Here is a 42,055-nt window from a genome sequence, read left to right on the forward strand (position 1 = left end):
AACTGCGACGCCCGGATCCTGCAGCTGATGTGCTCCCGGTTCTCCGACGCCGGCTTCCTCGCCCTGCGCTACGACCTGCCGTTCCGCCGTCGCAAGCCGAAGGGTCCTCCGCAGCCGTCCCGCGCCGCGGAGGACCGCGAGGGGGTCGCCGCCGCGGCCGCGGAGCTGCGCGAACGCGTGTCCGGGCCCTTACTGCTCGGCGGCGTCTCCTACGGCGGCCGCCAGACGTCGATGCTCGCGGCCGACGAACCCGGCATCGCCGACGCCCTCGTCCTGCTGTCCTATCCTCTCCATTCCCCGGGCAAGCCGGAGAAGCTGCGCACCGAGCACCTGCCGAAGATCTCGATGCCCACGGTGTTCGTCCACGGCGACCGCGACCCCTTCGGTACCTTCGACGAACTGCGGGAGGCACTCGATCTCCTGCCCGCGGCCACGACCCTCATCGAGGTCACCGGGGCCGCACACGACCTGAGCCGCGCGAAGACGGATCCCTCGGAATCCGCCGTGTCCGCCGCGCTGCACCTGCTGGAAGAGAAGAAGTCATGATCGAACCCACCGACGTCGCCATCGACACGCTGCTCGCCGAGCTCCGCGACCGGCTCGACGATTCCGTCGACGCCCCGACGACCCTGCGCGGACTGCTCGAAGCGGTGCTCGTCGTGGGATCGGGTCTCGAACTCGACTCCATGCTCCAGCGCATCGTCACCGCCGCGACCGCCCTTCTCGACGCCCGCTACGGCGCGCTCGGCGTGCGCGCCGCCGACGGTGGTCTGTCGGAATTCGTGTACGTCGGGATCGATCCGACGCAGCGCGAGGTGATGGGCCATCTGCCCGAGGGCCGGGGCATCCTCGGTCTGCTCATCAACGATCCCCGGCCGGTCCGTCTCGGCGACCTGTCGAAGCATTCCGCCTCCATCGGCTTCCCGCCCAACCATCCGCCCATGAAGAGCTTCCTCGGAACTCCGATCATGGTGCGCGGCAAGGTTTTCGGCAGCATCTATCTCACCGAGAAGCTGGGGGCACCCGAGTTCACCGAAGAGGACGAGGTGATCCTCAAGGTGCTCGCGATGTCCGCCGGTGTGGCCGTCGAGAACGCGCGCCTGTTCGAGGGCTCTCTCGCCCGCGAGAGATGGCTCACCGCAATGGCATCCATCAACTCCCGGTTGCTGATGGGTGGGTCGGTGGACGAAACGCTGTCGATGCTCACCGGCCAGGTCCGCGAACTCGCCCGGTGTGCGGGCGCCTATGTGGTGCTCGTCGACGGCCACCACGGCCGCCTGCAGGCCGCGTCCCCCGCGATCCCGTGCGGGAAGGACAAGCGTTTCGATCTCACCGGATCGCCTGTGCTGAAAGCGCTCAAGAGCAGGCAGCCGATGCATCTCGACACTCTCGAGGGACTGCCGCCGACGGAACAGGGCGACGAAGGCCACGCGGTGGTGCTGCCGCTGTCGGCGACGTCGACGGTCACGGGTGTGCTCGTCGCGACCCGCGAGGCCGGTACCGAACCGTGGGACGACGAGGACGTGGCCCGCTTCGAATCCATGGCGAACCTCGCGGCCGTGGCCCTCGAATTCGCCGAACAGCAACGCAAGAAGCGGTTGCTCGACGTGCTGGCCGATCGCGATCGCATCGCACAGGACCTGCACGACAACGTCATCCAGCGCCTGTTCGCCACGGGTATGAGTTTGCAGAGCGCGACCGCGGACGGAGCGGACAACGAACGCATCGTGGAGGTGATCCGCCACGCGATCGAGCAACTCGACCGGACGGTGCGCGAGATCCGCACGACCATCTTCGATCTGCACACCACCGGCGCGGCGGCGTCGAACAGTCTGCGCCGGAGACTGCTGGACGTCGTGGGCGATCTGAGCATCCATTCCTCGGTGGCGCCCAACGTGCAGTTCGTCGGTCCCATCGACACGCTGGTGCCGATGCGCATCCACCCACACGCGGAGGCCGTGCTCCGCGAAGGGCTGAGCAACGCGCTGCGCCATTCCCAGTCCGACAACATCTCGGTGTCGGTCTCGGTTCAGGACGACTTCCGGATCGAGATCCTCGACGACGGCACGGGTCTGCCCGACACGCCTCGCCGCAGCGGGCTGGCGAACCTCGAGCGGCGCGCCGTGCAGTGCGGCGGGTCGTGCGAGATCGGTCCGGCCCGCCCGCGCGGCACCCGGGTGCTGTGGGCGGTCCCGCTCTGACGGAACGGGTCCCGCCCGCGTCGGACTAGGACGTCGGCTTGCCGCGCTCGTTGCGCAGCTCGGTGGCGAGCACCGCGGCCTGCGTGCGGCGCTGCATGCCGAGCTTCGCCAGCAGCCGCGAGACGTAGTTCTTCACGGTCTTCTCCGCGAGGAACAGCCGTTCGGCGATTTCCCGGTTGGTCAGGCCCTCACCGATGAGTTCGAAGACGGCGCGTTCCTGCTCCGACAGCTCGGCCAGCGGATCGGCCGTGCGCGACGCCCGGATCCGCTCCATGAGGGCGGCGGTGGCACGGCTGTCAAGCAACGAGCCGCCCTCGCCGACGGTGCGGATCGCCGAGACGAGGTCGGTGCCGAGAATCTGCTTGAGCACGAACCCCGAGGCACCCGCCATGATCGCGTCGAAGAGTGCCTCGTCGTCGGCGTAGGAGGTGAGTATCAGGGCGCGCAGACCCGGCATGCGGGTACGCAGCTCGCGGCACAGTTCGACGCCGTTGCCGTCGGGAAGCCGCACGTCGAGCACCGCGACGTCGGCGCCGCTCTCGGGCACGCGGGCCAGGGCCTCACCCACCGAGGCGGCCTCACCGACGACGGTGAAGTCGGGCACGCTGCTCAGCAGATCCACCAGGCCGCGCCGGACGATCTCGTGATCGTCGACGAGGAACACGCGGGTCATCTCGGGCACCTTTCGTTGACATGCTGTCCCGTCATTGTCCCAGGTGTACCGCGATACCCACGTCCTCGGGGCCGTTCGACACCCATCTGGGGACCTTCTCCCCCTGCCCTGCGGGCGCCGCTCGGGAGACGCTGGAGGGGCAGAGGTGGACATGTGGGACGAACGAGCCGACGAGGAGGATGTCGTGACTGTCGATGCCGGAACCTGGTCGCTCGGTGACACCGAGATCATTGCGCGTGCGGTGGTGGAGGCACCCTCGGTGCACGACACGCAACCGTGGAATCTGCGCCTGCCCGATCACAGCGCCGAACTGGAGGAACGCCTCGAGTTCGCCGAGCCGGGACCGGACCCGCTGCGCGTCGACCGGTTGATCTCGTGCGGCACGGCCCTCGCGAATCTCGAGCTCGCGATCCGGGTCCTCGGCAACCGATCGCGCACCTCCGTGCTGCCCGATCCGCAACGTCCGGAGCTCATCGCCCGGATCGAGACGCTCGGCTCGGGTACCCCGAGCAGCCGCGACCTGCGGTTGTACGCTGCCATCTCGCATCGGCGCAGCCATCGCGAATCGTTCACCGACATCCCGGTGCCGACGGAGACGCTCGCCGACGTCGTTGCCGCGGCCGGGGAGGTACCCGACGTCGACGTGCGTCTGCTCGCCGCCGACGAGGCCGTCGCCCTGGCGCAGGTGCTCGCCTATGCGGCGGAGGCCCGCCGGCGTCACCCGCACTACCAGCGGGAGATGTTCTCGTGGACCTCCCACTGGCAGCCGCGCGGCAACGCTGAGGTGGTCACCACCTGGAGCGCGACCCTCGACGAACACGGCGCGGCCGGCGAGGCCATGGTCACGACGGGGATCCCCGATATCGATGCGCTGGCTGCGGCGATCGCGCGCGAATCGGTGCTGCTGTTCTCCGCCCCGTCCACTTCGCCGGCGGATCTGGTCCGGGTGGGTGCAGCGGTGGAGCGGTGCTGGCTCGCGGCCATCGACGCGCGATTGTCGGCGTCGGTCGTGACGCATCCGCTGCGGGTCGAGGACGCCGGTTCGCGCCTGGCCGAGATGCTCGACCTGCCGGTCGTGCCGCTGGTGATCCTGCGCGTGGGTTTCTGACGAGAAGAGAGATCGAGGTGACGATGAGCGCACCGACCGAGGATCCGATCGACGATCCGACCCGCGAGTTGTTCCGCACGGCCCTGGACATGGCGCAGGCCGCCAAGGCCGGCAACGTCTCCGGGTGGCTGTCCGCCCGTTACGAGTGCGGGCGCGTCGAGGACGTCGCGTTCGTACTCTCGCAGATGCTCGGGGTGCTCATCGAGAACGGCGCGATCAGCCGCGGCGTGCATCCGGCCGACGCGTGGAGGGAACTGCGCGAGCGGGGCGTCGACGACTTCGGGTGACGCCCCGCATCGCTCCCTCGTCCGGGATCAGTCCTCGGTCTCCTTCGACCGGACGACGAGGACCGGGCAGTCCGCGGTCTGGATCAGCGCGTTGCTCGTGGAGCCGAGCAGCAGCCCCTTGAAGCCGCCGCGTCCGCGGGTTCCGACCACGAGAAGCTGTGCGGCCTCGGCGTATTCGCTGAGCACCCGCACCGGCCGGTCGCGAGCGACGACACGTTCGACGGTGACGTCCGGGTACCGCTCCTGGTAACCGGCGAGACGTTCGGCGAGCACGATCTCCTCACCGGTCTGGATCCGGCTCCAGTGCGGGTCCTCCGGGACGGCCCCGAGCGAGGGCTGGACGCTCACGTCGCTCCACACGTTCACCGCGACGAGCGTCGCGCCGCGTGCGGATGCCTCCTCGAACGCGACCTCCACCGCGTCGCGGCACGAGACCGAGCCGTCGACACCGACGACGACGGGCCCCTTTGCCGGCGGCGCACCGTCGAGGGTGCGGCCCCGCACCACGACGACGGGCGCCGTCGCGTGCGAGACGACCGCCGTGGAGACCGAACCGGCGAGCAGGCCCTTCACCTCGCCGAGGCCGCGCGAGCCGACGACGAGCCGGTCGGCGTGCTCGGCCTGCGCGATGAGCGTGGGAACGACCTTGCCTTCGAGCTGCTCGGTGGTGATCTCGACGTTCCCGTGACGGTTCTCGTCGATGATCTGCCGGGCGAGCACGGCCGCGTTGTCGAGCCGGTCGCGGGCCGTCGCCTTCATCTCCTCGTGGAAGCTCTGCGCGAGGTAGGGCTCGGAGTAGTAGAAGGCGGGGATGTGCACGACGGTGACGATGCGCAACGGCAGGCCGCGGATCGCAGCCGTCCGTGCCGCCCAGTTCACCGCGGTCGTGGACGCGTCGGATCCGTCGACGGCCACGACGATCGGCTTGTTCTCGGTCATCGCACGCGGAACCTTTCTCGGTGGGTCAGCCGCAGATCTGCCGCAGCTGTTCGATCAGTCGCACACGACCTGCGGTGTCGGCCGCGAAGGGGGTGACGTTGAGGGTGGTGACCCCGGCCTCCGCGAAGGCAGCGACTCGCTCCCGCACGAAGCCCTCCGAACCGATCAGGGAGATCGAGCGGAGCAGTTCGACGGGCACCGCCGCGGCCGCCTCCTCCTTCTTGCCGGCCAGGTAGAGCTCCTGGATGGTCTCGGCTTCCTTCGCGTAGCCGTAGCGGATCGCGAGGTCGTTGTAGAAGTTCTTGCCCTTGGCACCCATGCCGCCGACGTAGAGCGCGACCATGGGGCGGACCCAGTCGAGCATGTGGTCGACGTCGTCGCCGATCGCGAGCGGGGTCTGGGCGTAGATCTGCAGGTCGCCGAGCTCCGGATCGCGCTTGGCCTTGCCCTTGGCGATCGATTCGCCCCACACCTCGGCAGCCTTCTCCGGGTAGTAGAACAGCGGCTGCCAGCCCTCGGCGAGCTCGGCGGTCATCTCGACGTTCTTCGGGCCGAGCGACGCGATGATGATCGGGATGCGCTCGCGCACAGGCTTGTTGATGATCTTCAGCGGCTTGCCGAGACCGGTGCCGCGCTCGGCGGGCAGCGGGATCTGGTAGTGCTTGCCCTGGTGCTCGACCTTCTCGCGGCGCCACACCTGGCGGCAGATGTCGACGATCTCGCGCGTGCGGCCCAGCGGCGCGTTGTAGGGAACGCCGTGGAAGCCCTCGATGACCTGCGGGCCGGACGCGCCGATACCGAGCACGAAGCGCCCGTCGGAGACGAAGTCCAGGCCGGCGGCCGTCATGGCGGTGAGCGTCGGTGTCCGGGTGAACAACTGGAGGATGCCGGAGGCGAGCTCGACGCGGGAGGTCTTCGCCGCCAGATAGCCGAGCTGGCTCACCGCATCGAACGAGTAGGCCTCGGGCACGAACACGATGTCGAGACCGGCCTTCTCCAGGTCGGCCACCTCCGCCGCGGTCTCCGCGAAACCTCCGCTGTAGTTCAGTCCCATTCCGATGCGCATGCGCCACCTTCGTTCCTGCTGCACACCCCGTTCGGGGCGCGTTCGTCCACGTGCCCCCGAACACTACCGTCGTCAGGTAGTGACCGGTCGCACCACCATCACCGGGCAGTGCGCCTCGCGCATGAGCGCGTTTCCGGTGGAGCCGAGCACCATCCCCTTGAAGCCGCCTCTGCCCCGGGTACCGACCACGACGAGCTGGGCTTTCCCGCTCCAGGACCGCAGGTGGGCGTGGGGGCCGTCGACGTAGACCTTCCGGTGGACCGTCACGTCCGGATAGCGCTCGGCGTAGCCTGCGAGGCACTCGGACAACAAGGAGTGCTCGTACTCCTCGAACGCGCGGGGATCGAAGTCGAGGGGCGACTCGTCGATCTCCCCGACCTTCAGGTCGCTCCAGACGTGGACGGCGACGAGGTCGACCCCGCGCCAGGACGCCTCCTCGAACGCCAGCTCGACCGCCTTGCGGCTCGCGGGGCTGCCGTCCACACCGACGACGACGGGTCGCTCGTCGGGAACGGACCCTTCCGGTCCCCGCACCACGACGACCGGGCATTCGGCATGACCCGCGACGGAGACCGGGGTGGAACCGAGGAAGGCCTCCCCCAGCTTGGTGCTCCCGGTGGCACCGAGGACGATCATCCGCGACGTGCGAGACAGCTCGACGAGCCACTTGGCGCTTCCGGTGAGGGCGAGTTCGGCGGTGATCTCGAGATCCGGCGCCACCGTCTCGGCGGTCTCCGCGGCCTCCTTCAGGAGCGCCCGGGCCTCGGCCTCGCTCCACTCGAAGACCTGCGAGGGACGGAAGAAGGGAAGTTTCGTCCAGCCCGACGGTGCGAAGTCCACCGCGTGGACGAGATGCAGCGGGATCTTCCGGCCGGCCGCGGTGGCCGCGGCCCACCTCACCGCCCGCTCGGAGGCCGGGGAACCGTCCACACCGACGGTCACGTGGTTGTGGTCGCGGGGTGCTTCACCGAGTGGTTTCACGCCTCCGAGGCTAGTCGGATCCGCTACGTCCGGATACGGACTTTGGTCATCGCGTCGAGATTCCTTTGATTGCAATATATTCCGGCAGCAGCGATCTGCGTCACATCAAATTGTCATTTGGGATGCGAATTTACTACCGTGAGGTCATGCAACTCACCCGGTTCACCGATCTAGGACTGAGAGTTGTGATGCATCTCGTCGCCGGCCCGGCGGAGAGTATGCCCAGCACCAGAACGATTGCAGACCAGCTCGATCTGTCGTACGCACATACGACGAAGGTCGTCGCCCGGCTCGGCGAGCTCGGAGTGGTCACCACCCGCCGCGGACGCGGCGGAGGCCTGACCATCACCGAACTCGGCCGCACGGCGAGCCTCGGTTGGCTCACCCGAGCCCTCGAGGGTGAAGAAGAGGTCGTCGAGTGCGAAGGAGCGAAGCCGTGCCCCATGCGTGGCGGTTGCAGCCTCCGCTCCAGGCTCCGCGCCGCACAGGACGCCTTCTACGCCGCTCTCGACGACGTCACGATCGCCGACCTGGCGACCCCTGACGCCGGTCCGGTCCTGCTCACCCTCGAACCACCCACCGGCCGCTGACCCACGGCGAGGCCGCCGGTGCAGCCCGTCACGACACACACGAGGAGACACACCATGCCGCTCTCACCCGAATCCAAGGACGTCATCGCCGCGACCCTCCCGGCGGTGGGAGCCGCCATCGGCGACATCACCCCGTTGTTCTACAGCAAGATGTTCGCCGCCCATCCCGAGCTCGAACGCGATCTGTTCAACCGCGGCAACCAGAAGCAGGGTGAGCAGCAGAAGGCACTCGCCGGATCGATCGCGGCCTTCGCGACGCTCCAGCTCGATCCCGATCCCGTCCGTGTCGAGGCGATCCTGTCCCGCATCGCCCACAAGCACGCCTCGCTCGGCATCAAGCCCGACGAGTACTGGATCGTCCACAAGCACCTCTTCGAGGCGATCGTCGAAATCCTCGGAGAGGCAGTGACTCCGGAAGTCGCGAAGGCGTGGGACGAGCTGTACTGGCTGATGGCCGATACCCTCATCTCGATGGAGGCCGATCTGTACCGGGCCGCAGGTGCCGAGGCCGGCGACGTCTGGCGCACCGTCCGCGTCGCCGACCGCGTCCACCAGTCCGCCGACACCGTCTCGTTCGTGCTCACCTCGCTCGACGGTTCCCCGCTGCCCACCTTCCGTCCGGGCCAGTACCTCTCGGTCGGCGTCCACCTCCCCGACGGCGCCCGCCAGATCCGTCAGTACAGCCTGTCGAGCGCACCCGCGAAGGGCGACTGGCGTATCACCGTCAAGCGGGTCCTGGAGACCACCGCACCCGACGGCACCGTGCTTCCCGCCGGTGAGGTGTCGAACTTCCTGTACAACAACGTCTTCGAGGGCGACGAGCTGGAGGTCACCACTCCCTTCGGCGATCTCGTACTCACCGAGGACGACACCCCGATCCTGTTGGCGTCCGCCGGCATCGGATGCACCCCGATGATCGGCATGCTCGATCACCTCGCCGGCGTCGGCGACGAGCGTCCCGTCGCGGTCCTGCACGCCGACCGGTCGGTCGCGAGCCACGCCCACCGCCGCGAGCTCGAGACCCTCGCAGAGAAGATCCCGTCGGCCCAGCTGTACCGCTGGTACGAGGACCTCGGCAACCGCCGGCCGCTCCAGACGGTCCGCGTCGGACGCGCCGACATCTCCGATCTGCCGCTCGATCCGAAGACCCAGGCCTACCTGTGCGGCCCGCTGCCGTTCATGCTCTCGCTGCGCGAGGCCCTGATCGAGCGCAACGTCCCGGCCGAGAACATCCACTACGAGGTGTTCGGACCCGACAGCTGGGCGCCTGCCTCCTGATCCGACCCGATCCGATCGCGGTGCCCCGGCCGAGTCTGCCGGGGCACCGCTGCATTCGCGGCTAGGCTGCACCCATGGACTCCGCCGCGGCTGTTCGCCACCCGGCCCCGTCCCCGCGTAGCCGATTCCAGGCACTGGGTAGCAGTGCCCTCGCGCTGATCGGAGTCCTTCTCGTGGCGGGCCTCGTCGCGTTGTTCCCCGCGTCCGACGAGCCGCTCGGAACCGATGCACCCGCCGATGTCTTCAGCGCCGCCCGCGCCGGTGAACACATCGACGCGATCGCCACCGGCCCACGACCGCCCGGGTCGACCGCCCACGCCGCCGCCCGCGACCATCTCGTCGCAGCCCTGGAGGATCTCGGGTGGTCCACCCGCGTCGACTCCGGCGTCGGATGGATGGCGCGGTCCGGTGAGGCGACCCAGCGCGGCGCCCGCGTGCAGAACATCGTGGCGACCCGGGACGGTACCGATCCCACCGGCACCGTCGTGCTCGCCGCGCACTACGACACGGTCCGGGGCTCCCCCGGCGCGGGCGACGACGGGATCGGCGTCGGCACGGTCCTCGAGGTCGCTCGTGCCATCGAGTCCGGTCCTCCCCCACGGAACGACGTCGTCGTCCTGCTCACCGACGGTGAGGAGAACGGTCTGCTCGGCGCCCACCGGTTCGTCGGCACGGAGTCCGTGCGGGCCGGTCCCGTCGTCGTACTCAACCACGAGGCCCGCGGGAACGCCGGTGCGCCGACGACCTTCCGGATCACCTCACCGAACGGCGTCCTGATCGACAGTCTGGCGGGGGCACCGGGCGCGAACGCGGACTCCCTCACCGAACTGATCTTCGAGGCGCTGCCGAACGACACCGATTTCCGCCGCTTCGCCGAGCACGGCCACCACGCCCTCGACACTGCCGTCTCCGCGGGCTCGGCGTACTACCACAGCCCTCTCGACACCCCCGACCGTCTCAGCCGGACGTCGCTGCAGCACATGGGCGACACCTCCCTCGCGACGGCCCGCACCCTCGCCGGATCCGATCTCGCGACCGTCGGCGACGGCGGCGACCAGGTCGTGACGACCGCGCCCTGGGGACTGCTCCACATACCGCGCTGGGCCGAGGTCGTCGGGGCGATCGCGCTGGCCGGCGTCGTGGGGGCGATCGTCGTGCTGCGGGTGCGCCGCGGCGAGACGTCGGCCTGGCAGGCCGGCGCTGCCGTGGCCGTGTCGCTGCTCGCCGCCGTCCTCGCGGCGGGCGCAGCGTGGCTGCCGTGGTGGATCGTGCAGACCGTCGATCCGGGCATGGCCGCGCCGGTCGCCGACGAACCCTACCGGCCGGGTGTCTTCCAGTTCGCGGCGGTCGTCGCGGCCCTCGGCGTACTGCTGGTCGCGCGATCGTGGTGGGGTCGCGGCCGTCCGGCCGCCGCGCTCACGTGCGGAGCGTTCACGCTCGTCGCAGTGCTCGCTCTCGCCGGCATCCCCTTCGCCGGTGTGCCGCTGACACTGCTCGTACTCGTCCTGCCGGCGGCGCTGGGTCTGCTGGTGGCGCTGCTTCTCCCACAGAACGACACGGTGTGGCCGCTCGTCGCGATCGCCCTCGGCGCGCTCGGCTCGCTGATCTTCGGCCTGCCCGCCGTGCTGGTGTCGTTCGACGCCGGACTCCTCTACGGGGCACCGGTGGCCGGTCTGTTCGTCGCATTCACGTTCGCCGCGGTACTCCCGCTGTGCGAGCCGTTCGCGTCGACCACCCGCGGGCTCGTCGTCTCCGCGACCGGCACGATCGCGATCGTCGTGGCGGGCACGCTGCTCGCCGGCTACCTCAACCGGGACGGTGCGACCGACCCCCGGCAGGAATACCTCTGGTACTCGCTCGACGCCGACCGGGGTGCCGCGGTGTGGGGATCGCCCGACGGCCCGCGATCCGACTGGAGCGAAGGCCTGCTCACCGCCGGTCCCGAACCGCTCCCCACCGACTTCCCGTGGCGGGAGCACCGGCCGATGTACCACGGGCCTGCCCCGGTCGCCGAGCTCGAGGCGCCCGAGGTCGAGATCCTCGAGGACACGACCGGCGGAAGCGCCCGGAAGATACGACTGCGGTTGACCTCACCGAGGAACGCCCAGGCCGTCGGACTGTGGATCGACAACACCACCGCCCACGTCCACGGCGCAACGGTGGACGGCTTCCGCGCCGAACCGTCCGACGACTTCGGGTTCCTGTTCTGGGCTCCCGGCCCCGACGGGATCGAGGTCGAACTGACGCTGAGCATGCTCGAGAGCCGTCTCGGCGTCCGCGTCGCCGATCTCGGTGACGATCTCGGCGAGGTACCCGGTTTCGAGCCGCCCGCCGATCGCGTCGTCGTCCAGCCGACGGTGGCCGTGACGCGGACCCTGCAGCTGTAGGGACGTCACTCCCACTCGTGGACGGGAGTGCCCGAGGCCATGTTCTGCACATAGTCCTTCATCATCCCGAGCAGGGCGGTGCGACGGTTCTCGCCGGCAGCCTCACGCCGGGCCACCTGCCGTCGCTGCCATGCCGCTCCGGTCTGCCGTGTCAGCGCACGTCCCTCGACGATGCCGAGATAGCGGTCGCGGACCGCTGCCGACAGCCCGTAGGCCTCGAGGCCCTGGTGCGCGAGCGGCAACAGGCACCGCAGCACGAGTTCGTCGGCGCCGACCCATCCGGTGCGCGGCCAGTACAGCTTCGCGTCGAGACCGAACTTCGCACCGAGCACGAGGTTCCGCTCGGCGGCGTCGAAGCTGAGGTCGCGCCAGAGCGGCTCGTCGGAGTGGGTCAGGGCGCGCAGCGTCCCGTAGTAGAAGGCCGCATTGGCCATGGTGTCGAGGACGGTCGGTCCCGCCGGGAGCACACGGTTCTCGACGCGCAGGTGCGGATGGCCGTCGCTGATGTCGTAGACGGGCCGGTTCCACCGGTAGATGGTGCCGTTGTGCATCTGCAGTTCGCGCAGTTCGGGAACCCGGCCGGCGTCGAGTTCGGCCATCGGATCGACGTCCGAGACCTCCGGCAGGAGAGCCGTGAAATAGCGGGAGTTCTCCTCGAACAGGTCGAGGACGGAGTCGATCCACCGCTCACCGAACCACACGCGGGGACGGACACCCTGGTTCCGCAGTTCGAGCGGGCGTGTGTCGGTGGCCTGCGCGAACAACGGGATCCGGCTCTCGTGCCACAGCGCCTTGCCGGCGAGGAAGGGCGAGTTCGCCGCGAGCGCGACCTGCGCTCCGGCCAGGCACTGGGCGGCGTTCCAATGCGTCGCGAAATCTTCGGGGGCGATCCGCAGGTGCAGCTGCAGGGACGTGCAGGCCGCCTCGGGGACCACCGAATTCATATCTGCGCGAAGGGTTTCCACGACATCGCTGCCGGGCAACGGCACACCGTCGAGATCGAGTTCGATGTCCTCACCACGCGCCGCGAAGATCTGCTCGTTGAGCGCTTCGTAGCGGGGATTGGCGGTGATCCGGCCCCGTTCGAGATCGTCGAGTTCGAGCGTGGGCAGCATGCCGATCATGACCAGCTGCGCGTCGTGCAGGTGCATCCGCTCGTCGGCGCGCCGCAGCGACGACCGCAGCGACTCTTCGAGTTCGAAAGGTTCGTCGCCGGTGAGACGTCGTGGCTCGACGTTCATCTCGACGTTGAACTGGCCGAGTTCGGTCTGGAAGACCGCGTGATCGTCGATCGCCTGGAGCACCTCGAGGTTCGACATCGCGGGCGACATGTCGTCGCGGACGAGGTTGAACTCGATCTCCATGCCGAGATGCGGTTCGGGTGACGAGTGCACGTCGACGAAGACGTCCTCTCGAAGCATCCGCTCGAGCGCCTTCATGCAGTCGCGAACCTTGCTCCGGAACATCCGCCGGTCTTCCCCGGTGAACGAACGAGCGGATATCTCAGCTCCCAATGGAACCCCCGGGTCGGCGCGCGGTCTGTCGAGCCCAAGCCTAGCGCGCGCTCACGCCCGCGGTGGGATCGACGGCGTGCCGTCGGTGGGATCGAGTACTGCAGGTGGGATCAGACGGCGCGGTATCCGCCCCAGTCGGTGACGACGCCGCGATCGCTCAGCCACGCGTTGGGGTTGATTTTGGTGCCTTCGGTGTCCCACACCTCGAAGTGCAGGTGCGGTCCGGTGGACCAGCCCTCGTTGCCGACAGTGGCGATCTGCTGGCCGGCGTTGACACGCTGACCGGCCGAGACCTGGTAGGTGCTCACGTGACCGTAGACGGCGGTGGTGCCGTCGTCGTTGAGGACGCGGACCCACTGGCCGAAACCGGAAGCCGGTCCGGCGTCGAGGACCGTGCCGTTGGCCGCGGACTTGATGGGCGTTCCGATCGGGGCTGCGATGTCGATGCCGCCGTGGTGGGCGCCCCAGCGCGGACCCCAGTCGGAGGTGAGGGTGCCGGAGACGGGCTGAACGGCGGAGGGAGAAGCCGGGTTGAGCCGGTCGAGCCAGCTGGGACCCGAGAACTGATCGAGGAAGCCGGTGACCTCGGCCGGAAGCTCGGGTGCGCCCTGCTCGGCCGGGGTGGTGATGCCGGGGATGGCCGGGATCTCGACACCCTCGGGCAGCAGGCCCGCGGGAAGCTCGAAGGGCAGGCTGGGCGCGGGAGCCTCGGCCTGAACGTGGTCGTGGCCGGGATGCGCGGCAGCGGTGCCGGCGCCGATCTGCGAGCCGACAGCGAAGAAGGCACCCGTGGCAGCGGCGACGGTGGCAGCCTTGACCGGAGCGGACGTACCGGTGGGCTCGACGCGGTGACGGCCCTTGCCGGAGGACGGCACGCGAATCGTCTCGAGGTCGAATGCTTCGTCTTCGCGTGTGCGCTGATGGCGTCCCACAGTGTGTCCCTTGTTTCGTCCCGACTTCGACCGGGTATCCCCCGGCCGCTCCTGGCGACCCAAGGTAACAAAACGGTATAGGGAAAGGCCAGTGTTACCTTTCCTTGATCTCAATCGGCGGGAACCTGCAGGTCGTACACGCCACCTCGAGAGCCTCGAGAGCGGGCGCTTGGTTACGGCGCATGCCCGGCGGCTACACTCACAACGCGCCAAGGTCGGCTCCGCCCGGCCGGACGCCTCCGTAGCTCAGGGGATAGAGCAACCCTCTCCTAAAGGGTAGGTCGCAGGTTCGAATCCTGCCGGGGGCACACATCGGGTTCCGCTCGCATCCGCAAGCACTGGCGGACCCACTTCCTCGAACAGCACAGGCACCGTCCCGCCCACGCATCACGGTTCGATCTAGTCGGTCATCCGCCGTCCGCGCGACAGTTAGCATCCACAACGATGCCGCTCGACGACGACGGAAATCGAGGACCCCACATGAACATTCGGCCTCGTGCCCGACATCTCGCCGTGATCGTCTCGGCGGCGGTCCTCGGACTGTTCGTCACTCCCGCCCCCGCGGTCGCCGGGGGCGTCCCGGGCCTCGCCGAAGGACCGGCTCATCCCGTCGGGGCGGGCAACGCCCGCACGTACGTCACCGTCGACGAGGAGGGCACGCCGGCCACCATCGGGGTGCGACTCGACGCGGCCGCCCTCGACGACCTACCCAGTGCGCTGGTGCCGGTCACCGAGGCCTACGTGCTCGAGTTGCCCGAGGAGGCGGCCGCCACCGCGTTCGACCACGTCACGGTCGACTGGAACTCGCACGGCCACGACCCCCAGCACGGCTTCGACGTCCCGCACTTCGACGTCCACTTCTATCTCCTGGATCGGCCCACGGTGGAGTCGATCCATCCCTTCGCCCCCGGCTACATCCCCGCTGCGGCCCGTGTGCCCGACCCGCGTTACATACCGGAGGGGTACGCACCGTCCGGGGATCCGCTGACGTCGACCGTCGCGGGCATGGGACTGCACTGGGTGGACACCACCGAGGCGGAGCACGATCCGGTGGCGGGACACCACCTTACCGAGACCGTGCTCTACGGCACGTGGGACGGACGGCAGGCGTTCATCGAACCCATGCTGAGCCGCGAGTGGCTCGCGACGCGGCCCGCGCACCACGAGGAACTCCGCCTGCCCGAGGCGTACCAGCGCGAAGGCCTCTACCCCACCACCTACTCCGTGTGGTGGGACGAGGCGTCGCAGACGTACACGGTCGAACTCGGCGGGCTCACGATGCGCGAGGCGTCGTAGACCGGTCGGCCGAACGGGGACTCAGTCCAGCGGGGAGACACGGATGAGGTTCCCGTCCGGGTCCGACACCACGAACGTCCGCCCGAACACCTCGTCGTGCGGCGCCTCCACGACCGTCACCCCCTTACCGGCCCACTCGTCGTGGATCGCATCGACGGCGGCGGCCGAGCCCGGCACCATCAGGCCCACCTCCGAGAACCGCGGCGCGGTCGCATCCACGGTCTCCGCGCGACCCGACCACAGTGCGAACAGCACTCCCGGCGCCACTTCGAAGGAGACGTAGCGCGGGGTCGTCATCTGCGGGGTCATGCCGAACAGGTCGCTGTAGAAGCGGGTCGTGCGGTCGACATCGGTCACGTAGATCAGGAACAGGTTGGGCGACGACACAGTCATCGGCCGCTCCTTCCGGTAGGCGGTGAAGACTTCGAGGACTACCGTGGCACCGAAACCCGACAGTTCCTGTCGTGTTTTCGAAAGGAGATCGCGCATCCGATGAACCGGCCGCAGCGATTGCTGAGCATGCTCGTCGTCCTGCAGGCCCGCAGACGGGTCACGGCCGCCGAACTCGCGGAGGAATTCGGCGTCTCCGAGCGCACCGTGCTGCGCGATGTGGAAACGCTTGCTGCCGCGGATCTTCCGGTGGTCGCCGAACGCGGCAGGTACGGCGGCATCGTGATGCTCCCCGGCCGGCAGACCGACCTGAACCGGCTCAACGCATCCGAGGTGGACGTCCTGCGCGCCCTGGGTGTCGACATGGGCCGGGCCCGGCAACTCGGTGTCGACGCCGCCGCCCGGGACGCCGTCCACAAACTCACCGCACGTGCCCGGCGCACCCCCTCCACCGCACGCGAGAACGACCTGCTGCCGCTGACCGAGGTGGTCACCGTCGACAACCGGGGATGGTTCGCCACCGAGGACCGGGCCGACGTCGCTGCCCTCACCCGCGACCTGCGGCACGGCCGGCAACTCGCCATCACGTACCGGTCGAGCGGACATCGCGACGAACGCGAGATCGTCGTCGATCCCTACGGTGTGCTCTCCCGCGCGGGCCGTTGGTATCTCGTGGCCGACGATCAGGGACGACCGCGGCTGTTCGCGCTGACCCGTCTGAGTGCGTGGACAGTGCTCGACCGGCCGCGACGCCTGTCCCCCGGCCGGACCCTGCCCGCGCTGGCACGCGAACTCGGCGACGCGCTCGAACGACGCGAGGACGTCGTCGTCACCGCCGATCTCGCGACGAACCGCCTCGACCTCGCCCGGCGCATCCTCGGTGCCCGCCTGCGCGGGAGCACCGCAGGACCGCGACCGGACGTCTCGCGGATCACGGTGGCCTACGACTCGATCGACGGTGTGCGGCAACTGCTGCAGTTCGGCGAGCACATCGAGATCGTCGGGCCACCCGAGGCACGGGATCTCGTGGCGGGACTGGCCGAATCGCTCCTCCGACGTCACACCGTGCATCGCCGCGAGTGAACTCCCGCTGATCCGAACCCTGTCCCGACCGGACCGAGCTTCCTATCGTGGGGAGATGTTCGACGCCCACCTGCACATCATCGATCCGCGTTTCCCGCTCGTCGAGAACGACGGCTATCTGCCCGAACCGTTCACCGTCGACGACTATCTCGCGCGGGTCGCGCATCTGGGTGTCACCGGTGGCGCGGTGGTGTCGGGGTCGTTCCAGGCCTTCGACCACGGCTATCTCCTCGATGCGCTCGACCGGCTCGGGCCCACTTTCGTCGGCGTCGTACAACTTCCGGCCACCGCCTCGGACGACGAGATCACCCGGCTCGACGCGGCGGGCGTGCGGGCCGTGCGATTCAACGTCCGCCGTGGCGGATCGGCGGCACTGTCCGACCTCGACCGGCTCGCCCGGCGGGTCCATGACCTCGTCGGCTGGCACGCCGAGTTGTACGTCGATTCGCGCGATCTGGCCGAACTGCACACGACGATCGCAGCACTGCCTGCCGTCTCGGTCGACCACCTGGGACTGTCGCAGGAGGGTCTGCCGTCGTTGTTGCGGCTGGTGGAGAGCGGTATCCACGTGAAGGCAACGGGGTTCGGACGCGTCGATATCCCGGTGGCCGACGCGCTTCGCGCCGTTGCCGATGTGAATCCCGGTGCACTCGTGTTCGGCACCGACCTGCCGTCGACACGGGCACCGCGACCGTTCCGGGACAGCGACATCACCCTCGTCGAGGACGTATTCGGCGACGAGCTCGCCGACGCGGTGCTGCGCCGCAATGCTTCCGAGCTGTATCGGATCGAGACCGAAACCGCTCCTGGGTCTTCGGTGTCTCGATAGACTCACGCTCGTCATCGGTGCGCGGGACGCGCCGCGGTGTTCCTCGCTGCGGTCGGCTCCCGGACGTGACCTTCCCTATCCGAGGAGCAGCACCATGCCTGCACTGCGAATTCCACGTCGAGTTCTCGCCCTGGCGGCACCCGTCGCCGCCGCAATCGCATTCACCGGTGTGGCCACCGCTGCACCCCCTCAGCCTCTGGGCACGGCGATCACCATCGGCTGCATCAACCAGGGCAGCCTGGCGTCGTTCACCTCGGTCACGGCGCAACCCGGACCGGACGAGGGCATCCCCGGTGGCCACGTCCTGTTCTCCACACGGGAGGCCCTGTGGCCGGTCCCGGCAGCGGGGCAGGTCAGCGTCGCATGGCTCAACCGCAACAACGGCCGCACCGGCATCGTCGATCTGGGCGGTGCGTACCCGAACCTGTCGACCCTGGTCGACACCGGTCCGGGCGAGGTCGTGGCGACGGTCTTCGGTTCGGTGAATCTCGGCAGTGGACCGCTGTGCAACTCGACCCCCGCAGTCGGCGGCGTCGTGGTGCCGTGACGTCCGGACGAGGCATCCGGCACCTCTGTGCCGGATGCCTCGTCACCTGGGCGAATACATGATGATGGCGACGCCGGCGAGGCACACGAGCGCGCCCGCGACATCCCACCGATCCGGCCGGAAGCCGTCCATCACCATGCCCCACACCAGGGAACCCGCCACGAACACACCGCCGTACGCCGCGAGGATGCGACCGAAGTTCGCGTCGGGCTGGAGCGTGGCGACGAAACCGTAAGCGCCGAGAGCGATCACGCCCAACCCCATCCAGATCCAGCCGCGGTGTTCGCGCACGCCCTGCCACACCAGCCACGCACCACCGATCTCGAACAGGGCGGCAACGGCGAACAGCAGCAACGACTTCAGCACGGTCACGAGGTGTGACTCTAGCCCTGCGACGCCTTGCCCAGCTCGATGCGGCGCACGGAATCCCCGCGCACGAGGATCGTCACGAGGGCCCGGCGTCCCGGGGGCAGGACCCGCACCGTGACGGAACCGTGTGACACCGAGTCGAGTTCGTCGGCGACCGCACGGCGGAGGCGGGCCTGTTCGTCGGGGGGCACCCCGTCCAGGCCGTGATCGTCGAGCATCACCACGTCCACGCCTCGTCGGCGCGCGGAGTCGGCCGCCTCGACGACCTGGGGATCCTGCAGGGCCGGCGCTCGAAGCCCGTCCCGCAGACGTGCTTCGAGCAGCACACCGGCGCGTCGCTCCCCCGCGTCGAGCACCTCCCCGGTCGCGATGCGTTCGAGCAGGGGCCGGGCCAGGGAGTCGAGCCGGTCGAGCTGCGCGTCGCGCTCCTCGAGCGCTGCAGCCGAGGCCGCCTGTTCGGCGCTGCGCTGCAACGACATCGCACGCAGCAGGTAAATGGATCCCGCGAGCGGTCGCAGGGTGAAGGCGAAGAAGGTGGACATGAGGACCGGGGCCGCGTTGACGAGCGACAGCGATAGGCCGGGGCCGATCCCCTGTCCCGTGACGTAGGTCCAGAAGGTCGCGGTCGCGATCATGCAGGCCAACCCGATCCACGCCGCGAGGGTGCGTCCGCGCACGCACATGAAGGTGAAGACGACCGTGGACATCCCGAGCGGCCAGGTCGCGATGCCTCCCGGAGACGGCACCGGCAGCACCGAGAACACGAGCGCCGACGAGACCGTCCCGGTGGCGGCGAGCAGGATCGTCGCCGGCATCGGCAGCGGGTCGCCCGGAACGGTGATGAGGGTGAACGCCGCGAACGTGCACACGAGCACGGCGAGGGCGGGAGGCCAACTCGCGGACGTGTGCTCGGCGCCGAACGCCGCCAGCACGAGGCAGACCAGGGCGTAGAGGCTCACGAGCACACGTGCGGCCGTGGTGCGCATCCCCAGCAGGTCGCGCACGTCGCGGGTGGGTTCGGCGGTCACGGCGCGCGACGCTCGGCCGGGTCGCGCCAGAACAGCGTCACCGTCGTGCCCCCGGGACCCGAGGTGATCTCCGAGTCGCCCCCGGCCATGCCGCGCATGCGTCCGTGGATGCTCGCGCGGATGCCCATCCGGTAGGGGTCGATCTGGGCGGGGTCGAATCCGTGGCCGTCGTCGCGGACGACCACCCGGACCGATCCGGGCCCGAGGTCGACGTGCACGGCCCGCTGCGTGCCCGGGCCGGCGTGGCGCACGCTGTTCCGCACGGCCTCGGCCAGTGCGGCTGCGACCGCCCTGATCACGTCGGCCGGGTAGTGCGGCCCGGCATCGGTGCTCGTCGTGGTCGTGAACTCGACGTCCTCGTCCACCTCGGAGGCTGCCGAGCGGAACTGGGCTGCCACCCGGTCGGCGTCGAAGCTGCTCTCGGTGTCGTCGCCGCGCCGCAGGGAGTCGAACATCTCCAGCGCACGACGGGCCTGGGCCGCGACGGGACCGTCGGATGCGCCGCGACCCGAGGCGAGCAGAGTGGACATCACCTGGTCGTGGACGAGTGCGTCGAACCGCTCGCGTTCGACCGTCCTGGCCGCGGCCGCCGCTGCTGCGACGACAGACCTCTCCGTGGCCGCGACGGTGGAATCGAGGACGTCGCCCGTGCGGAAGGCGACGATCGCCGCGGCGGCGAAGACCCCGCAGAACATGAGCGCGAACGCGAGTTCCGGGACGAAGCGGTATCCCGTCGTGGTGTTCACCAGCAGATAGTTGGTGGTCTGCACGACGAGCACCACCACCGTGAGGTAGGCGAGCGCCGTCCGCGGCCGCCACGCTGCCGCCGCGGACAGTCCTGCCACTCCGGGGAAGAGCGCCTGCCAGGCCGTGTTCGTGGAAACCTCACCCGTCCAGGCCGGGAACCACAGGACCGCCGCGACCAGGAAGGCGACGGCGTTGGCGGCTGCGAGTCGTCCGACCCACCGGACATCGCTCAGGAAGGTCGCCACCCCGAGCGCGATCCCGGTGCCGAAGATCGCGAGCAGTGCCGTCGGCAACCACCACCATGCCGTGAGGTGGGCCTGCGACACCGCTGTGGGGACGACGAACAGCAGGTAGAACACGTAGCCCGCGCTGATGAACCGACCGAAGACCCGGTGGATCCGGTCGGCCGCGCTCGTCGGATCCGTCGTGTGTCCACCCTGTGTGGTGGCAGGCCGACGGGTCACAGCTCGTCGATGGAGACCACACCGTCCTGCAGAGCGCGGGCGAGCAGTGCCGTCTTCGTGGTCGCCGTACGCCCGACGCGGGCGTACTTCTCACGGATGCGGACGATGTGGGTGCTGACCGTGGCTGCGGTGACGAACAGGCTCGCAGCCGCCTCGGACTTGGACTCGCAGAGCAGCCAGGCCCGCAGGATCTCGATCTCGCGAGCCGAGAGTGCGGGCTTCTGAGGCGCAGGCTTCTGTGCCGGGGAATGTTCGAGCATCGTCGTCATAGCGCGTCCCTACCGAGATGAATACATGAGATCCAACCGAGTCCCCGACGAACTCCGTTTCGAGTGCCTACAACGTAACGGTTGAAACCGACAACTACCCAGACAGATTTTTCTCTGCCCAAGAAAATATGGGCATCGGTGTTTCGCCTAATTACCGGTGCGCCGGCCGTCGTGCCCGATCTCGATTCGGCGCACATCCTCACCCTTCACGAGCATCGTCACCATCGCCGCACGGCCCGGCGGCAACACACGCACGGTCACCGACCCCTCACTCACCGAATCGAGCGCGTCCACCACCTCCCGGTAGACGGCGCGCCGGACCTCGGGAGAAGCCGAGTCCATGGCGTGGTCGTCGAGCATGACGATCTCGACGCCGCGCCGGCGGGCCGCAGCGGCGGCCCGGTCGACCTCGGGTACCTGGAGTACGGGCGCACGCAGACCGTCGCGCAGTCGTGCCTCGACGAGTCCGCACTCGATCCGTTCGTTCTCGTCGAGGGGTTCGCCCGAGACGATCCGCTCGAGCAACGGACGCGCCGACGCGTCGAGGCTTCCGAGGCGGACGTCACGTTCCTCGAGAGCCGCGGCGGCCGCGGACTCCGCCGCGATCCGCTGCATCGACCGGGCGCGCAGCAGGTAGATCGACCGCGCGAGCGGGCGGATCGTGTAGGCGCAGACGGTGCCCATGAGCACCGGTCCCGCACTCGTGATCGTCAGGCCGAGCCCGTAGCCCATCCCGGGGCCCGTGAGATGCGACCACAGCGCGGCGACGACGAGCATGAGGAGCATCCCGTACCAGGCGTACGCCGTGCGTCCCCGCACGCACATGAACACGAGGATCGTCGTGGACATCCCGAACGGCCACAGCTCGATGGGGTGCGGTGCCGGATCGGCGGGCACCACCCACAGCACCGACGCCGACGCGATCGCACCCGAGAACGTCATCACCAGTGCGGGTCGCACCGGTAGTGGGTCCCCCTCGACTGCGACGAGCGCGTAGGCGGCGGCCACACACACGATCACGGCGATCGCGAGGGGCCAGCGGACCTCCGCATGGGGCGCGGTGTTCAGGGCGAGCACCACGCAGGTCACCGCGTACAGGACGGCGAAGGCCCGCGCGGGCCTGCTGTGCATCCGCAGCAGATCGGAGACGGTCGAGTTCGCAGTGTTCATGCGGCCGGATCCCGCCAGTACAACAACACCCGGGTCCCGGCCCCCGGCGCGGACTGCACGACCGCCCGGCCCCCGGACAGTCGGCGCATACGTCCTCGGATGCTCACTTCCAGACCGAGCCGGTGCGGGTCGACGGCCTCGGGTTCGAAGCCTCTGCCGTCGTCCACGACCTGCACGGAGATCCATCTCGGTGCCACGTCGACCTCGACCGTGCGGGACGCGTCCTTTCCGGCATGCCGCACGCTGTTGCGTACCGCCTCGGCGAGGGCAGCGGCGGTCGCGCGCGCGGGTTCAGGTGGGAACGCAACGTCGCCGGATCCCGGGGCGACACGGCCGGTGAAGACGACGTCCTCGTCGGCCTCGGTCGCCGCCGATCGGAGCCGCGCCACGACCGCGGCGGCGTCGAGCGCCGACTCCCGATCGGTGCCGCGCCGCAACTCGTCGAGTTCGGCGACCGCTCGTTCGGCCTGCTCGACGAGCGACTCCCGGGGTGCGTTGCGTGACACCGCCAGCAGGGTGGACATCACGCGGTCGTGGACCAGGGCATCGAACCGTGCGCGCTCGGCGTTCCGTGCCTCCGCTGCGGCCGCGGCGGCCGCCGTGGCCTGGGTGGCAGCGATGGTTTCGTCGAGGGTGCGGCCGGTGCCGAGTCCAACCACCGCGGCCGCGAGGAAGACCGTGCAGAAGACGAACGCGAACGCCAGGTCGGGTGCCAGGAAGTATCCGAAGGGGGCGTCGCGGACGAGGTGATTCGCGCACTGCGCGAGCAGAACCACGAGGATCATGTGGACGAACGCCCGCCGGGGTCTCCACGCGACCGCCGCCGCGAGCGACGCGAGGCCGGGAAAGGCGGTGAACCACAACGACTGGTCCTGCGGGATCTGCGTCCCGTTCCACGCCACGAACCACAATGCAACCATCACGACGTAGGCGAGCGCATTGACGGTCGCGGTCCGCTGCATCCACACCGTGCCGCGGAACGAGGCGAAGCCGAGCGCGACCCCGGATCCGAACATGAGGACGGCCGCAGTGGGAGTCCACCACCACGCGACGAGTGCCGACACTTCGAGGATCTCCGGCACGAGCAACGCGAAGTAGCAGAGATATCCGATCGCGACGAATCGCGCGAACATCCGGAGAAGTCGGTCGGCAGCCGCCGTGCTGCGATCGTGCGACTTCTCCCCGGTGTCCCCGGCCGGCTCGTCAGCGACGGCGGACATCCGACCGTTCGGGCATCGGCAGCCACCCGTCCTCGACGGCACGTTTGTACAGATCCGTCTTCGTGGGTGCGGGACGACCTGCCTCCGCGTACTTCTGGCGGATCCGCTGCAGGTAGTCGTTGACGGTCTGCGGAGCGAGGCCCGTCAGCCGGGCGACCCGGTCGAGCTTCTCCCCCGACGCATACAGTTCGAGCACTTCGAGCTGCCGCGGACTCAGGCCGACATCGTCGAGTTCGGGATCACCGTCGATCGCCGCGGCCCACTCGGTGCTGGCGACCTGCCCTCCGGCGGCGGCCACGCGGATCGCCTCGATCACCACGGCCGCGGGCTCGGATTTCCGCACCACCCCGAGCACACCGGCGCGGGCGGCCGAACGCAGCAGATACGGGTTCTCGGCGCCGGTGAAGATCAGGGTCTCGAGGCCCGCCGCGCGCAGCTGCTCGACGTTGCTCTTCGGAGAGGATCCGTCGGACAGGCGCAGGTCGAGAACGGCGAGGTCGAGGTCGGTGACCTGCTCGAGCAGACCCGAGACGGTGGTGGCGGTACCTGCGAGCTCGAGATCGGGTTGATCGGCGAGCATCGCTGCGAACCCGAGCGCGACCGACTCGTGATCCTCGACCAAACCGATCCGACGGACGACGCCACGCGAGCCCTCGGCCATTGATGCCTCCCCTAATGCCCGATCACCCGACTTCGAACGAACGTTAGCAGTCAGCGCCTGTTTCCTCTTCTCGCACCACACTCGACGCGTCCACATCGTCGCGCAGACCACGCCAGCTCGCGTGCCGCACCCGGTCTCCTTCCGTCCATCCCCCGAACCGCACCTCCCCCACGAGTTCGGGCCGCAACCACACCGCATCGCGGCGTTCGGCGGCCGGCACCTCGTTCGCGAACGGGTTCGTGCGGCTCGTGCGCCCTTTCACAGCCTTCGCCACCGACAGGAGCGTCTCGTCGTCGAAACCGGTGCCGACCTTGCCGACGTACACGAACTCACCGTCGTCGTCGTAGACGCCGAGCAGCAGGGACCCGAAGGTCGAGGCACGGTTGCCGTTGCCACGGCGGTATCCGCCGAGCACGACGGTCTGGGTGAGCCAGTTCTTCGACTTGATCCATCCGGCGCCGCGCTTGCCCGGCAGATACACGGAGTCCCGGCGCTTGGCGACCACGCCCTCCCAGTTCTTCGCGCGGCTGCGCGCGAGAGCCTTCGAGGCGTCACCCGGGAGCAGATCCGGGACGATCAGTCCGTCCGTGGCAGCGGCGAGCGCCTCGAGGACGCGTCGGCGATCGTCGTAGGTCTTGCGCAGCAGCGACACCCCGTCGAGATACAGCACGTCGAACACGCGGTACTCGTAGTTCACGCCCCGCTGCAGCATCGAGAAGCTCGTCACCCCGGAGCGGTCGACGGCGACGATCTCCCCGTCGAGCACCGCCCGGTGACCGTCGAGGATCGTCGCGAGTTCGACGAGCTTCCGGTAGTCGCCGGTGACATCGCGACCGGATCGGCTGCGGAGCCTGACGGTGCCGTCCTCGATCTCCGCGATGGCGCGGTATCCGTCCCATTTGCCTTCGAACGCCCAGTCTTCGGCGTCGAGACCCGAGACGTCACCGGGGGTCGCGAGCATGGGCGCGAGATCGCGCGGGAAGGCCTTGGACCCCGACGATCCGACGAGGGAGGCCGGATCGGCATCGGACGACTCGGTGCTCGGCGACGACTGGTCCTTCATGCGGTGCGCCAGCCACTGGTTCTTCTCGGTGCGGATCAGCGCGTACCGTCCCTCGATCCGGTCGCCGTGGAACCGCACGATCACCTCGTCGTCCCGCCACTTCTCGGTCTCGTAGGTGCCGGTGTCCCACACGGTCATGCTGCCGGCGCCGTATTCGCCCTTCGGGATCGTCCCGTGGAAGGTCAGGTACTCGATCGGGTGGTCCTCGGTCCGTACCGCGAGATTGTTGCGCCCCGAGGTGTCCGGCAGGTTCTTCGGTACGGCCCACGACGCCAGCACACCGTCGCGTTCGAGCCGCAGGTCGTAGTGCAGGCGACGCGCGTGGTGCTCCTGGATGACGAACCTGTTGCCGGGGCCGTCCTCGGGGACGCGGTCGGGTACCGGTTCCGGGGTGCGCGACGCGTCGCGCTTGCCGCGGTAGGTGTCCAGGGCGTCTCCCGACCCGGCCTTACCGCTGGACCCGGCCTTATCTCCGGAATCTCCGGATCCGGCCTTGCCGAGGGGCGGGTCGAGACCGGCGAGCAGGTCCCCGAACTCGTCGATGCGGGCGAGGACCTCCCGGAACTGCAGTTGCGCGAGGTCGGGGTCGTCGAGTTCGTCCCAGCTGCGCGGCGCCGCCACCCACGGCTCGTCGCGACCGCGCAGCGAGTACGGCGCGACCGTCGTCTTGGAACTGTTGTTCTGGCTCCAATCGACGAAGACCTTGCTCTCGCGCGCCGACTTCGCCATCGTCGCGGTCACCAGATCGGGAAGGGTGGTCTCGAGATTGCGCGCGACCTGCTTCGCGACCTTCGACGCCCCCGACGACGACAACATCCGATCCAGCGGGACATACAGGTGGATACCCTTGCTGCCGCTGGTGACCGGATAGGCCGTCCACCCGAGTTCGGCGACCGTGTCGCGCACGTGGCGGGCGACCTCCGCGCACTCGGCCAGGCCCACGCCGGGGCCCGGGTCGAGGTCGAAGACGATGCGGGTCGCAGGCCCGGCCTTCTCTCCGTCGAAACGCCACTGGTGCACGTGGAGTTCGAGGGCGGCCTGTTGCCCGAGCCAGACGAGCCCGGCGGCGGAATCGAACAGCGGGTAGATGACCCGGCGGTCCTTGTGGTGCAGGGTGCGACGGTCGATCCAGGCCGGTGCGTGGTCGGGGAGGTTCTTCTCGAAGAAGGACTGTTCGCCGACACCGTTCGGCCACCGGTTGCGGGTCGCGGCCCGGCCGACGATGTGGGGAAGCATCGCCTCGGCGACGGCTTCGTAGTACTCGACGACCTCACCCTTCGTCGTCCCGGTGCTCGGATACAACACCTTGTCGAGGTTGGTCAGGGTGATGCGGTGACCGTCGATCGTCCGGGTCGGCATACTCCGGATTCTGCCAATCCGAACGCGTTCCGGTGCGGTGTCGCACGGAGCAGTCGGGACGGTACGTCCGCGAACGCCGATGTGCGGAAGCGGGTAGCGTCGTGGTATCGGTGATGCACGAGGGTGCGTTCGGGCGGGAGGTGGGATATGACGGAGTCGCATGATCCGACTCCCGATGCATGGACCGCGGTGTTCGCCCGCATGGCCGGAGTGTTGCTGTCCGAACAGACCGTGACCACCGTGCTGGAACTGATCACCTCGCTGGCGAAGGACACACTGCCCGACACGGACGGCTCGGGAATCACTCTCGTCGACGACGCGAACAACCGGTCCACCTCCGCCGCGACCGGACAGATGGTCGAACGTCTCGACGCGCTGCAGTACGAGCTCGGCGACGGTCCCTGCCTGGCGGCGATTCGGGACGGCGTGCCGGTGCGAGTGGACGACCTCGACGAGGACGAGCGCTGGGCGGAATGGTCCAGGCGGGCGGCCGAGCTGGGAATGTCGTCGTCGCTGAGTGTTCCCCTGCAGTACGCGGGCGAGATGATGGGCGCACTGAAGGTTTATTCGACACGCCCCCGTGTCTATACAGCAGACAGTGAGGACATCCTCGGCCGCTTCGCCGAGCAGGCCGCGATCCTGTTGGCGAACATGCACACTCTGACCGAAGCCGAAGCACTCAACGAGCGGTTGCTTCGGGCCCTGCGCGACCGGGACCTGATCGCTACTGCCAAAGGAATCGTGATGCTGCGCGAGAACATCGATGCCGATCGTGCCGTGCAGCGACTGCTCGAATTGTCTACACAGCGGCGCATCGCCGTACGGGAGGTGGCAGCGGAGATAGTCGCGTCGACCTACAACGAAACGGTTTGAGGTCGCTATGCACTATCTCCCCGACGGCGAACACCGTCACAGATTCCTCGCTGCGCTCCGTGCTGCGGGCCTGGATGTGGAGGAACTGTGGCTCCGCTATTTCGCCCTCGGGGGCGAAGTGGGAAAGGTCGAGATCGAAGCGTATCTGAACGGACTGTTGCCGCTCCCCCGCCTGCAGCACGACCTGATCGCCCACGCGATCAACGAACGTCTCGACGAGATCGCCCCACCACGTGCACCGTACTCGGCCGAACTCCCCGCGTCTCTCCTCGAAGGGAACGGTGTACACGGGAAGGACGATCCCGAAAACTTCGATTCTCACGCCTCGGAGGGAAACGGCTTTCCCGGCACGAACGAGGCGAATACGGATGTCTTGGGAAACGATGTCGACGAGGAGCCCGGGAGATCCCCGGACGCGGGGACGGATTCCGACACATAATGTGCCGACAGCGCCGAAACCCCGCCGCCCGAGCAGGGGGAATGGGCGACAGGGTCCGGCATCGCCTGGGTGGCCTACCTCTGATCCACCCGGCGGCGGTGACCGTCCGTGCAGGGGGATGACAGGCGATCACCGATGTTCCGAGCATACGCCGAAATGTCATCACCAGGGCCGAATGTAGGCACTCGGAGTACTGCCGACGGGGCAGGTCGACAGATCCGACCCCCTGCGTCGGAAGTCTCGCGCCCCGCCGGCAGTGTCGACAGCGAACACATCGTTCGCTTCCGGCGCAGTCTATTCGTTTTCTGCAGAATCGGCAGTAGTTCGATCGGACCACAGCGCGTCCGACCGGGTCACGCGGGGGGATCTGCCATAGACGGACCGGTACTGCGTCGCGAATCGTCCGGGCGAGGAGAAGCCCCACCGCGCAGCGATCGACGCGACCGTCTCGTCGTTCGGGTCGGCGGCCTGCAGATCCCGGTGGGCTCGCGCGAGCCGTACGGACCGCAGGTATCGCATGGGCGTGGTGCGGTAGTGACGCACGAAGTCGTACTGCAGGGCGCGACCCCCGATTCCGGCGGCAGCCGCGATGTCCTCCAGTCTGATCGGACGAGCTGCTTCGGACTCGATGAACGCAACGGCCTTCCGCAACGCGGGGGGCGTCGATGCGAGCTCCAGGGCCTCCCGGATCGCGGGTGGTTCACCCGCCCGATCAGACGTGAGCACGTCCCCTGCCAACTGCAGCATCGGCACGGCGGCGCGACGGGAGGCCTGGAACAGCGTCTCCTTCGCCTGCTCGGCATCGAGTCCGTACCGCTCCATCAGCACGCCCGTGGCCCGCTCGATCGCGGCCCGCGAGGCCCACACCTGCTCCTCGGTCGGAGCCGCGGTAGGAAGGTGGGTCCCCTCCGCCCACTCGTTCGTCCGCGTGTCCATCATCCGATCACACCATCCGAACGTCCTGTATGTCAGCACACCTGCACGTTGACCGCATGTCGCCCGAAGATCCCGTAACCGATCTCGAACCGGACCCGTTGGCCCCCGGTCAGGAAGCGGTAGCCGCTCCCGTCGATCTGCGAGTAGTGCACCAGGATCTCCGTACCGTCGTCGTCACGGATGAACCCGTGACCCAGACCGGCGTCGAACCACAGCACAACACCATGTTCCATTGTCGCTCCCCTGCCACCGTTCGCGTTGTCCCGACGGAGCAGCGACGCGGAAGCGTATCCCCTGCGCTCCCGAGAGCCCCTCTGCACCTGTCATTGAAACGTGCTCGGCGAGTCCGGGGAAGTGCCCGCGCCGAATCGGTGACATTCGTACGATTTCTACCGATTTCCAAGCGCATCAATGTAGTTCGTTCGATGTACAGACACCGACGAACACGGGGGCGTATCCGGGTTGCACGTACCCCCAGGATACATACAGCACGCACGGTTGCGGGCGAAGATCGTACGGACACATGACATTCGGATGACGTCGGATCAGACGGCCGGTGCTCCGTCGGCCCGATCCACTGCCTGTGCCCGTTCGGCGACGGAGATCGCGCAGGCCGCGCCGACGAGAGTGAGGTGACTGAATGCCTGGGGGAAATTGCCGACCTGCCTACCCGCCGACACGTCGTACTCCTCGGCGAGCAGTCCGAGGTCGTTGGTGAGCCCGAGCAACCGCTCGAACAACACGCGGGCCTCGTCGACCCGGCCGTTGAGCGCCAATGCACTCACCAGCCAGAACGAGCAGGCCAGGAACTGCCCTTCGTCCCCGGGGAGCCCGTCGTCGGTATCCGTCGTGGAATACCGGGACACGAAGCCGTCGCGACCGAGTTCGTTCCGGATCGCGTCGATGGTGGAGGTGACCCGGTCGTCGGTCGGGGGCAGGAAGCCGACGAGCGGGATGAGCAGCACGCTGGCGTCGAGTTCCGCGGAGCCGTAGTACTGCGTGAACGTGCCGCGAACCGGGTCGTATCCACGCTCGCAGATCTCGTGGTGAATCTCGTCGCGGGTCCGCCTCCACCGCTCGAGAGGTGCGTCGAGCCCGAATCCCTCGGCGAGCCGGACCGCGCGGTCGAAGACGACCCAGGCCATGACCTTGGACTGCGTGAAATGGCGCCGGGGGCCACGTGTTTCCCAGATTCCTTCGTCGGGTTCCTGCCAGATTCCTTCGACGTATTCGATCACGGCCTGCCAGCGGGGCCACATGTGCGGCTCGATCCTGCCGAGCGCTTCGGCTCCCTTGTACGCCACGCTGAGGACCTCGCCGTACACGTCGAGCTGGAACTGTTCCGCCGCGGCGTTACCGACCCGGACGGGTGCCGACCCTTCGTAACCGGGCAGATGACCCACCTCGAACTCGGTCAGTCGACGCTCTCCCCTGATCCCGTACATGATCTGCACATCGGCCGGATCGCCTGTTCCCGCCCGGAGCAGGAAGTCGCGAAAAGCCAGGGCCTCGCCGGCGTATCCCCCGGCGAGCAGCGCTTCGAGCGCCAACACCGAGTCGCGCAACCAGCAGTAGCGGTAGTCCCAATTGCGTACCCCGCCGAGCGCTTCGGGTAGGGAGGTGGTCGGGGCCGCCACGATCGCACCGGTCGTCTCGTCGGTCATCCCTTTGAGCACGATCAGAGATCGGATCACCTCGTCGCGATACGCCCCTTTGTAGGTGCACCGGCCGGTCCAGTCGCGCCACCACTCCACGGTGCGCGCGAGCGCGGATTCGGCATCCTCGACAACGGGGGCCGGTTCGAAGGATGCGTACCGGTCCAGAGCGAATCGGTATCGGCCGCTCTCCACGGCGACGAACTCGGATTCGACGGTCCCGGCACGGATCTCCAACGGCACCGTCGTGCACAGGTGGAAGGCGTCCGGGCCGGCTGTCGCGACAGCACCGTCGGCCACCGCCTCGACCCACGGTGTGACCGCCGCATAATCGGGGCGTATCGCCAAGTGCATTCGCATCGGCACACGGCCCCGCAGCCCCTCGACGATACGGATCAGCCGAGGTGGACCCGATCCCCGACGAGGCATGAAGTCGATCAGACGGACGGCGCCCTCTGTGGTTTCGAAGTCGGTCTCGAGCACCAGGGTGTCGTCGACATAGCGACGGGTGACCGCCACGGGTTCCGCCGCAGGCGCGACGAGCCAGCGTCCGTGTTCCGGGCCGCCGAGAAGGGCCGCGAAACACGATCCGGAGTCGAACGAGGGCATACACAGCCAGTCGATCGAGCCGTTCCGGCCGACGAGCGCGGAGGTCTGCAGGTCACCGATGAAGCCGTAGTCCTCGAGAAGCATGACGTTACCTCCGCGAGAAGAGGAGTCGAGTTCTTCGATCTTCCTCCGGTCTCGGATATCAGGTCAAGGTCACGGTTTCGACTCGTCGGCGCCACTGTGCACCCCCGCGGTGGATCATGACGTGCAGAGTTTCGGCGACGTCCTCCGCGACGGGAAGTACGAGATGACCGAAAATCCGGCGGCGGCACCACCCGCTCCCCTGCGGCGAATGTTGCTCCCACTCGCCCTCGCCCAGTTCATCTGCAGCTTCGCAGGTTCGAACATGAACGTGATGATCAACGACATCAGCATCGATCTGGATACCACGGTGCAGGGTGTTCAGACCGCGATCACCGTGTTTCTTCTGGTCATGGCAGCTTTCATGATTCCGGGTGGGAAACTGACGGACCGGTGGGGTCGCAAGCGGTGTTTCGTCGCCGGACTCGTCCTGTACGGCGTGGGGGCACTTCTCAGCGCGGCAGCACCGGGTCTGGGAATCTTGATCCTGGGCAACTCGATCTTCGAGGGAATCGGCACCGCACTGCTCATCCCGCCCGTGTACATCCTCACGACGATGCTCTTCACCGACATGAAGTCCCGGGCACGGGCCTTCGGCGTGATCACCGGCATGGGTGGGATCGGCGCCGCGGCGGGGCCGCTGATCGGTGGATTGATCACCACCGCGATCGACTGGCGGGCCGCCTTCGTCTTCCAGGCACTGATCGTCGCCGCCATCGTCGTTCTGAGCCGAGGGCTCGAGGATCCCCTGCCCCCGGATCCGACCACACCCTTCGACGGGATCGGTGCCGTCCTGTCCGCCGCAGGTCTCGTCTGTATCGTCATGGGGATTCTCCAGGCGGACAACGCACTCTCGGTGTCCGCTACCCTCATCGGCATCGGAATCCTGCTCGTCGTCGGGTTCTTCCTACACGTACGGCGGTTCGAACGAGCCGGCAGAGTGCCACTACTGTCGACCGACCTGTTCCGTAACCGCACATCGAATCTCGCGCTCGTCACCCAGAACATCCAGTGGCTGCTGCTGATGGGCGTCGCATTCGTCGTCTCGGCATTCCTCCAGGTGGTCCGCGGCTACAACGCGATCGAGACGGGCATCATCTTCACCGCCGCCACCGCCGGCATTCTCGGTTCCTCGTTGCTGGCGGAACGATTGGCCGCCAGGCATTCACAGCGTGCCCTCATCATGAGCGGCTTCGTCGTCACCCTCGGCGGCATCGTGATTCTGCTCCTGCTGGTCCGTGCATGGACCAGCGCATGGGCGTTCGCCCCGGGCCTGTTGCTCATCGGCGTCGGACTGGGTGCGATGCTCACTCCGTCCGTGAACGTCGTGCAGTCGGCGTTCCCGGAGGAACAGCAGGGTGAGATCTCCGGCCTGTCGCGGTGTGTGTCCAATCTGGGTTCGTCCCTGGGCACCGCAGTGGCAGGCACCGTCCTCGTCGTCGGCCTGGCCACGCCGGACCGTTCGTATGCGGCCGCGATGATCGTGCTGGCATGCATCGGGCTCGTCGGACTCGTCGCGTCCGCACTCCTTCCCGCGACCTCGAGTGCCATGCCTTCCGCCTCCGGAGCACAGTGACGACCGTGTCGCGAGGAGAGGGCCGGAAACATACGGAATACGGTCTCTCTCAATACATTCAATGCATCACCGGTACGAGCTCAGGTCGACGGCGGCCGGCGGGTCGACCAGTTCTCCGGCTCGACCTCCCCGACGTCGACGTCGTGCCCGAAGATCTGACGGGCCAGCAAACGAGCGCGGTCCTGCACCTCCGTCGGGGTGAGGTCGTCCGCCAGTACCAGCGACAGCCTCGCCACGCAGTCGGTCGGCTCGTCGATCCGGTGTACCGTGCACCTCCAGTCGCCCATGAAGCTCGTTCCTCGACCCGTCGCCGCCGCGTGGGAGCGGTCGTGTCCGCTCGACGCAGAGGCCGGACTCAGGCTCAGGAGGCGAGAATTCGCGCCTTCTCCCTCTCGAACTCGGCCTCGGTGAGCACACCCTGGGCCTTCAATTCGGCGAGGTCCTTCAGCGCGGTGATGCGGTCCGCTCCACCCGGAGGCGGCGCGGGCATGGGTTCGGGTTCGGGTGTGTACTGCGCGGGGCGCCCGTAGACGGCCTGGCCCTGCGATGCCCATCGTTCTCCCTGCCGACGGGAGACGCGGTTGGAGACTGCCGTCGCCGTCCCGGCTACGACTGCGGTGCGAGCCACCCCGCGGAGTAATCCCGGCATGTCGATCTCCTCCTGTATTTCGTTCGCTCGACTCACATTTCGACGTCGAGCTTCTCCAGCGACGCCAGGATGCTCTGGACCGGGATACGCCCGGACGCGACGAGTTCGGCGCCGTTGCGACGCAGTGCCCGCGCCAGCGGAGCAGCCCAGGTGTTCTCGTAGACGAGCACGGCCGCCGAGCAGCCGGGTTCGAGCGCAGCCCCCGCTTCGTCGAAATCGGTGTCGCCGAGCAGGCCCGACGACGCCTCCGCGAACAACGTCACGTCGACTTCTCCTTCGAGCCCGACCTCGGAGATGTCGATCCCGGCGACCGAACCGTCGGTGTCCTTGCGGACGAACGCGAGATCGAGCACCCGGATGATGCCTCGCTCGACGAGGTCGAGCAGCAGCGGTAGAGCAGAACCGTTCGGTGGTCGGTCGGCAGGGAATTCGATGACGAGATAGTCGACCGGGCCCATCTCGTCGATATCCGAATCGGTCACCTGAAACCTCTTTTCGATGAAAGATCGTTGGCGGAAGCCGGGAGTGGACTTCCGTCGGTGTCGTCGACAACAGATCCCCTCCTGTCGAGTATGACCACTCGAAGTCCACTTCTGAAGGGAATAGGATCCAAATTCCAGCCGGAGTTGACGGCAACGGCGCATAATGGGTCCGGCCCCGAAAGGGGGCGATGCAGGGATGACCACAAACATCGGCACGGGCGGTGAAGGTCCCCGACCCGACCGGCTGGACGACGACGAGCGCGCCGAACTCGATCGGTTGCGTGCGGAAGTCGCCACGCTTCGCGAACGAGCCACTGTCGGGGTGGAGCCCGTTCCCGAGCCGCGGCCCGCGAGGCACGGCTGGCGCTGGGCTGCCGTTGCACTGCTCGCCGTGCTGGTCGCGGTCCTGGCCGTCCTCTCGGTCACCGCACGGTTCGTGCGCAGCGAGATCCTCGACACCGACCGGTACGTGACCACCGTCGCCCCGCTGGGCTCGAACCCCGCCATCCAGACGCAGATCGCGAATTCCGTCACCGACGAGATCTTCACACGCGTCGACGTCGAAGGTCTGACGACCGACGCTCTGGTCGCTCTCACCGACGCCGTTCCGGCCACGGAGAACGCGCCGCGCGTCGACCGCGCCGTCGAGGGACTGGCACCGGTGATCACCGGACAGGCGCGGAACTTCGTCAACGAGACGGTGTTGTCACTGGTGCAGAGCGAGCAGTTCGAGGATTTGTGGATCCAGGCCCACCGCGCCGCCCACAACGCATTGGTCGCGGTGGTGACCGGCAACGTCGGGCCGTCGTCGGTGACGGTCGACGATTCGGGCACGGTGAGCATTTCGCTCGGCACGGTGATCGACAACGTGAAGGGCCGTCTCCTCGACCGCGGTTTCACGTTCGCGGAGAAGATCCCGAGTGTCGACAAGCAGTTGGTCCTGTTCCGATCACCGGAACTGGTCCGGGCGCAGCGGGCGGTGAACACTCTCGACAACGTTTCGGATGTGCTGCCCTGGATCACTCTCGCCGCTGCTGCCGGCGCAGTCGCCCTCGCGCCACCGGGCCGTCGCCTACGCGCACTCGCTTTCGTGGGCCTCGCCCTGGTGGTGGGAATGTTCGTTCTGGCGGTCGCGCTCATCATCGCTCGATCGTTGTATCTCGACGATGTCCCGCCCGACGTCCTGTCGCCGGATGCGGCGGCCGCCATCATCGATGCCGTGCTGATGCCGCTGCGGACCAGCCTTCGGGCGGTCGCGGTGCTCGGACTGGTGATCGCTCTCGGTGCCTACCTCACCGGTGGCTCGTCCTCCGCCCGGACTGTTCGGCGTGGGTTCGGCCGCAGCCTCGATGCCGTCCAGCGGCTACGTCGGCCCCGCCCGCCGAATGCGTTCGAAGAAGCGGCCTTCCGTGCCCGCGTCGCGATCCGGGCGGTCGTCATCGGAGTGGCTGCACTGCTCGTGATGTTCTGGCGCTACCCGACCGGTCTGGTGGTCGCGTTCATCGTGCTGGGTGCTGTTCTGGTACTGCTCGCCCTCGAGCTGGTGATCAGGCCGGCCCGCACCGTGGAGGACCGACCGGCGACCGAGGATCAACCGACGACCTGATCGTTGCCGCGACCGGTCCTGCCGATGAAGGCGTCGACAGCGTCCTCGAGGGTCGGATGGAACCGGCTCGGGTCGAATCTGTCGCCCACCCCGAATCTGATGAGCCGGTCCTTGATCGGCCCCTTCATCTCGGCGAACACAAGGCGGATGCCGTTTCCTTCCAGATAGGCGTCGAGGTCGACGAGTTCGTCGACGGCGGTCGTGTCGAGTCCCGTGATCGGTTCGGCCGCGATGACCACCCATTCGACAGGCGCTTCGGTTCGGGCCACCACCGACCGCACGTACAGATCGAAGATCTCCCCGTTGGCGAAGAACAGCGGGGCGTCGAACCGGACGATCACCAGACCCGGGATGCGACTGCCCTCGGGATGACGCTCGACGTCGTGGAATCCCGGACGATCGGCGGTCCGCACGAGCTCGGTGCGGTACGGCTGCCAGGCGCGCGCGACCACCGAGACGAAGGACAGACCGATCGCGACGACGATGCCCTGCAGCACGCCCACCAGAGCGACCCCGAGGAAGGCCGCGGCGGCCAGCCCGAACTCGACCGTGCTCATCTGCCACATCCGGACCATTCCCCGGACATCGACCAGGGCGGTGGCGGCGACGATCACCACGGCGCCGAGCGTCGCATCGGGTAGATAGGTGGTCAACCCCGGAGCGACGAGAACGAAGACGAGAACTGCCACCGCTCCCACGACACACGCGAATTGGGTTCGCGCGCCGCTCTGCTCGGCGACCGGCGTCCGAGATCCGCTTGCGGAGATCGGGAACCCTCCGAACAGTCCCCCGGCGATGTTCGCGACGCCCACCGCTTTCATCTCCGTGCTCCCGTTCACGTTCTCACCCCGTCGCGCGGCGAAGGTGCGGGAGAGCACTCCGGTGTCGGCGAAGGCGATCAGCGCGATGCCGGCTGCCGGTCCGACGAGCCGGGCCACGTCCGACCACTCGACACCGCCGAACGACGGGAGCGGAAGTCCGTCGGGTAGCGCACCGACCATCCCTATGTCGTCGGTGAGATCGAGTGCGGCGGAGGCGATGATGGCTGCGACGACCGCGACCAGGACTCCCGGGATCCGTGGCAACCACAAGCGGAAGCCCACGATGACCGCGAGGGAGGCGAGCCCGATAGCCGCTGCGACGGGGTCGATCCCACCGTTCACGACGGTCTCTGCGATCTCCCGGATCTCTCCGAGGAGACCGGGCGCGTCGACCGAGAAGCCCAGCAGTTTCGGAAGCTGTCCGACGACGACGACGAGGGCGATGGCGTTCAGGTAACCCAGCCGGATCGGTTTGGACAGCAGTTCGGTGACGAAGCCGAGGCGCAGGAAACCTCCGACGAGCAGGATCACGCCGACGAGTACGCCGAGTACCCCGGCGAAGACCAGCGCGCTCTCCGGATCGTCCGCAACGGCGAGCGGAAGGACGGCCGCAGCGATGAGCGGTGCGAGCGAGGAATCCGGGCCCAGGACGAGGATCTTCGAGGGGCCGACCACCGCATAGGCCAGGAGCGGAACGATGGTCGCGTAGAGCCCGGCATAGGCGGGCAATCCAGCCGCCTCGGCATAGCCCATCCCGGCCGGGATGAGCAGTGCGGTGAGCACGAGGCCGGCGGTGATGTCGGGTCGCACCCACTCGCGACGGTAGGCACGAGCCGTGGCGATTCCGGGAAGCGCCCCCGGCCCCTCGATCCGCGGCATGACCCCGCCTCAGTGGGCCCGCGCAGGAGCAACCGCCGCAGGCGCGGGAATCGACAGGTCCGGCGAGCGTCGGCGACGTCGAATCGCCTTCTCCGCTTCCACCACGACCGGAATGATCACCGACCAGCCGATACAGACCAGCCATTGAGCACCCGTCAGCGACGTCGTCATGAGGAGGTCCTGAAGGAATCCCAACTCCACGGCGAACACCGTGACCACCACCGGAATCGACAAGATCCGGACGGCGCCCACGATCGGCGCGGAGAATCCGGATTCCGGATCGCGTCGCATGGACAACCCTGCGAGAACGGATCCGAACGACAACACGACGAACGCGGTCGTCATCGCCACGGTCGGCTCCGTCGTGCTCATCCCACCGGGAGCGAGGAGCATCGCCGCGAGTGCGACGGCGAACTGGAGGGTTCCGTAGACCGACCACTGCACGAAGGCTGCCCTGTTGGCGATCGGTGTGTTCGGGTCGCGAGGCGGTTTGCTCATCAGATCCGGCGAGGGCGGGTCGAGCATGATGACGGCCACCGGGAACAACGTGATGAAGAAGTGCTGGAACAGCACCATCAACGGGGTCAGGGCGACGCCGTCGTTGATGTCGAAGATGCTCGCGACGAGGAAGAGCAGGACGAGCGACAACAGCTTCGACATCTGGTACCGGATGTAGGACACGATCTTCTCGTAGATGTTGCGTCCCAGACGGATCGCAGTGACCAGTGTCCCGAAGTTGTCGTCGGTCAGCACGATTCTTCCGGCCTGCTTCGTGACTTCGCTGCCCGACCCCATCGCAACTCCGATGTCGGCCTTCTTCAGAGCTGCGGCGTCGTTGACGGCGTCCCCGGTCATCGCGACGACCGCACCGCCCTTCTGCATGAGATCGACGAGTCGGAGTTTGTCCTGGGGAGTGACCCGACCGAACACGTGCAGGTTCGGAAGTTCTTCCGCCAGAGCCTCGTCGGGCATCGCACGAAGGTCGGGTCCGCTGACGACGCCCGGTCCGAGACCGAGCTCGGCGCCGATCGCGGAGGCGGTGATCGCATGATCGCCGGTGATCATGCGGACATCGATACCTGCCGCGTGCGCGGTGCGCACCGCCTCGATCGCTTCGGGCCGAAGCGGATCGATGATGCCGACCATCCCGACGAAGGTGAGATCCTCCACGAACGACATCGGGTCGGCCCGCACCGCTTCCTCCTGCCCGTCGACGACACGGGCCGCGAATGCCAGGACCCGCAGTCCCTTCTCGGACAGGGTTCGGTTCGCCGCGACGATCTCGTCACGAGCCTCGTCGAGTGGCGCCGCTCGTCGTCCCGGACGGAAGGCGCTGCCGCACTGTGCCAGAACCACGTCCGGGGCGCCTTTGACGAGCTCGACGAATCGTAGGGCACCGTCGACCGGCAGGTGATGGAACGTCGCCATGAACTTGTACGCCGAGTCGAACGGCACTTCGGCGACGCGGGGATACGACCGGCGGGTGAGCGGAGCGTCGATGCCGAGTTTGGCGGCAAGCACGACCAGAGCTGCCTCGGTGGGATCTCCGACGACCACTCCGCTGTCGGAGACCGTGGCATCGCTGTCGAGACACAATCCGTATGCGAGAAGGGTGAAGTCGGGCAGCTCGTCGCCGGCGGCACGCGTGATCCGCCCGGTCTTGCTGTATCCCTCACCGCCCACGGTGTACCACCGGGTGTGAAAATACAACGAGCGCACGGTCATCTGGTTCATCGTGAGCGTACCGGTCTTGTCCGAGTTGACCGCGTTCGTGGCACCGAGGGTCTCGACATCGGAAAGGTTCTTGACGACGGCCTTCGCTTCGGCGAGTTGCCGGGCACCGAAAGCGAGCATCGCCTGCACGAAGGTCGGCAGGCCGGTCGGGATCGCCGACACCCCCATGGCGATGCCCAGCAACAGCACCGTGGTCAGATCCTGCCCACGAATCACGCCGATGATCACGATGACGGCAACCGCGGTCCAGGCGATGACCCCGAGCAACCTGGTCAGCGAATCGAGTTCGCGTTGCAACGGCGACTTGCTCGGGGCCACCGCCGACAGCATCGATGCGATCCGGCCCATCTCGGTGTTCATGCCCGTCTCCGTCACCACCATCGTGGCGGCACCGCGAGTGACGGACGTGTTCTGGAACAGCATGTCGGAGCGATCACCCAGGGGGACGTCACCGACAGGAAGGGTCGTGGGATCCTTCGGGACGGGAGCGCTTTCTCCCGTCAGCGCTGCTTCCTGGGTTTCGAGCGTCGCCGACGTGATCAAGCGTCCGTCCGCAGGCACCAGGTCTCCGGCTTCGAGCCGGACGATGTCGCCCGGCACGAGGTCGGTCGCCTCGATCGCGCTCAACGCTCCGTCGCGGATCGTTCGCGCCTGCGGAGTCTGCATTCTCGCGAGGGCATCGACACTCGCACGGGCCTTCAGTTCCTGCCGCGTGCCCAGCACCACGTTGAGGGCGACCAGGACGGCGACGACGAGTGCGGTGGAGATCTCCCCGATCACGATGCTGACCGCCGTCACGGCGATCAACATCAGGTTCATCGGATCCCGTACCTGCCGCAGTGCGATCGTCCACGTGGACGGTGCGGGTTCGGACACGATCGTATTGGGTCCGAAGCGTCGGCGACGTTCGTCCGCCTCTGCCGTCGTGAGACCGGATCGTTCGTCGGAGGACAATGCTGCGATCACGTCGGCGGCGTCTGTGGCATACCAGGACGGTTCTTCCCGATCGGGGACGAAATTCTTCGCTCGGTCCGGTCCGGATCTCGTAGTGGCCATCGCGGTTCGTCCTTCCCTACCGGAAGAGCCTCAGTAGAGCGTGGGTATCCAGTGAAGAGGCTGGGTCGGTGCCGTGTACCCATCGGCGTCCTGCCGCTGCGGCAGAACCAGATCGGGGCGCTCGAGCGGCTCGTAGGGGATCCGGTCGAGCAGATGGGCGATGACGTTGAGCCGACCACGTTTCTTGTCGTCGTTGTCGACGACATACCAGGGAGCCCAACCGGTATCGGTGAAGTGGAACATCTCGTCCCGTGCCCGGGAGTAGTCGTACCAGCGTGTGTACGATTCCAGATCCAGATTCGACAGCTTCCAGGTCTTACGAGGATCGTCGATGCGACTCTGCAAGCGCAGCGTCTGTTGCTCCGGGCTCACTTCCAGCCAGTACTTCAGAAGGATGATGCCGGAGTCCACGATCGCGCGTTCGACCGTCGGGATCATCTGGAGGAAATGCTGTGCCTCCTCCTCCGTGCAGAAGTTCATCACTCGTTCGACGCCGGCGCGGTTGTACCAACTGCGATCGAAGATCACGACCTCGCCTCCGGCCGGCAGGTGGGGTACGTAGCGCTGGATGTACATCTGAGACCGTTCACGCTCCGTGGGTGCGGGCAGCGCGACGACGCGGAAGACCCTGGGACTCACTCGTTCCGTGATCGCCTCGATGACACCACCCTTACCTGCGGTGTCGCGGCCCTCGAACAGGATGCAGATACGAACTCCGGACGATCTCACCCATTCCTGCACGGCGACGAGTTCGGCGTGCAACGGACGGAGCAGGCGACGGTACTCCTTGTTCTTCATGGGTTCGCGGACCGGCGATGCGCCCTGCTGCGGTGGACCGGGGGGACGAAGGGCGCCGGAATCGGAACGCGCGGTGAGCGACTTCTCCGGCGATCTCTTCCGGTGCTTCTCGTGCCCCGTCTTGTGTCCCACGGTTCTCCCTCGGACGTCCACCCATTGTCCGCCTCCGACCCCGCGTTCGTGGGAGAACGATCGGTTCGGGGCGATGGACGCGGTCCGGCCACCACGTACCCCAGATGTTGCCGAATCGTGCCCGGAAGCGGTGCATCCGATGCAGTTTCGAGCCTTGACGGGCCCCGGGGCCGACGTCACGCTTGGCCGATGAGCGGTGACGACGAGTTCCGTCAGATCCAGCAGGTGATCGAACGCCTGATCGTTCGATATCCGCTCGTTCCTCCCGACGACATCGCACGTGCGGTGCACGGCGTCTATCGCCGATTCGCCACGAGCAGGGTCCGAGACTTCGTTCCGCTCCTCGTCGAGAAGGCGGTGAAATGTGAACTCTCCGAACCTACGATTCTCGATTCCGTTCTTCCGCCCGCGATTCCGGAGGTCGGAAGGTAGGACGTGAGCAAGCACGAGCACGACATGCTGCTTGTGAGCGCTGCAGCATACGACCGCGTCGACGATGCCGTGGCCGACTTCGAGCGCCTCGAACGTCTCCACCGTGAGGTGCGTCCGTTCCACGACTTCGACGCGTCCGTCATCGTCAAGGACGAGAACGGGAAGGTCCGCGTCGTCGAGAAGCACGAGCACCACACCCGTCACGGCGCGGCGGTCGGTCTCGGCTGGGGTCTGGCCGCGGGAGTGGTGGCCGCACTCTTCCCGCCGGTGGGCATCGGCCTCGTCGGCACCACGGCCGGCGGAACGGCGCTCGGAGCACTGCTCGGGCATGCCGGCGAACGAATGGACCGCGCAGACGTCGACGAACTCGGCGAGACCCTCGAACAGGGGCAGGCCGGTGTCGTCGCGGTGTACGACGCCGACCTCGCCGACCGGGTTGCCGACGAGATGAGAGGGGCCCGCCGGATTGTCTCCAAGACCACTGGTCTCGCGACTGGGGACCTTCGCGACGTCGAGCAAGATCACTGACCGTATCGACGAACAACATGTTCCGAACAGATTTTTTTCGCTCCGAGCCGGTCACTCACCCCGAACCGGCGTCACCGTGAGCCGGTCGACGGTTCCCACATCCTCCGGCCTGCAGTTCGTTCGGCGTTGACGACCGGGGCGGAACTGTCCCCAACCGTAATCTCTGCGCCACACGCCGGACCGCTCTTCCTTCGTAGAGTGAAAGACCTCGAGTGGGGAGAACGCCATGGCCGCCACAGGACCGACCGACACCTCTCCTGTGCGCGGCGGGGCGGCGGCCACGATCGGCGTCGAAGAGGAATTCGTCCTGGTCGATCC

At 67.8% G+C, this 42,055-nt stretch carries 41 protein-coding genes and 1 tRNA gene; 18 read left to right on the forward strand and 24 right to left on the reverse strand.

Going from position 1 to position 42,055, the window contains the following annotated elements; all coding sequences use genetic code 11:
• Positions 1-546: alpha/beta hydrolase family protein (locus ACLBYD_RS25110; RefSeq protein WP_447818559.1), on the forward strand; the 546-nt coding region annotated here is incomplete at its 5' end.
• The gene (locus ACLBYD_RS25115; RefSeq protein WP_447818560.1) at positions 543-2,201 is read left to right on the forward strand and encodes a sensor histidine kinase; all 1,659 of its coding nucleotides are present in this window, start codon (positions 543-545) and stop codon (positions 2,199-2,201) included. The genes ACLBYD_RS25110 and ACLBYD_RS25115, both read left to right, overlap by 4 nt.
• 25 nt (positions 2,202-2,226) lie before the next feature.
• Here ACLBYD_RS25115 and ACLBYD_RS25120 read toward each other — a convergent pair whose 3' ends face one another.
• Positions 2,227-2,874 carry a response regulator transcription factor gene (locus ACLBYD_RS25120; RefSeq protein WP_447818561.1) on the reverse strand — a complete coding sequence of 216 codons (648 nt, stop codon included), beginning with the start codon at positions 2,872-2,874 and terminating at the stop codon, positions 2,227-2,229.
• A gap of 151 nt (positions 2,875-3,025) precedes the next feature.
• On the opposite strand from ACLBYD_RS25120, the gene ACLBYD_RS25125 reads away from it, so the two are divergent.
• Positions 3,026-3,982 carry a nitroreductase family protein gene (locus tag ACLBYD_RS25125; protein ID WP_447818562.1) on the forward strand — a complete coding sequence of 319 codons (957 nt, stop codon included), beginning with the start codon at positions 3,026-3,028 and terminating at the stop codon, positions 3,980-3,982.
• A 17-nt stretch (positions 3,983-3,999) separates the two neighbouring features.
• The gene (locus ACLBYD_RS25130; protein WP_006551566.1) at positions 4,000-4,269 is read left to right on the forward strand and encodes a hypothetical protein; all 270 of its coding nucleotides are present in this window, start codon (positions 4,000-4,002) and stop codon (positions 4,267-4,269) included.
• A gap of 27 nt (positions 4,270-4,296) precedes the next feature.
• On the opposite strand, the gene ACLBYD_RS25135 is transcribed toward ACLBYD_RS25130, so the two are convergent.
• The 3 genes from ACLBYD_RS25135 to ACLBYD_RS25145 all read right to left on the reverse strand — a co-directional run bounded on the left by ACLBYD_RS25135 (position 4,297) and on the right by ACLBYD_RS25145 (position 7,255).
• Positions 4,297-5,208, reverse strand: coding sequence for a universal stress protein (locus tag ACLBYD_RS25135; protein ID WP_447818563.1), 912 nt, complete (start codon positions 5,206-5,208; stop codon positions 4,297-4,299).
• A gap of 25 nt (positions 5,209-5,233) precedes the next feature.
• On the reverse strand, positions 5,234-6,274 hold the full coding sequence (locus ACLBYD_RS25140) for an LLM class F420-dependent oxidoreductase (protein WP_447818564.1): 1,041 nt from the start codon (positions 6,272-6,274) through the stop codon (positions 5,234-5,236).
• 72 nt (positions 6,275-6,346) lie between these two features.
• Positions 6,347-7,255 (reverse strand): universal stress protein, encoded by a 909-nt coding sequence (locus tag ACLBYD_RS25145; protein WP_447818565.1) that lies wholly within the window; start codon positions 7,253-7,255, stop codon positions 6,347-6,349.
• Positions 7,256-7,401: 146 nt separating this feature from the next.
• Between ACLBYD_RS25145 and ACLBYD_RS25150 the strand changes: the two genes are divergently transcribed.
• From ACLBYD_RS25150 to ACLBYD_RS25160, 3 genes are all read left to right on the forward strand, one after another.
• Positions 7,402-7,845, forward strand: a complete 444-nt coding sequence (locus tag ACLBYD_RS25150) for an Rrf2 family transcriptional regulator (RefSeq protein ID WP_258259732.1) — start codon at positions 7,402-7,404, stop codon at positions 7,843-7,845.
• Positions 7,846-7,899: 54 nt separating this feature from the next.
• Positions 7,900-9,123: a globin domain-containing protein gene (locus ACLBYD_RS25155; protein ID WP_447818566.1), complete on the forward strand. Its 1,224-nt coding sequence runs from the start codon at positions 7,900-7,902 to the stop codon at positions 9,121-9,123.
• A gap of 74 nt (positions 9,124-9,197) precedes the next feature.
• Positions 9,198-11,510, forward strand: a complete 2,313-nt coding sequence (locus ACLBYD_RS25160; RefSeq protein WP_447818567.1) for a M28 family peptidase — start codon at positions 9,198-9,200, stop codon at positions 11,508-11,510.
• A gap of 5 nt (positions 11,511-11,515) precedes the next feature.
• Here ACLBYD_RS25160 and ACLBYD_RS25165 read toward each other — a convergent pair whose 3' ends face one another.
• Both ACLBYD_RS25165 and ACLBYD_RS25170 read right to left on the reverse strand, forming a co-directional pair.
• Positions 11,516-13,024, reverse strand: a complete 1,509-nt coding sequence (locus ACLBYD_RS25165) for a glutamate-cysteine ligase family protein (RefSeq protein WP_447818568.1) — start codon at positions 13,022-13,024, stop codon at positions 11,516-11,518.
• Between the two features lie 110 nt (positions 13,025-13,134).
• The gene (locus tag ACLBYD_RS25170) at positions 13,135-13,956 is read right to left on the reverse strand and encodes a M23 family metallopeptidase (protein WP_447818569.1); all 822 of its coding nucleotides are present in this window, start codon (positions 13,954-13,956) and stop codon (positions 13,135-13,137) included.
• Positions 13,957-14,191: 235 nt separating this feature from the next.
• Between ACLBYD_RS25170 and ACLBYD_RS25175 the strand changes: the two genes are divergently transcribed.
• Both ACLBYD_RS25175 and ACLBYD_RS25180 read left to right on the forward strand, forming a co-directional pair.
• Positions 14,192-14,264 (forward strand) — tRNA-Arg (locus ACLBYD_RS25175).
• Between the two features lie 172 nt (positions 14,265-14,436).
• The gene (locus ACLBYD_RS25180) at positions 14,437-15,252 is read left to right on the forward strand and encodes a DUF5602 domain-containing protein (RefSeq protein ID WP_447818570.1); all 816 of its coding nucleotides are present in this window, start codon (positions 14,437-14,439) and stop codon (positions 15,250-15,252) included.
• Positions 15,253-15,273: 21 nt separating this feature from the next.
• Here the strand turns inward: ACLBYD_RS25180 and ACLBYD_RS25185 are convergent, their stop codons facing one another.
• Positions 15,274-15,645: a VOC family protein gene (locus ACLBYD_RS25185; protein ID WP_447818571.1), complete on the reverse strand. Its 372-nt coding sequence runs from the start codon at positions 15,643-15,645 to the stop codon at positions 15,274-15,276.
• 99 nt (positions 15,646-15,744) lie between these two features.
• Between ACLBYD_RS25185 and ACLBYD_RS25190 the strand changes: the two genes are divergently transcribed.
• From ACLBYD_RS25190 to ACLBYD_RS25200, 3 genes are all read left to right on the forward strand, one after another.
• Entirely contained in the window at positions 15,745-16,725 is a 981-nt protein-coding gene (locus tag ACLBYD_RS25190; RefSeq protein ID WP_447818572.1) for a helix-turn-helix transcriptional regulator, read from the forward strand.
• A 55-nt stretch (positions 16,726-16,780) separates the two neighbouring features.
• On the forward strand, positions 16,781-17,554 hold the full coding sequence (locus tag ACLBYD_RS25195) for an amidohydrolase family protein (RefSeq protein WP_447818573.1): 774 nt from the start codon (positions 16,781-16,783) through the stop codon (positions 17,552-17,554).
• 94 nt (positions 17,555-17,648) lie between these two features.
• Entirely contained in the window at positions 17,649-18,101 is a 453-nt protein-coding gene (locus tag ACLBYD_RS25200) for a hypothetical protein (protein ID WP_159416534.1), read from the forward strand.
• Positions 18,102-18,143: 42 nt separating this feature from the next.
• Here ACLBYD_RS25200 and ACLBYD_RS25205 read toward each other — a convergent pair whose 3' ends face one another.
• The 8 genes from ACLBYD_RS25205 to ACLBYD_RS25240 all read right to left on the reverse strand — a co-directional run bounded on the left by ACLBYD_RS25205 (position 18,144) and on the right by ACLBYD_RS25240 (position 26,451).
• Positions 18,144-18,473 (reverse strand): YnfA family protein, encoded by a 330-nt coding sequence (locus ACLBYD_RS25205; protein WP_006551592.1) that lies wholly within the window; start codon positions 18,471-18,473, stop codon positions 18,144-18,146.
• A gap of 11 nt (positions 18,474-18,484) precedes the next feature.
• Positions 18,485-19,498, reverse strand: a complete 1,014-nt coding sequence (locus ACLBYD_RS25210; protein ID WP_447818574.1) for a hypothetical protein — start codon at positions 19,496-19,498, stop codon at positions 18,485-18,487.
• On the reverse strand, positions 19,495-20,709 hold the full coding sequence (locus ACLBYD_RS25215) for an ATP-binding protein (protein ID WP_447818575.1): 1,215 nt from the start codon (positions 20,707-20,709) through the stop codon (positions 19,495-19,497). The genes ACLBYD_RS25210 and ACLBYD_RS25215 overlap by 4 nt, the downstream gene beginning before the upstream one ends.
• Positions 20,706-20,978 carry a LuxR C-terminal-related transcriptional regulator gene (locus ACLBYD_RS25220; RefSeq protein WP_016692216.1) on the reverse strand — a complete coding sequence of 91 codons (273 nt, stop codon included), beginning with the start codon at positions 20,976-20,978 and terminating at the stop codon, positions 20,706-20,708. Before ACLBYD_RS25220 ends, ACLBYD_RS25215 begins: the two co-directional genes overlap by 4 nt.
• A 147-nt stretch (positions 20,979-21,125) precedes the next feature.
• The gene (locus ACLBYD_RS25225; RefSeq protein ID WP_447818576.1) at positions 21,126-22,148 is read right to left on the reverse strand and encodes a hypothetical protein; all 1,023 of its coding nucleotides are present in this window, start codon (positions 22,146-22,148) and stop codon (positions 21,126-21,128) included.
• Positions 22,145-23,368, reverse strand: coding sequence for a sensor histidine kinase (locus ACLBYD_RS25230; RefSeq protein ID WP_447818577.1), 1,224 nt, complete (start codon positions 23,366-23,368; stop codon positions 22,145-22,147). The genes ACLBYD_RS25225 and ACLBYD_RS25230 overlap by 4 nt, the downstream gene beginning before the upstream one ends.
• Entirely contained in the window at positions 23,352-24,029 is a 678-nt protein-coding gene (locus ACLBYD_RS25235; protein WP_447818578.1) for a LuxR C-terminal-related transcriptional regulator, read from the reverse strand. Before ACLBYD_RS25235 ends, ACLBYD_RS25230 begins: the two co-directional genes overlap by 17 nt.
• Positions 24,030-24,072: 43 nt before the next feature.
• Positions 24,073-26,451: an ATP-dependent DNA ligase gene (locus tag ACLBYD_RS25240; protein ID WP_447818579.1), complete on the reverse strand. Its 2,379-nt coding sequence runs from the start codon at positions 26,449-26,451 to the stop codon at positions 24,073-24,075.
• A gap of 147 nt (positions 26,452-26,598) precedes the next feature.
• Between ACLBYD_RS25240 and ACLBYD_RS25245 the strand changes: the two genes are divergently transcribed.
• Complete coding sequence (locus ACLBYD_RS25245; protein WP_447818580.1) at positions 26,599-27,324, forward strand: GAF and ANTAR domain-containing protein; 726 nt, start codon at positions 26,599-26,601, stop codon at positions 27,322-27,324.
• Between the two features lie 7 nt (positions 27,325-27,331).
• Positions 27,332-27,763, forward strand: coding sequence for a hypothetical protein (locus ACLBYD_RS25250; protein WP_447818581.1), 432 nt, complete (start codon positions 27,332-27,334; stop codon positions 27,761-27,763).
• 294 nt (positions 27,764-28,057) lie between these two features.
• Here the strand turns inward: ACLBYD_RS25250 and ACLBYD_RS25255 are convergent, their stop codons facing one another.
• The 3 genes from ACLBYD_RS25255 to ACLBYD_RS25265 form a co-directional block, all read right to left on the reverse strand.
• The gene (locus ACLBYD_RS25255) at positions 28,058-28,702 is read right to left on the reverse strand and encodes a helix-turn-helix domain-containing protein (RefSeq protein ID WP_447818582.1); all 645 of its coding nucleotides are present in this window, start codon (positions 28,700-28,702) and stop codon (positions 28,058-28,060) included.
• A 29-nt stretch (positions 28,703-28,731) separates the two neighbouring features.
• Positions 28,732-28,932 carry a cold-shock protein gene (locus ACLBYD_RS25260; protein WP_039587481.1) on the reverse strand — a complete coding sequence of 67 codons (201 nt, stop codon included), beginning with the start codon at positions 28,930-28,932 and terminating at the stop codon, positions 28,732-28,734.
• A gap of 312 nt (positions 28,933-29,244) precedes the next feature.
• Positions 29,245-31,047 (reverse strand): glycoside hydrolase family 15 protein, encoded by a 1,803-nt coding sequence (locus ACLBYD_RS25265; protein WP_447818583.1) that lies wholly within the window; start codon positions 31,045-31,047, stop codon positions 29,245-29,247.
• Between the two features lie 121 nt (positions 31,048-31,168).
• Here ACLBYD_RS25265 and ACLBYD_RS25270 point away from each other — a divergent pair, with 121 nt between their 5' ends.
• Complete coding sequence (locus tag ACLBYD_RS25270; RefSeq protein ID WP_447818584.1) at positions 31,169-32,620, forward strand: MFS transporter; 1,452 nt, start codon at positions 31,169-31,171, stop codon at positions 32,618-32,620.
• A gap of 80 nt (positions 32,621-32,700) precedes the next feature.
• On the opposite strand, the gene ACLBYD_RS25275 is transcribed toward ACLBYD_RS25270, so the two are convergent.
• The 3 genes from ACLBYD_RS25275 to ACLBYD_RS25285 all read right to left on the reverse strand — a co-directional run bounded on the left by ACLBYD_RS25275 (position 32,701) and on the right by ACLBYD_RS25285 (position 33,751).
• Positions 32,701-32,907 carry a hypothetical protein gene (locus ACLBYD_RS25275; protein WP_447818585.1) on the reverse strand — a complete coding sequence of 69 codons (207 nt, stop codon included), beginning with the start codon at positions 32,905-32,907 and terminating at the stop codon, positions 32,701-32,703.
• Between the two features lie 74 nt (positions 32,908-32,981).
• Positions 32,982-33,269 carry an SHOCT domain-containing protein gene (locus ACLBYD_RS25280; protein ID WP_447818586.1) on the reverse strand — a complete coding sequence of 96 codons (288 nt, stop codon included), beginning with the start codon at positions 33,267-33,269 and terminating at the stop codon, positions 32,982-32,984.
• A 32-nt stretch (positions 33,270-33,301) separates the two neighbouring features.
• Entirely contained in the window at positions 33,302-33,751 is a 450-nt protein-coding gene (locus tag ACLBYD_RS25285; RefSeq protein ID WP_006551605.1) for a DUF6325 family protein, read from the reverse strand.
• Between the two features lie 196 nt (positions 33,752-33,947).
• Between ACLBYD_RS25285 and ACLBYD_RS25290 the strand changes: the two genes are divergently transcribed.
• Positions 33,948-35,357: a hypothetical protein gene (locus tag ACLBYD_RS25290; protein WP_447818587.1), complete on the forward strand. Its 1,410-nt coding sequence runs from the start codon at positions 33,948-33,950 to the stop codon at positions 35,355-35,357.
• Here the strand turns inward: ACLBYD_RS25290 and ACLBYD_RS25295 are convergent.
• The 3 genes from ACLBYD_RS25295 to ppk2 are packed head-to-tail and all read right to left on the reverse strand — an operon-like array spanning position 35,342 to position 40,777.
• Positions 35,342-37,057 (reverse strand): SulP family inorganic anion transporter, encoded by a 1,716-nt coding sequence (locus ACLBYD_RS25295; protein ID WP_120281610.1) that lies wholly within the window; start codon positions 37,055-37,057, stop codon positions 35,342-35,344. The genes ACLBYD_RS25290 and ACLBYD_RS25295 overlap by 16 nt on opposite strands.
• 9 nt (positions 37,058-37,066) lie before the next feature.
• Complete coding sequence (locus tag ACLBYD_RS25300) at positions 37,067-39,847, reverse strand: cation-translocating P-type ATPase (RefSeq protein ID WP_447818588.1); 2,781 nt, start codon at positions 39,845-39,847, stop codon at positions 37,067-37,069.
• A gap of 30 nt (positions 39,848-39,877) precedes the next feature.
• Positions 39,878-40,777, reverse strand: a complete 900-nt coding sequence (gene ppk2 / locus ACLBYD_RS25305; protein WP_447818589.1) for a polyphosphate kinase 2 — start codon at positions 40,775-40,777, stop codon at positions 39,878-39,880.
• 189 nt (positions 40,778-40,966) lie between these two features.
• Here ppk2 and ACLBYD_RS25310 point away from each other — a divergent pair, with 189 nt between their 5' ends.
• Positions 40,967-41,209, forward strand: a complete 243-nt coding sequence (locus tag ACLBYD_RS25310) for a three-helix bundle dimerization domain-containing protein (protein ID WP_447818590.1) — start codon at positions 40,967-40,969, stop codon at positions 41,207-41,209.
• A gap of 3 nt (positions 41,210-41,212) precedes the next feature.
• A complete protein-coding gene (locus ACLBYD_RS25315; protein ID WP_447818591.1) occupies positions 41,213-41,737 on the forward strand; it encodes a DUF1269 domain-containing protein in 525 nt (174 codons plus the stop codon).
• The last annotated feature ends 318 nt before the right edge of the window (positions 41,738-42,055 follow it).

This window comes from Rhodococcus sp. C26F, assembly GCF_053345925.1.

Bases quoted from the DNA above. Each gene is read 5' to 3' on its own strand.
- ACLBYD_RS25115 (WP_447818560.1), top strand. From the start codon at position 543: ATGATCGAACCCACCGACGTCGCCATCGACACGCTGCTCGCCGAGCTC.
- ACLBYD_RS25120 (WP_447818561.1), bottom strand. From the start codon at position 2,874: ATGACCCGCGTGTTCCTCGTCGACGATCACGAGATCGTCCGGCGCGGC.
- ACLBYD_RS25125 (WP_447818562.1), top strand. From the start codon at position 3,026: ATGTGGGACGAACGAGCCGACGAGGAGGATGTCGTGACTGTCGATGCC.
- ACLBYD_RS25135 (WP_447818563.1), bottom strand. From the start codon at position 5,208: ATGACCGAGAACAAGCCGATCGTCGTGGCCGTCGACGGATCCGACGCG.
- ACLBYD_RS25140 (WP_447818564.1), bottom strand. From the start codon at position 6,274: ATGCGCATCGGAATGGGACTGAACTACAGCGGAGGTTTCGCGGAGACC.
- ACLBYD_RS25150 (WP_258259732.1), top strand. From the start codon at position 7,402: ATGCAACTCACCCGGTTCACCGATCTAGGACTGAGAGTTGTGATGCAT.
- ACLBYD_RS25155 (WP_447818566.1), top strand. From the start codon at position 7,900: ATGCCGCTCTCACCCGAATCCAAGGACGTCATCGCCGCGACCCTCCCG.
- ACLBYD_RS25160 (WP_447818567.1), top strand. From the start codon at position 9,198: ATGGACTCCGCCGCGGCTGTTCGCCACCCGGCCCCGTCCCCGCGTAGC.
- ACLBYD_RS25180 (WP_447818570.1), top strand. From the start codon at position 14,437: ATGAACATTCGGCCTCGTGCCCGACATCTCGCCGTGATCGTCTCGGCG.
- ACLBYD_RS25185 (WP_447818571.1), bottom strand. From the start codon at position 15,645: ATGACTGTGTCGTCGCCCAACCTGTTCCTGATCTACGTGACCGATGTC.
- ACLBYD_RS25190 (WP_447818572.1), top strand. From the start codon at position 15,745: ATGAACCGGCCGCAGCGATTGCTGAGCATGCTCGTCGTCCTGCAGGCC.
- ACLBYD_RS25195 (WP_447818573.1), top strand. From the start codon at position 16,781: ATGTTCGACGCCCACCTGCACATCATCGATCCGCGTTTCCCGCTCGTC.
- ACLBYD_RS25200 (WP_159416534.1), top strand. From the start codon at position 17,649: ATGCCTGCACTGCGAATTCCACGTCGAGTTCTCGCCCTGGCGGCACCC.
- ACLBYD_RS25220 (WP_016692216.1), bottom strand. From the start codon at position 20,978: ATGACGACGATGCTCGAACATTCCCCGGCACAGAAGCCTGCGCCTCAG.
- ACLBYD_RS25225 (WP_447818576.1), bottom strand. From the start codon at position 22,148: ATGAACACTGCGAACTCGACCGTCTCCGATCTGCTGCGGATGCACAGC.
- ACLBYD_RS25230 (WP_447818577.1), bottom strand. From the start codon at position 23,368: ATGTCCGCCGTCGCTGACGAGCCGGCCGGGGACACCGGGGAGAAGTCG.
- ACLBYD_RS25235 (WP_447818578.1), bottom strand. From the start codon at position 24,029: ATGGCCGAGGGCTCGCGTGGCGTCGTCCGTCGGATCGGTTTGGTCGAG.
- ACLBYD_RS25240 (WP_447818579.1), bottom strand. From the start codon at position 26,451: ATGCCGACCCGGACGATCGACGGTCACCGCATCACCCTGACCAACCTC.
- ACLBYD_RS25245 (WP_447818580.1), top strand. From the start codon at position 26,599: ATGACGGAGTCGCATGATCCGACTCCCGATGCATGGACCGCGGTGTTC.
- ACLBYD_RS25250 (WP_447818581.1), top strand. From the start codon at position 27,332: ATGCACTATCTCCCCGACGGCGAACACCGTCACAGATTCCTCGCTGCG.
- ACLBYD_RS25255 (WP_447818582.1), bottom strand. From the start codon at position 28,702: ATGATGGACACGCGGACGAACGAGTGGGCGGAGGGGACCCACCTTCCT.
- ACLBYD_RS25260 (WP_039587481.1), bottom strand. From the start codon at position 28,932: ATGGAACATGGTGTTGTGCTGTGGTTCGACGCCGGTCTGGGTCACGGG.
- ACLBYD_RS25265 (WP_447818583.1), bottom strand. From the start codon at position 31,047: ATGCTTCTCGAGGACTACGGCTTCATCGGTGACCTGCAGACCTCCGCG.
- ACLBYD_RS25275 (WP_447818585.1), bottom strand. From the start codon at position 32,907: ATGGGCGACTGGAGGTGCACGGTACACCGGATCGACGAGCCGACCGAC.
- ACLBYD_RS25280 (WP_447818586.1), bottom strand. From the start codon at position 33,269: ATGCCGGGATTACTCCGCGGGGTGGCTCGCACCGCAGTCGTAGCCGGG.
- ACLBYD_RS25290 (WP_447818587.1), top strand. From the start codon at position 33,948: ATGACCACAAACATCGGCACGGGCGGTGAAGGTCCCCGACCCGACCGG.
- ACLBYD_RS25295 (WP_120281610.1), bottom strand. From the start codon at position 37,057: ATGCCGCGGATCGAGGGGCCGGGGGCGCTTCCCGGAATCGCCACGGCT.
- ACLBYD_RS25300 (WP_447818588.1), bottom strand. From the start codon at position 39,847: ATGGCCACTACGAGATCCGGACCGGACCGAGCGAAGAATTTCGTCCCC.
- ACLBYD_RS25310 (WP_447818590.1), top strand. From the start codon at position 40,967: ATGAGCGGTGACGACGAGTTCCGTCAGATCCAGCAGGTGATCGAACGC.